Below are 57671 nucleotides of genomic sequence, written 5' to 3' on the forward strand. Positions count from 1 at the left end.
AGGCCCGCACCGCATCCGGCATCGAGGACGCGCTTGCCCGCCAGCGGCTGCAAAGTGCGCGAATCGCGGCTGAAATGCGCATCGATCGCCTCGCGGATGAAGCCGAGCCGCACCGGGTTCAGCCGGTGGAGCATGGCCGAGCTGCCCTTGGGGTCCCACCACTCAGCGGCAAGTTTTCCGAAGTGCGCAGCTTCCCGGGGATCGATTGTTGCGCCGGCAGTGGTGATCGTTGCAGTTGCATTGTCCATGACTCCCTCCTAACAGCGCGCCCGACTGTTATCCACACCGCCCGGACCATTTATCCGGGCAGCGACGAAGGGGGCACCGGCGCCTTGGCACGTATCGTGATGAAATTCGGCGGCACTTCGATGGCCGGGACCGAGCGCATCCGGCGCGTGGCGGGCATCGTCAAACGCCAGCAGGAGGCAGGGCACGAGGTTGCGGTGGTCGTCTCCGCCATGGCCGGCGAGACCGACCGGCTGGTCAACTTCTGCCGCGAGGCCAACGCCCTGTACGATCCGGCGGAATACGACGTCGTCGTTGCCAGCGGCGAACAGGTCACCTCGGGCCTTCTCGCGCTTACGCTGCAGGCAATGGGCTGCAAGGCGCGCTCCTGGCTTGGCTGGCAAGTGCCGATCAGGACCGACGACGCCCACGCCAAGGCCCGGATCGAGGACATCGATTCCGATTCGCTCGTCGCCTCGATGGCGGCCGGCGAGATCGCGGTGATCCCCGGCTTCCAGGGCGTGTCGCCCGAAGGTCGCGTCACCACGCTCGGCCGGGGCGGCTCCGATACGTCGGCAGTGGCGGTCGCGGCGGCCGTCAAGGCGGACCGCTGCGACATCTACACGGACGTGGACGGCGTCTACACCACCGACCCGCGCATCGTCGCCAAGGCGCGCAAGCTGCCGCTGGTGACTTACGAGGAAATGCTCGAGCTGGCCTCCGTCGGCTCGAAGGTGCTGCAGACCCGCTCGGTCAGCCTCGCCATGAAGGAGAACGTGCGCGTGCAGGTGCTGTCCTCGTTCATCGACGAGAATGCGCCTGCGGCCGACACCATCCCCGGCACCCTGATCGTCAGCGACGAAGAACTCGCCAACTCGAACCTTGAAGGAAGCGACATGGAACGTCAGCTCATCACCGGCATCGCCGCCGACAAGAACGAGGCGAAGGTCACTCTCACCCGCGTTCCCGACCGCCCGGGCGCGGTGGCCTCGATCTTCGCGCCGCTGGCGGAATCGAACATCAACGTCGACATGATCATCCAGAACGTCGCCAAGGACAAAGGCGAGACCGACGTCACCTTCACGGTGCCGCAGGCCGACCTTGTCCGCGCGCAGGCGTTGCTGGAGGAGCGCAAGGACGCCATCGGCTACTACCGCCTGATCGCGGACGGCAACGTCGCCAAGATCAGTGTCGTGGGCGTCGGCATGCGCAGCCACGCAGGTGTCGCGAGCACGATGTTCAAGACGCTTGCCGATCGCGGCATCAACATCATCGCCATCTCCACCAGCGAGATCAAGGTGTCGGTCTTGATCGACACCGACGAGACCGAACTTGCCGTGCGCGTGCTGCACACCGCATACGGCCTCGACGCAGCAGCATAATCGCTGCTGGCCCGCCGCCCCTGATGGCGGCGTGGCATCGATGACTAGGGGAGGCGGCCCGGCCTGCCCCCCTCCATCGGCTATCCGCTGACTGATTTAACCGGCCGAATGGCCGAGGTACGGCGCCTTGTCAGCTTGAAAGCTGGTCAGCTTATCGCATTGCGCAGCTGAACGAGCCTGTTCACGATGGCGGTTTGTGCGGCCTTCACGCCTTCGGCATCGTCTGCCTGCGCCGCCGCGCGGACGCGGTCGGCATCGGCGCGCATCTGCGAATAGTCGTCCATAGGGATACGGCCTTCGAGCAGGCGAAGACCGCTTTCAAGCTCATCCCCGCCCGGCATTGAAAATCCCGAGACGGCCGAGGCGGCGATCCGCAGCGATCCTTCGATGTCGAGGATGTCTTCGAACAGCTCGTCGTTGGCGCGGGCCTGTGCCCATTCCCCATCCGGCCGCGCCACGGAAACAGTCTCTTGCGCGTGCTCGAAACCGCGCACCGGCTTGCTGTCCTTGAACATACGGGAAGGCCCCCCTCGTTTTTGCCCCGAATTTTCCGCCATTCCAACGCCGGACCCTCGTCGAAGTTCCCGCGCTCGCCGCTTGTGCCGCGCAATTCGTCATCCTATGGCGCTCGCTTGAGAAAAACCCGGCTATGGGAACCGCGATGAACGCATACTCCAAGACCTCGGCGCTGATGGCGCGCGGATCCGAATTCCTCGGCAGCGACACGGCCATCCTGTGCGGCGCCATGTCCTGGGTGTCGGAGCGCAACCTCGTGGCGGCGATCAGCAACGCGGGCGGGTTCGGCGTTATCGCGTGCGGTGCCATGACGCCCGCGCTGCTGGATGCCGAGATCGCGGCGACGCGGGCCCTTACGGGCAAGCCCTTCGGCGTCAACCTAATCACCATGCACCCGGACCTGTTCGAATTAATCGCGGTGTGTGCCCGGCACCGGGTCACGCATGTCGTCCTTGCCGGCGGCATTCCGCCCAAGGGCAGCGTCGAGGCCATCAAGGAAAGCGGCGCCAAGGTCATCTGCTTCGCGCCCACCCTGGCGCTGGGCAAGAAGCTGCTGCGCTCGGGCGCCGACGCGCTGGTGATCGAGGGCTCGGAGGCGGGCGGTCACATCGGCCCCGTTTCCACGTCCGTGCTGGCGCAGGAAATCCTGCCGAGCCTGGCCGCGGACAACCTCGTCTTCGTCGCCGGCGGGATCGGACGCGGGGAGGCGATCGCCGGTTATCTCGAGATGGGCGCGGCCGGCGTTCAGCTGGGAACGCGCTTTGCGTGCGCCAGCGAATCGATCGCCCATCCGGACTTCAAAAAAGCCTTCTTCCGCGCGTCCGCGCGCGAGGCGGTGGCATCGGTCCAGGTCGATCCGCGCCTGCCTGTCATTCCGGTGCGCGCACTGAAGAACAAGGGCACCGAGGAGTTTACCGCCAAGCAGATCGAGGTCGCGCGCCTTCTTGATGCGGGCGAAGTCGACATGGGCGAGGCGCAGCTGCGGATCGAGCACTTCTGGGCCGGGGCGCTGCGCCGCGCCGTCATCGAAGGCGATGTCGAGAATGGCTCGATCATGGCCGGGCAGTCGGTCGGCATGGTGAGCAGGGAAGAGCCGGTGGCCGACATCGTCGCCTCGCTCATGGCCGAAAGCGAAGCCGCTCTCACCCACCGCGCCGGCGTTCCTGCCGTCGCCGCCTGAGGGAGCCCGCCATGGCCGAGCCGATGATCCTGGCGCTGTCCTGCGCCGACCGACCCGGTATCGTGGCGCGCGTCACCGGCTATCTGGCGCAGTGCGGCTGCAATATCATCGAGGCACAGCAGTTCGACGACCTTGCTGAGGGCCGCTTCTTCATGCGCGTGGCCTTCGATCCCGGCGCCGCCGACCGCGAGGAGATCCGCGAGGGCTTCGGCTCGATCGCGCATGAATACGGCATGGCCTGGTCGATGCTCCGGCAGGACCGGCCGCGCCGGGTGCTGCTGCTGGTCAGCAAGTTCGACCACTGCCTGGCCGATCTGCTTTATCGGCAGCGGATCGACGAGATCGCGATGGAGATCGTCGGCGTCGTCTCCAATCACCCGCGCGAGGCGATCAACACCCTCATGCTGGGAGACATCCCGTTCCACCATCTTCCGATCGCCAAGGGCGAGAAGGCCGCGCAGGAAGCCCGGATACGCGCTCTCGTAGAAGAAACGCGCGCGGAGCTGGTGGTGCTGGCGCGGTACATGCAGATCCTTTCAGACGAGATGGCGGCGTACCTGTCGGGCCGCTGCATCAACATCCACCACTCGTTCCTGCCCGGTTTCAAGGGCGCGAAGCCCTACCACCAGGCCCATGCCCGCGGCGTGAAGATGATCGGCGCCACCGCGCACTACGTGACCGCCGACCTCGACGAAGGGCCAATCATCCACCAGGACGTGGAGCCCGTGACGCATGCGGATACGCCCGAGGAGATGGTGCGCAAGGGCCGCGACATCGAGCGACGCGTCCTTGCCGAAGCCGTGCGGCTCCACCTCGAAGACCGGGTGCTGGTGAACGGCGCGCGCACGGTGGTGTTCCGCAGCTGAAGCCGTATCCGCGGCGGCATGGAAGGCGCACCGGAGCGAACCCCTCGCTTCCGCCGCGATAGCTGGCTAGGTTGCCGCCACGGACATGTTTGGAAGGACAAGCGGATGTGTGACGACCTGACGCCGGAAGAACGCTGCCGCGACCTCTCGCCCGGGCTCAGCCGCCGCGAGTTCGCCGTGCTGGGCGCCAGCGCCGCGCTCGCAGGCTGCACTTCGACCGTTGCTGCCACGGGCGGCGCGGCTACAAGCGAACAGATGGTGTCGATCACCACGCGCGACGGAGTGTGCGATGCGTTCTTCGTCCATCCGGGGAAAGGCGCGCACCCGGGCGTCATCATGTGGCCCGACATCGCCGGCCTGCGAGAGGTCAAGAAGATCATGGCCCGCAGCCTCGCGGCGCAGGGCTATGCCGTGCTTGTCGTCAACCAGTACTATCGCGCCGCCCCCGCGCCGATCATGCGCAGCTTCTCCGAATACCGCACGCCCGAAGGGCAGGCGCGGATCGCTCCCATGCGCGCGGCCCTCACGCCGGACGCCATCGCACGCGACGCGGCGGCCTTCGTCGCCTTCCTGGACCGGCAGGACGCGGTCGATCGCAAGCGCGGGATCGGCAGCAGCGGCTATTGCATGGGCGGGCCGTTCACCGTGCGCACCGCCGCCGCCGTTCCGGCGCGCGTTGGGGCGGCGGCGTCTTTCCACGGAGCGGGGATGGTGACGCAGGAGCCCGACAGCCCCCACCGCCTGCTGGCGCGGACCAGGGCAAGCTATCTGTTCGCCATCGCCCGCAACGACGACGCCAGGCAGCCGGAACAGAAGACGGCCCTGCGCACGGCGGCCGATGCGGCGGGCCGCACGGCGGAGACAGAGGTCTATCCCGCCGACCACGGCTGGTGCGTGCCCGATTCCCCGGCCTACGATCCTAGCGAGGCCGACCGTGCCTGGCAGCGGATGCTGGCGCTGTTCGCGAAGCTCTGACCGGCCGCGCACCCCTTGGACTTGCGCCGATCGCAGCCCATATCCGCGCTCGAAGGAGTTTCCGCGATGACCGAAAAGATCCACCTGACCGATGCCGAGTGGCGCGACCGCCTGACGCCCGAGCAGTACCACGTCCTGCGCGAGGCAGGGACGGAGCGCGCCTTCACGGGCAAGTACGAGAAGAACAAGCAGGAAGGCACATATCTGTGCGCGGGCTGCGGCGAGCCGCTCTTCGCGTCGGATGCCAAGTATAGTTCCGGATGCGGCTGGCCAAGCTACACCGCCCCGGTCGATCAGGAAGCGATCGAGGCCCACCGCGACCTCTCGCATGGCATGGTGCGCACCGAAGTCCGCTGCGCGCGATGCGAAGGCCACCTCGGCCACGTGTTCCCCGATGGACCCGGCCCTGATGGCCTGCGCTACTGCATCAACAGCGCCTCACTCGACTTCGAGCCCAAGGACGGCTGAGCGAACGGGCGGATTCCCCGGCCGCGCCAGGGAATCCGTGTTCACCTCGGGTTACAATTGCGCGTGCAAGGTGTAGGAGCGAACGGACATATCTGTCCTCCATAGGGGTTTGCACCTTAGCAATGGCCAAGAATTCCGGCCGCAGCCGCACCGGTCGCGGCGCATCCACCGAGCCTGCCCGTAAGCCGCTGTGGCGTCGCATCGTGCGCGGCGTGCTGGTGTGGGGCGCAGCCCTTTCCCTGCTGGGAGCGATCTTCCTGGGCACCGCCGTGTTCTTCACGATGCGCGAGCTGCCCGATTACACCACGCTGATGAAAAGCCAGACGGGGCAGATGATCGTCGTGCGTGACCGCGACGGGCGCGAACTGGTGTCGCTGGGGCCAAGCTATGGCAAGTGGCTGAGCTATGCCGATATTCCCCCGATCATGGCGAAGGCGCTGGTCTCGGTCGAGGACCGGCGCTTCTACGATCACCCCGGCATCGATGCGCTGGGCCTTGCGCGGGCGGTATACGTCTCCCTCACCACCGACCGCCGCGCACGGGCGACGTCAACGATCACCCAGCAGCTGGCGCGCAACATCTTCCTCAACAACAGCCGCTCGTGGACCCGCAAGGCGCGCGAGGCGGTGCTGGCTCTCGCGCTCGAACGCAAGTTCGGCAAGGACCAGATCCTCGAGCTTTACCTGAACAAGGTCTATTTCGGGGGCGGCGCCTATGGCGTCGATGCCGCAAGCCGCAAGTTCTTCGGCCATCCGGGAACGGAGCTGTCGACGGCCGAGGCGGCGATCATCGCCGGCCTGGTCAAGGCGCCGTCGAACTACTCGCCCACCGCCGACGTGGAGGCGGCGATCGGCCGCGGCCGGGTCGTGCTCGGCCTGATGGTGCGCGAGAACGTGATAAGCCAGAGCGAGGCGGACGAGATCGACTTCTCCAAGGTGACCGTCGCCAAGGAGAAGGGCCAGGATTCGGTGCGTTACTTCACCGACTGGGCGCTGCCCCAGCTCGACATGCTGCTGCCCGAGAACAAGGAGCCGATCGAGGTCTGGACCACGCTCGATCGCCGCATGCAGGACGCGGCCACCAAGGCTATCGACGGCAATGCTCCCAAGGGCACGCAGGGCGCGCTGGTCAGCCTCGATCGCGACGGCGCCGTGCTGGCGATGGTGGGCGGCACCGACTACGTGAACTCGAATTATAATCGTGCGACGAGCGCGCTGCGCCAGCCCGGCTCGGCATGGAAGCTGTTCGTCTACCTCGCTGCGCTCGAGGCGGGCTACAAGCCGGACGACCGCGTGGTCGACGAGCCGGTGACGATCGATGGGTGGAGCCCCAAGAACGATGGCCGCAACTTCGCGGGCGAGATCGATGTGCGAACCGCGTTCGCCTACTCCAAGAACACCATCGCCGCGCAGCTCGGCAACGAAGTCGGCTTCGGCACCGTCGCCGCCATGGCGCGCCGCTTCGGGATCACCACGCAGATCAACACCAAGCCCGCCATGGTGCTTGGCACCTCGGAGGTCCGCCTCGTCGACATGACCCGGGCCTTCGCGGCTGTCTCGGCGGGCGGCACCTCGGTGGAGCCCTATGGCATCCTCAAGGTGACGACGACTTCGGGTGAACTGCTTTACGAGCACAAGTCCGCTCAGGGCCAGGTGCTTGTGCCGCGCTATGTGGCGGCGGGGATCACGGACCTGCTGCAGACTGCCGTCGCCACCGGCACGGGGCGCGCGGCGCAGATCGGGCGGCCGGTGGCGGGAAAGACCGGCACCACCAGTTCGAACAAGGACGGCTGGTTCCTCGGCTTCTCCAGCGGCATCACCACCGGCGTGTGGATGGGGCGCGACGATGCGCGGCCGGTGGGCGGTCTGTCTGGCGGCCATGCACCGGCGCGGGCTTTCGCCCAGTACATGCGCGTTGCTGTGGCGCGGCGTCCGGTCGAGCCGTTCGACACCGAGCTCAAGCTTCCCGACTGGCAACTCGAACCCGACGACGAGCAGCTCCAGGGCGAGCCCGGCGAATATTCCTATTATGACGAGAACGGAAACCTCGTGCACCCGGATGGCGTCCCCGGTCAGGATGAGCTTCCGCGGTACGAGGATGGTTCGGTGGGCCCGGGACCCGGCCCCGGGGGCGTTCCTCCCGGCGTGCCGATCGCTCCGGATTATGGTCCGCCCGGAGCCGCTCCGCCGGCCGCCAACCGCGAGCTTCTCGACCGGGCGACCGGGCGGAGCGTGGACGATCCGGGGCTGAGACCGGGGCAGGGCGCGGTCATCCCGGTGCCCCGGGTGACGCCGATCCCGCGCGCGACGCTGAGGCCACCGGCGGGGCAGCAACCCTGATCGCGGCCGCTCGGCCGCGAGGCAGGTTGAACTGAAGGATGCAAAAAGGAAAGCGCCCGCCGATCGTTCCGGCGGGCGCTTTGCCGTTCAGGGCAGGGAAAATGCGTCGGGGGGTAACCGCTTGCATCCGGGCCCGCGAAGACGCTGGACGCGTGGCGGAGCAGGAAGTTGCCGGGGCGGCGGCCTATGCACAGGGGTGCCACCACGGACCTTGGCTGTCGCGTGAAGCCGAGCGGGGCGCCGCGTGATGGGCCGGATGCCTCGCTCGCGCGGCACCCCCGAGCCGCCACGGGGCATTCGCGCGGCGCATGCTAGAACGCCCGCCGGATCGAACCGGCGGGCGTCCTGCTTGTCTTATGCCTGTGACGGCCGCGTCAGCGAAGGCGGACCGGCACGAAGGTGGCGGGCTGGCCGCGAGGCTGGACGCGCAGGAGGATGGCCGAGCGGCCTTCCGCCTTGGCGGCGGTGATCGCCGCTGCGAGTTCGGCCTGGCTCGTGACCGGCCGCCCGTTAGCCTCGAGGATGATGAATCCGCGCGCAAAGCCCTTTTGTCCGGCGTCCGAACCCGGGTCCACCGCGACGATGACGACACCGCGCGTGCCTTCGGCTGCGCCAAGCTGGCGGGCGATCTGCGAGGTCAGCGGCGTCACCGACATGCCCAGCGACTTCTCGACCACGCCCTGGCCCTGCTTCTCGGGCGGGTTGTTGAAGGCATCGCCGTCCTGCTCGGCATTGGGATCGAACGACTGCTGCAGTTCCTCTTCGCTCGGGCGGCGGGCGACCGTGGCGTTCAGCGTCATGCGGCGGCCGTTGCGGATCACCTCGATCGGGATGCGGCTGCCCGGCGCGGTGTTGGCGACGATGAACGACAGGTTCTGGTCGCGCGTCACTTCCTTGCCGTCGACCTTCACCACCACGTCGCCGGCCTGCATGCCGGCCTTGGCGGCGGCGCCATCGGGCTCGACGGCCTGGATGAACTCGCCCTTGTTACGCTCGATGCCGAGCGAGTCCGCAAGGTCTTCGTTGAGGGCCTGGATGCGCACGCCAAGGTAGCCGCGCTCGATCGCCTGGCCCTTCATCAGCTTCTGCACCAGCGGAGCGGCGGTCTCGGCAGGGATGGCGAAGCCGATGCCCACGCTGCCGCCGGTCGGCGAGAAGATCGCGTTGTTGATGCCGATGACCTGGCCGTTCATGTCGAACAGGGGACCGCCCGAGTTGCCGCGGTTAATCGAGGCATCGGTCTGGATGTAGCGGTCGTAGGCGCCCGCGCCAGAACCCGTGTTCCGGTAAACGGCCGAGACGATGCCCGCCGTGACGGTTCCGCCAAGGCCGAAGGGATTGCCGATGGCGATCACCCAGTCGCCTACTCGCGCGTGGGAGCTGTCGCCGAACTTCACGAAGGGAAGCGCCTTCTTGGGCTCGATCTTGAGCACGGCGAGGTCCGACGCGGCGTCCTTGCCGATCAGCTTGGCCGGATATTCCACGCCGTCGGGCATGGTGACGGTGATCGATTCCACCTGTCCCTTGCCGTCCGCCGTGATGACGTGATTGTTGGTCACCACGTAACCATCGGCCGAAATGATGAAGCCGGACCCGAGCGACTGCGCTTCGCGCGTCTGCGGGCCGCTACCGCCTTGGCCGCCGAAAAGGCCTTCGAAAGGCGTGCCGGCGAAGGGATTGCCCGCGCCCTGCACCTGCACCTTCTGGCGAGTGGAGATGTTGACGACGGCAGGTGCGAGCTGGGCAGTGAGATCCGCGAAGCTGGCGGGCGCGCCGGCGCGCGGGACCATCTTCGACATCTCGCTGGATTCGTTCTGAGCCACCTGCGCACCCGCGGGGTAGCCGGTGACGAGGGTTGCGGTAGCGCCCCCGAGAAGGAGCGCTGTGGTCAATCCATAAGCGTATCGCACGGGCTTCACGTCCTTTGATTCCTCCGTTTCGGCGGTGCTGCGTCGACTTGACGGGCCCCGGCCAGAGTGTCCCGGCTCGATTGAGGCCCGGCGAGCTTAACCGGATTTGAATGGCGGCAGCAGTCCGCCAACACTCCGGCGTGCGGCCGTTACAACCCCACCACCAACTGTTGGAAGCTCTTACGGCTCCCGGAAATGATTCAGATAGGCATTGTCTGGCGAAAGCAGGATGGTCTTGCCGCCTTCACCCTTGGCGAAGGAGACGGAATAGCTCTGCATCGCACGGTAGAAGTCGTAGAATCCGGCATCCTTGCCGAAGCTGTCAGCATAGATCCGTGCCGCCCGGCCTTCCGCGTCGGCGCGGATGATCTGCGCATCGCGCTGGCCCCGCGCGGCGATCGTCTTGGCCTCTTCCTGCCGGCCCGCCTCCATGCGTACGAAGGCGGCGGCAAGCGCACCCTCGGGCAGGTCGGCGCGCTTGATGCGTACATCGACGATCTGCGCACCATATTCGCGTGCCTCGTTCTCGAGGCTGTCGCGGATGTTCTCCATCGCCTTGCCGCGCTCGGCGGTGAGAAGCGACTGGAAGGTGCGCTTGCCCAGTTCCTGGCGCACGGCGGAGGACAGGATCGGCTGCAGCTGCTGCGTCACGCGCTCGGTTGTTCCGGCGGTCTGCACCATGCGGATGGGATCGACGATGCGGAAGCGCGCATAGGCATCGACGTTCAGGCGCTGCTGGTCGGTCGAGAGGACCTGCTGCTGCTCCATGTCGACGGAGAGCAGGCGCTTCTCGATGCGGATGGCCTGCTCGGCGATGGGTATGCGGAAGTGAACGCCCGCGCCGGTCTGGCCGAAGGCGGCATTCTCGATGAACGGGTTGTAGACATTGACGGGCTTACCGGTGCGCACGATCACCACCTGCTCGTCCTCGGGCACGATGATGACGCTGAGCATCAGCGCGATCAGGGCCACGCCCGCCACGATCCAGGCCGCCTTGTAGTCCTGCCAGAGATTGCCCATCACTGGCCTCCCCGCGGCGCGGGCGCCGTGACCGTGGCTCCTGCCTCGGGCGCGGGATCGGCGGGAGCCGATTGCGCGCGGCGGCGGATCTCCGACAGCGGGAGATAAGGGGTGACGCCCTTCTCGGCGACGACAGTGTCGTTGTCGCGGATCACGCGTTCCATTGTTTCATAGTACATGCGACGCTTGGTAACCTCGGGAGCGAGCTTGTACTGCTCGTAGACCTTGTCGAAGGCGGTGGCATCGCCCTCGGCGCGGGCAATGACCTGCTGCGCCCAGGCACGCGCCTCGGAACGGTCGCGCTCGGCTTCCTGCTGCGCGACGTTGACCTGGTCGAACGCGGACTTGGTCTTGCTGGGCGGATCGGCCTTCTTGATCTCCACGCCCTGGATCGAGATGCCCGAGCGGTAGAAATCGAGGATGGCCTGCATGCGGTTGCGCACGTCCTGTTCCACCCGCGCCCTCCCGGCACCCGAAAGCGCGTCGCCCAGCGTGACCTGCGCGATGGAGGCGCGCATCGCCGCCTCGGCCACTTCGCGCACGGTCTCCTTCGGATCGGTGAGGCGGAAGGTGTAGTTCTTGAGATCCTTGATGTTCCAGCGCACGAGGTAACTGAGGTCGACAAGGCTCTTGTCGCTCGTCAGCATGAGCTTCTCGTTCTCGTTGTCGGGGATCATGTCCACGCTGAAGGAGCGGACATCGGCCACCTGCACCTGTTCGATGGGCCAGGGCAGGGTCAGGCTGATGCCGGAATCGATCGTGCGGGAATACTTGCCGAGCGTGGTTACGATGCCCTGTTCCTTGGGATCGAGCATGTGGAAGCTCGACACGAGGACCAGCGCCGCCACCGCGATCCCGGCCGCAAGAGGAACCCAGGACTTGCCATCGGGCCTGCGCGGGATGTTCGGGAAGCCGCCGCCGGCACTGCCCCGCCCCGGACCGCCGCTGTTGCCGCTGCCGCCGGTGCGCCGCGCCTCTCGCGTGCGGAAGATGTCCTCGATCCCGGCAGAGCGGCGCGGCGGTGTGTCGCCGCTGGGCAGCCAGGGATTGCGCGGACCCCGCTTTTCGCCGTCGTCCGGCTTGCCGTCCGGCGCGCCTGCATCGCCCCGGCTCTCGCCCGAGGTGGGTTCGCTGCCGGCGCTGCCACCGTCCGGACTGTCGCTTCCCCTGTCGCCATCGCCGCCATTGCCGCCGCCACTGTTGCCGCCGCCGCCCCAGGGGCTGTTGGCGCCGGCCATGGCAAGGCCGCCGTCCTGCGCCGCGTTGTGTCCCCCGATGCGGCCTTCCGGGTCGCCGCCGCGCGTATCTGCACCACCGATAGCTTTCATGAGGCTATCTATAAGAACCCCTCGGCCAAATAACAGTGCCTCTCTTGCCCTTTTTCCCCGCGTACGCCACCTGAGCGGCGAAGGCGAGGCGCCTGCCATGCGCTTCCTGTTCGCGTGCCTGGATGGCGAGCGTTTGTTTTTGTTTCTGGAGACCTCGGGTGAGCAGCGGTGCAGGATCGGGCGAGGAACTGAAGGCGCTTCTGCCCGGCGAGGCTGCGGCGCGCCTGCAGTCGCTGCGGGTGGTGGATGGCCGCGCCGTCCTGGTGATCGACGCCGAGGGCCTCGACGCCCCCGCGCGTTATCGGCTCGAGAGCGATGTCGTCGCAGCGCTTGGCGGCGCGGCGGGGGTGGACGAGGTGCGGGTCGCGATGATGGCGGACAAGGCCGCGCCGGTGCCCGCACCGTCGGCACCCGCGTCGCCGGGCTCAAGGCCGCCGCGCATCCTTGCCGTCGGTTCGGGGAAGGGCGGGGTCGGCAAGTCCACCCTGTCCGTCAACCTTGCCGTCGCTCTCGCGCGGGCAGGGTGCAAGGTCGGGCTGGTCGATGCGGATATCTACGGTCCCTCGCAGGCGCGGCTTCTGGGAACCGAGGACAGGCGGGCGGTCGCGCATGAGGGCAGGCTCGTGCCGGTCCAGAGCGAATGGGGCGTGCCGGTCCTTTCCATGGCGCACCTCTCGAAGCCGGGGCAGGCGATCGCCTGGCGCGGGCCCAAGATCGCGGGCGCTCTGGTCCAGCTCGTAGAGGCGCACTGGGACGGCGCGGAGCTGCTGGTGATCGACCTTCCCCCCGGGACCGGCGACGTGCAGCTGACCATGCTGCAGCGCTTCAAGCCGGCAGGCGCGGTGATCGTCTCCACCCCGCAGGACCTGGCGCTCATGGACGCGGCGCGCGCGGTCGACATGTTCGAGAAAGGCGGCGTGCCCATCGTCGGCGTGGTGGAGAACATGGCCGGATATGCCTGCCCCCATTGCGGCGAGGTGAGCGATCCGTTCGGCGCTGGCGGAGCCGAAGCTGCGGCCCGCGAGATGGAGGTTCCCTTCCTCGGCCGCATACCGCTCGACATCGCGATCCGCCGGGAGGGCGATGCGGGAACGCCCACGGCGGCCGGGAACGGCCCGCAGGCCGAGGCTTTCGCCGACCTCGCGCGCCGGGTGCGCGACTGGCTGGATCGGACCGGCTGATGGCGCTGACGCGGCGCGGCGTGCTGGTCGGGGCGCTGGCGGGGGGCGGGCTCGTGCTCGGCTTCGCGCTGCGCCCGCGCAGCTATCCCGCGCCGCTCGCCCCGCGCGAGGGAGAGTATGCGTTCGATGCGTGGTTGCGCATCGGCACCGACGGGGTGGTGACGGTCGCCGTGCCGCAGGTCGAGATGGGCCAGGGCGTGACCACCCTGATCCCGCAGGTGGTGGCGCACGAACTGGGCGCGGACTGGCGGCAGGTCGCCGTCGAGCCCGCGCCGCCGAGCGCCCGTTACGCCAACCTGGCGCTCGCTGCGAAGTGGGCGCCGCTGTGGATGCCGCTCGCGCCCTCGCTGGCAGACGAGGCGGACGACCTCCTGACCCGGCGCTGGGCGGAGCATGGGCGCTTCAACGTCACGGCGGACGGCACCTCGCTGGACGCCTACGAGGCGCCCGCGCGCGCTGCCGCTGCTTGCGCGCGCGCGATGCTCGCGCAGGCTGCGGCCGCGCGCTGGGGCGCGGCATGGGAGGCTTGCGATGCGCAAGGCGGCTTCATTCTCCACGAGGGCAGGCGCCTTGCCTTCGGCCAGCTGGCGCAGGAGGCGTCGCGCTTTTCGCCGCCCGCGACACCGCCGCTTCGCCCGAACCCCGTGGCCGAGCGTCCGGGTGAGTTTCCGCCCGGTGCGCCGCTGCGCCATCCCCGCCTCGACCTGCCTTCCAAGGTGGATGGATCCTGGACATTCGCGGGAGACGTGCGCCTGCCCGGCATGGTCTATGCCGCGATCCGCCATGCGCCCATCGGCCTCAGCGCATCGGTGGCGGGTATGGAGGAGGATGCGGCAAAGGGCACGCGCGGCTTCCTGCGAACCGTAACCGGCGACGACTGGGTCGCAGCAGTCGCGCTCGACAGCTGGTCCGCCGAACAGGCGCTGGCCCGCATCGCCCCGCGCTTCATGGTCGCGGCAGGGGTAGGCAGCGACGCCATCGACGCCGCCATGGACGAGGGGCTGCGCACGCTGGATGCGCATCGGCTGCGGCAGGAGGGCGATAGCGCCATCGTGACCGGGGGCATGCCGATCCAGCTGCGCTACGAGGTCGCGCCTGCGGTCCACGCGACGATCGAAACCGCCTCCGCCGTCGCCCGCCTGCGCGACGGACGTCTGGAACTCTGGGTCGGCACGCAGGCTCCCGAAGCCACGCGCGAGGCGGCGGCGCGCGCACTGGGCATCGGCGTGCGCGACGTGGTGCTCTATCCCATGGCCATCGGCGGGAGCTTCGATCGCCGGCTGGAGTTCGGGCAGGCGGTGGAAGCGGCGGTGATCGCCAAAGCCGTGGGCAGGCCGGTCCAGCTCACCTGGGCCCGGCGCGAGGAACTGCGCGCCGGGTTGCCGCGCGCGCCGGTGGTCGCCGTGATGGGCGCGCGCCTCGATACCGAGGGCGGGATCGCGGGCTGGCGCGCCCGTATCGCCGTCCCGGCGACCGCCCGCGAGTTCGGCCGCCGTCTTTTTGACCATGATTTGCCGCAGGAGGCGATTTCCGCCGTCGCTGGCAAGGCCGATGCGATGGCGCTCGAGGGTGCGGCGCCGCCTTACGCGATCCCCCATCTCGCGATCGACCACGTGCCGGTGCGCATCGACCTGCCCACCGCCCGCATGCGCGGCAATGCGCATGGCTGGACCGCTTTCTTCAACGAGAGCTTCGTCGACGAACTGGCCCATCGAAGCGGGCGCGAGCCGCTTTCCTACCGCATGGCGATGCTGGGCAAGGACCCGCGCCTTGCCGAGTGCCTGCAGCGCGTGGCGGCGCTTTCGCAGTGGGGCGGCGGGGCGGATGCCAGCGGGCAGGGCATCGCCTGCCATGTCGTGGGAGAGGGACGCATCGCCGTGGTCGCCAGCGCGCGGCGGGATGCCGAGGGCGTGCGGGTGGACCGGCTGAGCGCGGTGGCCGACATCGGCCGCATCGTCAATCTCGACATCGCGCGCCAGCAGGTGGAAGGCGGGCTGGTGTTCGGCCTTGGCCTCGCGCTTGGCTGCGCGGTACGCTACGAGGATGGCCGGCCCGATAGCGAAGGCATCGGCGGCATGGGCCTGCCGACCCTGGCGGATTGTCCCGAAATCGAAGTCGAGTTCATCGAGAGCAAGGCCGATCCGGCCGATCCCGGAGAACTCGGCGTGGCCGCCGTCGCTCCGGCGGTCGCCAACGCGCTCTTCTCGGCGACGGGCCTGCGCCTGCGCCGCCTTCCCTTCTTCGGCGAGGACCTGTGATGCCCGACAATACCTCCGACATAGGCGTTCTGCTCGTCAACCTCGGCACGCCCGACGCGCCGACGCCGGGCGCCGTGCGGCGCTATCTCGCGCAGTTCCTGTCCGATCCGCGCGTGGTGGAGATCCCCGCGATCGCGTGGAAGCCGATCCTCCACGGCGTCATCCTGCGCACCCGTCCGGCAAAGTCTGCCCACGCCTATGCACAGGTCTGGACGCCGCAGGGCTCGCCGCTGGCCGCGATCACGGCTGCGCAGGCGCGCGGGCTGCAGGCCCTGCTCGGCGCGGGCGTGCGGGTGGACTGGGCAATGCGCTACGGCAATCCGTCCATCCCGGCGCGGCTGCAGGCGCTCAAGGATGCAGGGTGCGAGCGGGTGCTCGTCGCCCCCCTCTATCCGCAATACTGCGCCGCCACGACCGCGTCGGTGATGGACAGCCTGGGCGAGGCGCTTGGCGCGATGCGCCGGCAGCCGGCGGTGCGCACGCTGCCGCCCTACTATGCCGACGACGCCTATATCTCCGCGCTCGAGGAAGACATCGCCGCGCAGGTCAGCGCGCTCGACTTCGCGCCGGAAATGCTGCTGCTCTCGTTCCACGGCATGCCCGAGCGCACGCGCACCCTTGGCGATCCCTACCATGCCCAGTGCATCGAGACTGCCCGCCTCCTTGGCCAGCGGCTGGCGAGCCGCCTGCCGGGGCTGCGGATCGAGACCAGCTTCCAGTCGCGCTTCGGCCCGGCGAAGTGGCTGGAGCCTGCGACCGAGACGGTGCTGGAAGAGGAGGCGCGCGCAGGCACCCGCCGCATTGCCATTGCCGCGCCGGGCTTTTCCGCCGACTGCGTCGAGACGCTTGAGGAACTCGCGATACGCGGGCGCGAGGTGTTCGAGAGTGCCGGGGGCGAGCGGCTGGCCGTGCTCGCCTGCCTCAACGACCGCGCGCCCGGCATGACCATGCTCGAAAGGCTGGTGCGGCGCGAACTGTCGGGATGGTGGCACGGCTGACAAGCGCTGCGATTAACGGAATTTAACCTGCAGCCTAAGTAAACCCCCGTTAGTCACCGTTCCAATTCTGTTCCATGCCGGACACGGATTCGGAAAAACACCCATGCGCGACCTCCATTCTGAAGCCGACTTCGTCTATGGGCAGGCGTCCGGCGGGTCGGGCGACATGTCGGTGGCGCTGTCGATCTATTCAGACCGGGCGCACTTGCGCGCTACCCTGAAGGAGGACGCGCAGGCGGCAGGCCTCACCGTCACTTCGGCAGGCCCGCTCGCCGATCTTGCCGAAGGTGCGCACCGCTCGCTCGGCGATGTCGTCATGGTGGACTGCCCGCAAGTGGACGGGGCTGCCCTTGCCGCGCTTTCGCGCCTCGACATGCGGGCCCGGAGCGGCGAGGCGCGGCTGATCGTATCGACCAGCACCGAAGCGCTGGAAGACGTTTTCGCGTGCATGGACCAGTCCGCTCCCATCCTGCTCGTCGATCCCGACCGGGCGGAGCGGGTCATCGCGCTGGGTCAGGTACTGGCGGGCTTTCCCTCCGGCCGCCTGCGCGAACTCTCCGACGACGACCGCCTGATGCTGCTGCGCCTGACCGAGCAGGTGGGCCAGATCGCTGGCCGGATCGACCGGCTCGATCCGCGCGGTTCGGGTGCGCAGGTGCCCACAGGCGGCGACAGTGCAGCGCATGGCGCCCATCCCGCCCCGGCGGCGCTTCCCGGGACCGGGGGCGACCATCTGCCCGATGCCAAGCTCATCCGCCGCATCATCCGCCAGCGCCAGCTGCGCGCGCGCTTCCTGGACGCTGACCTTTTCGCCGATCCAGCCTGGGACATGCTGCTGGACCTTGCCGCCGCCCGCGTGGAGGAAAAGCAGGTGTCGGTCACTTCGCTGTGCATCGCCGCCGCCGTCCCGCCCACCACCGCGCTGCGCTGGATCGGGCAGATGGTGGACGCAGGGCTGTTCGCAAGGGTCAGCGACAATGCCGACCGCCGCCGCGCCTTCATCGCGCTGAGCGACAAGGCCGCCGGCGCCATGGCGCGCTACTTCTCGGAGATCGGGCTGGCCTCGCCGGTCCCGCTCTGAACCGTCGCACCGCCGACGCCCACACCGAATCCGGCCTTGGCGTGCTGGGGCGAGATCCACTCCGCGCACCGGACATGCGCGCCAGCCATGGCGCTGCGGCCTGCGAGCGTATAAAGGCGCGGGCATGCTTCGCCTGACTGATCTTGCACTGCCTCTCGACCACACCGCCGCCGACCTCGATGCGGCAGTCGCCCAGCGCCTCGCCATCCCGCCCGCCGACCTGCAGCGGGTGAGTGTTTTCCGGCGCGGCAACGATGCGCGGCGCAAGAACGCGATCAAGCTGGTCTACGCGCTCGACGTGTCGGTCCGCGACGAGGCCGAGGTGCTCGCGCGATTTGCCGGCGACCCGCACGTCCGCCCCGCGCCGGACACCTCCTATCGCTTCGTGACGCGCGCACCCGATGGGTACGACGGTCCGCGCCCCGTCGTCATCGGCGCGGGTCCGTGCGGCTTGCTGGCGGCGCTCGTGCTGGCGCAGATGGGACTGAAGCCGATCATCATCGAGCGCGGCAAGGCCGTGCGCGAACGCACGCGCGACACCTGGGGCCTCTGGCGGCGCTCGGAACTGAACCCCGAAAGCAACGTCCAGTACGGCGAGGGCGGGGCGGGCACGTTCTCGGACGGCAAGCTCTATTCGCGCATCAAGGATCCGCGCCACCTCGGCCGCAAGGTCCTCACCGAATTCGTGAAGGCGGGCGCGCCGGAGGATATCCTCACCGAGGCGCATCCGCACATCGGCACGTTCCGCCTCGTCACCATGGTGATGTCGATGCGCGAGACGATCGAGCAGCTTGGCGGCGAATACCGCTTCGACACGCGGGTGGACGATCTGGCGATCCGCGAGGACGAGGATGGAACGCGGCGCCTGACCGGCCTGCACCTTTCCAATGGCGAGTTCCTGCCGACCGAGCATGTCATCATGGCCGTGGGCCACTCGGCGCGCGACACGTTCCACGTCCTTCACGACCGGGGGGTCTTCATCGAGGCCAAGCCCTTCGCGATCGGGGTGCGCATCGAGCATCCGCAGAGCTGGATCGACAAGGCCCGCTTCGGACCCTGCGCCGGCAATCCCATCCTCGGCGCGGCGTCCTATGCAACCTCGTACAAGGCCAAGAACGGCCGCACCGTCTATTCGTTCTGCATGTGCCCGGGCGGGCGCGTGGTCGCCGCCGCAAGCGAGGAGGGCGGCGTCGTCACCAACGGCATGAGCCAGTATTCGCGGGCCGAGTTCAACGCCAACTCCGGGCTCGTCGTCGACATCACGCCCGAGCGCGACTTCCCCGGCCACCCGCTCGCCGGCATCGAGCTTCAGCGCCGGTTCGAGAAGCTGGCCTTTGTCGCGGGGGGATCGAACTACCGCGCGCCCGGGCAGAAGCTGGGAGATTTCCTTGCGGGCCGCGCCTCCACGGAGCTTGGCGAGGTGGTGCCCAGCTATCAGCCCGGCGTCCACCTGACCGACCTTTCGGCCTGCCTGCCGGACTATGTGGTCGAGGCGATCCGCGAGGCGCTGCCCGTGTTCGGGCGGCAGGTGCCCGGCTACGACCATCCCGACGTGGTGATGACCGGCGTGGAAACGCGTACCTCCTCGCCCTTGCGGATCACCCGAGGCCGCGACTTCCAGAGCCTCAACACGCGCGGCCTCTATCCGGCGGGCGAAGGCGCGGGCTATGCGGGCGGCATCCTCTCCGCGGCGGTAGACGGCATCCGCGTGGCGGAGGCGCTGGCGCTGGACCTCGTACCGGCGTGAGCGAATACGACGCGATCGTCCTTGGCGCCGGGGCCGCCGGGCTGCTGTGCGCCGCCACCGCCGGGCAGCGCGGCAAGCGCGTGCTGCTGCTCGACCATGCGCCGGAACCGGGCCGCAAGATCGTCATCTCGGGCGGGGGGCGGTGCAACTTCACCAACATCCACACCGCGCCCGACCGCTATCTTGCGAGCAATCCCCATTTCGCCAAGTCCGCGCTCAGCCGCTACACGCCCACGGACTTCCTGGGCCTGATCGAGGCTTACGGCATCGCCTGGCACGAGAAGACGCTGGGGCAGCTGTTCTGCGACGGCTCGGCCCGGCAGGTCGTCGCCATGCTGCTGGAGGAGTGCGCCAAGGGCGGCGTGACGCTGCGATGCGGGGAAGCGATCGGAGCGGTGGACTACGCCGATGGCCGCTACCGCGTGGAGCATGGCGGGCAGGTGGCGAGCGCCCCGGCGCTGGTGATCGCGACGGGCGGTCCCTCGATCCCCAAGATGGGCGCCACGGGCTTCGCCTATGAACTGGCGCGCCGCTTCGGCCTCAAGGTGGTGCAGCCGCGGCCCGCGCTGGTCCCGCTGACGCTGCCGGCCGAGGAGGCGCTGTTCCGGGAGCTTTCCGGCGTCTCAACCGAGATCGTCGCACGCGCCAGCGGCAGCAAGGCCGCGTTCCGCGAAGCCGCGCTGTTCACTCACCGCGGCCTTTCGGGCCCTGCCGTGCTGCAGATATCGAGCTACTGGAAACGCGGCGACACCGTGACCGCGCAGTTCGTGCCCGACCGCCCGGAAGGCTGGCTCAGGGCCGCCAAGCGCGAACGTCCGCGCCAGTCCTTCCGCAAGGCCATGGGCGAGGGCCTGCCCGAGCGTCTCGCCGATGCGCTCTGCGCGCGGCTCGGGCTCGAGGGCGAGATCGGAACGCTCACCGACAAGGCGCTCGGCGCTGCCGAGGCGCGGCTTGCCCGCTGGCCATTCGTGCCCGACGGCTCGGAAGGCTTCGCCAAGGCCGAAGTCACGGTCGGTGGGATCGACACTGCCGAACTGTCGTCCAAGACGATGGAAGCGCGCAAGTGCCCCGGCCTCTATGCCGTGGGCGAGGCCGTGGACGTCACCGGCTGGCTTGGCGGCTACAATTTCCAGTGGGCGTGGGCGAGCGCGCGCGCGGCGGGGATGGCGATCTAGTTGCGGTAGAGCGCCGGCCAGGTCTTCCTGAGAGCGGCGAGCTTGGGCGCATCGTAGCGCCGGATGTAGCTGTTGGTCGGATTGCGGCGCAGGAAGTCCTGGTGGTAGCTTTCCGCCGGGTAGAAGGCGCCGGTCTCGATCCGCGTGGCGACAGGCTTGCGGTAGACGCCCGCCCGGCCGAGCGCGGCGATGTAGGCGACCGCGACCTGCCGCTGCGCTTCGTCCTGCGGGAAGATGGCCGAGCGATAGCTGGGGCCGACATCGGGGAACTGGCGGTTCACCTGCGTGGGATCGTGCCCCACCGAGAAGAACACCTTGAGGAGCGTTCCATAGCTTACCTGCGCGGGATCGTAGACCACGCGCACCGCTTCGGCATGGCCGGTCTTCTCGCTTGCCACGGCGCGGTAGTTGGCGTCCTTGCGCGCGCCGCCGGCATAGCCCGCCGTTACCGACTTCACGCCGCGCACATGCTCGAACAGACCTTCGATGCCCCAGAAGCATCCTCCCGCGAGCACGGCGACCTGCTGCCCACGCACCGGCTTCTCGGCAGGGGGCGGAGGGAACGCGGCGGCGGGGCGCTCCGGCCAGGCGGCAAACGCCAGCGCGGCGAGGCACGCGGCGGCTGGCAGGGCGGCGGCTGGCAGGGCTGGCAGGAACAGACGGCGCGACATGCAGGTTCTCCCGCGGTTCGCACCGATATGGGAAGCATGCCGCAAAGCGCCAGTGCCGGGCAGCGCGGAGCCCCGGGTGCGCCTTCCCGCAGCGAGCGGCGCGAAAGGTTTACCTGCGGGTGGTGCGGCGCACGATGAGGCTTGGCGCCATGGCCAGGCTTTCGGTGCTCTCGCCCTCGATCCGCGCCTTCAGCCGCTCCACCATGACGCGCGCGCCCTCGGCAATCTCCTGCCGGATGGTGGTGAGCGGCGGCATCGTCTGCGCGGCCATGGGAAGATCGTCGAAGCCCACGATCTGCGCATCGTCAGGCACGGCGCGACCGGTCTCGTAAAGCACGCGCAGCGCCGACATGGCGATCAGGTCGGAGGCGCAGACGAAGCCGTCGCAATCAACGTCGGGCATGCCGAGCGCGGCCTTGATCTGCGGCCCCATCTCGGCGCTGGCGAGGTTGACGGGAATATGCGTGAGCGAAAGCCCCGCATCCTTCGCCGCCGCCGCCGCGCCGCGATGGCGCATGGCGATCTCGATGCCGGTGGTGTCGCCCAGGAAGGCGAGGCGCTTCGCTCCGCTCGCGATCAGGTGCTCCGCCGCGATCCGTCCGCCGATCTCGTTGTCGGTGCCGACGACGCAGTGGACCTGCCCTTCGCGGTAGTTGCCCCAGACCACCAGCGGGCGATAATGCGCGGCTACCCGGTCGATCAGGTCGGACTGGTCGGACTGGCCGATCACCAGCACGCCGTCCACCATGCCCGATCCGGTGATGCGCTCGAGCCAGTCGGACGTGCCGTCCGGGATGGCGCGGCTCAGCATCAGGTCATAGCCGCTCTCTGTAAGCTGGTCGGCCAGATGGCCCAGCAGGGTGAGGAAGAACGGGTCGGAGATGCTCTGCCGCTTTTCGTGGCCCAGCGGGATCACCACGCCGATGACGCCGGTGCGGCGCGAGCGCAGCTTGCTGGCCATCTGGTTGGGCCGGAAGCCGTATTGCCGGGCCAGCGCCTGGATACGCTCGCGCGTTTCCGTGTTGACCAGTTCCTTGCCCGCCAGCGCACGCGAGACGGTGCCTGCCGAGACGCCTGCCACCCGCGCGAGATCGGCGAGCGTGCGCACTTCCACGTCGGGGCCGGACATGTCCGTGCCGCCGGTTCCCTTGATGTCTTCGCCCGCCCCAGTCTCCATAGGCCCGGACCCTTATCACCCGGATCGCCCTGCCGGAAGTAACTTGTTCAGTTAGTTGCCGCCCCCCGCCCGGCGCCGGTCCGGCCCCCCCCCGCCTTTTCCCACGAGCAGGGTGGCAAGCGCGCCCAGGAGCATGAAGGCCCCGGCAAGCATCAGCGCGCCGCGCGCGTCACCGCCAAGGAGCGGCTCGTAGATGAGCGGCATCGTCACGTTCTCGACCAGCATGGGGATGACGATGAACATGTTGAATATGCCCATGTAGATCCCGTTGCGGGGCGCCGGGATCGCCTCTGCCAGCATGACGTAGGTGTTGCCCATCATGCCCGCCCAGCCAAGGCCGATCCCCACCATCAAGAGCGCGAGAACCCCTCCCGAGGTTGTGGAGGGGACGGCGATCATCGCGAGCCCCGAGGCGGCGAGACACACGGCATGCACCGGCCTTGCGCCTGCGCGCCGCACTGCCGGGATGAGCGCGAGCGCCGCCAGGAAGGCGACCGCGTTGTAGAGCGCGCCCAACTGCTGCGCAGTAAGCGCGGCATCCCGGAACGCGTCGGACCCGGGGTCCGTCGTCCCGTGGAGCGAGCGGGAGAGGGCAAAGGCGATGTACTGCCAATAGGCCATCATGGCGTACCACTGGAAGAACATCGCGGCTGCCAGCTGGCGCATGGGGCGCGGCATTTCGGCCATGGCCGCGGCCACCTCGCGCAGCGTCGCGCCGAACGTGGCGGGCCTTCCCGCGATCGCTGCGCGGGTCTCCGGGTCCAGCGGCAGCTCGGGCACCCGGGTTATGGAATAGAGGATCGTCGAGATCGAGAGCACGGCGCCCACGATGAAGGCCCAGCGGACGATCTCCGGAATGCCGCTGGGGCCCAGCAGGTGCCTGTCCACGATCCCGGCCAGCAGCGACGGGGCGAGATAGGAAGCGGTATGGGCCAGCCCGGTGAACGCGCTCTGGGTGAGGTAGCCGGTGACACGCTGGTCGGGTGCGAGCCGGTCGGCGATATAGGCGCGGTAAGGCTCCATCGTCACGTTGTTGCCCGCGTCCAGCACCCACAGCAGGCTGGCGGCCATCCACAGCGCGCTGGAACCGGGCATGAGCAGCAGCGCCGCCGAACACAGCACCGCGCCGACGAGGAAGTAGGGCGTGCGCCGGCCCATCGGCGACAGCGTCCGGTCGCTCATCGCGCCCACCAGCGGCTGGACCACGAGGCCCGTAACCGGACCGGCGAGCCAGAGCAGCGGCATCATCGCTTCGGACGCGCCTAGATAGGCGTAGATCGGCCCCATGTTGGCCTGCTGCAGTCCGAAGCTGAACTGCAGTCCGAAGAAGCCGATGTTCATCTCGACGATCCGGATCAGCGAAATGCGTGGTCGAAGGCTGTCGGGCATCGTCATCTTTCGAGGATCCGTTCGGCCTTGCTATCGACTATTTCAGGCCATGCACGTGAAGAATCGATTGCACGCGCCCGCTTATGAAGTTCTCCTCAGTACAGAGACTTAGCGTATATTCCCGCGTGCCATGCCGGCACTTGGCGAAATGCCTCTCGCTTGCATGATTTTCATTTACATCGTTTTTCAAACGATTGTACGACACGGCCGATGAGCTCGAGATCCGCCCCGGCCCGGCCCGCCCCCACTCTTCGATGGTCCGCCTCGGACCTGCAGGCGCTGGCCGATGGCGGCTTCGCGCGCGCACCCGTGATCGGGCCGGCCGAAGTGAGGCGCATCAGCGACGACCTCGACGTGTGGGACGCATGGCCGCTGGCGGACGAGCAGGGCGCGCCGGTCCCCTGGCGCGGCGGCGAGCTCTGGTTCGCGCTGGCCGCGCCCGCGCTGGACGATCCGGAACAACGCCACGATCTTGCCCGCATCCACCACTTCCACCGCACGGGTGAGCGCTTCGTCCATCTAGGCCCCACCTTCCCGGACGGCTTCACCCCCGGAAGCCGGGAGTGGTCCGGCTCGGCGCTTTGCCGGGAGGGCGAGGTCACGCTCTTCTTCACGGCGGCAGGCAGCCGGGGGGAAAGCGCCGCGACGTTCCAGCAGCGCCTGTTCTCGGCGACGAGCCGGCTGGCCGGGCAGGACGATGCGGTATTCACGGCCTGGTCCGAACCGGTCGAGCTCGCCGTCCCGCTCGACCTCATCTACATGAGCCGGCACGAAGGCGTGGGCCGGCTGGGCGAGATCAAGGCGTTCCGCGATCCCGCCACCTGGCGCACGCAGGAGGGGGAGGAGTATCTCCTCTTCACCGCGTCCTCGGCGCGCCAGCTCGATCGTTACAACGGCGTGATCGGCTGCGCGCGCAGGGATGGGCGCAGAGATGGGCAGGGTGCTTTCGCCAAGCTGCCGCCGCTGGTCGACGCGGCAGGCGTCAACAACGAGCTGGAGCGTCCGCACGTGGTGGCGCACGGCGGGCTGCTCTATCTGTTCTGGTCCACGCAGGCCCGTGTCTTCGCTCCGGGAATAACGGCGCCCACCGGCCTTTACGGAGCCGTGGCCGAGCGGATCGAAGGTCCTTGGGCGCTGCTGAACGGGCACGGGCTGGTCTTCGCCAACCCGGCAGGCGAGCCGTTCCAGGCCTACAGCTGGTGGGTCCTGCCCGATCTCAGCGTCGCCAGCTTCGTCGATTACTGGGGGCTCGGCGACGCCGGGGCGAGCGCCAAGCCGGCCGGGCGCGCGCACTTTGGCGGAACCTTCGCCCCGTTCCTGCGGTTGCGTCTGGATGGGCATCGGGCCACGCTGAAGGACGGGTGATCGACATGCACAAGCTGGCGGGGATCGAACTGGGCGGCACCAAGACCGTCGTCGTCCTGGGTGCGCAGGGCCGCATCGACGAGCGGATCGAGTTCCCCACCACCACGCCGACCGAGACGCTGGACCGCGCGATCGACGCCATCCAGGGCTGGCGCGACGCCAAGCCGGTGGATGCCGTGGGCATCGCCAGCTTCGGCCCGGTGCGCGTCTCGCGCGAGGCGGCGGACCATGGCTTCATGCTGGACACGCCCAAGCCCGGCTGGAGCGGGGCGGCGGTGTCCGGCCCGGTTGCCGCCGCGCTCGGCTGCCCGGTCGCGATCGACACCGACGTGAACGGCGCGGCGCTGGCCGAGCATCGCTTCGGCGCGGGGCGGGGGTGCGAGAGCCTCGTCTACCTCACCATCGGCACGGGACTTGGCGGCGGCGTGCTGATCGCCGGGGAGCCTGCGCACGGGCTGCTCCATCCCGAAATCGGGCATGTGCGCCTGCGCCGCGCGCCGGGTGATGATTTCGCCGGCACCTGCGCTTTCCACGGCGACTGCGTGGAGGGCCTGATCGCCGGCCCGGCGCTGGCGGCAAGGCTGGGCCGGCATCCCTCGCGCGCGGAGGCGGACGACCCGGTGTGGGAACTCGTCGCCCATGACCTGGCCGAGCTGCTGGCGATGCTGGTGCTCACCGTATCGCCGCAGCGGATCGTCGTGGGCGGCGGCGTGACCGGCAAGCAGCCCCACCTGCTGCCGCTGGCCGTGTCCCGCGTGCCGGGACTGCTCGGCGGCTATCTGCGCGACTGCACGCGCGAGCGGCTGGCGGGAATGATCGTGCCGCCGCTGCTGGGCGAGGATGCAGGTCCCATGGGCGCGCTCGTGCTCGCCGCCCGCGCGCTGGACGATCGGATCGCGGCGGTAAGGGTCGCGGCGGGAGCCTGACCGAACGGCTTCTCAGCCTCGGTCACGCAGCGCTGCAAAATTACTTGCGCGTCGTTGAACGAATATTGCTCGCCACATCCTTCGTGTTACAAGGCGGCGAATCCATGTCGCGCCGCCCTTCGGGTCGCACCAGGCAGACGCAGCACGGCTTCGATCCCGCCCGTTCTCTCGCCATGCCGGGGAACGGGCGGGGTGCAGTCTCGTTGTGACAGGCTATATGGTCATGACGCTGCAAAGCCCGACGCAGAAGCGGGATCGACTAAGCCACCGAAGATCGCGGAGAAAGCAATGAGCGCAGGCGAACGCACCGTCCCCGGCAAGGCCCGGACCTCGAAAAAGCGGGGGGCGAAGGCATCCGGCGCTTTTCACAAGCAGATCGTCGAGCATCTGTGCGGCGCGCTCCTGCCGGGCGAGATCGCCGATGGCCCGGGCGGCGCGTCCGCCTGGATCGAGGAAGTCGCGCCTTTCGTGCTTGCCGCCGCGCAGCAGCGCGTCCCCGGCGAACCGGTGATCGAACTGGCCTCGGTCAGCGGCGAGCGCCGCGTCCTTCGCATCGCCATCGTGAACGACGACATGCCGTTCCTGGTCGATTCGGTCGCGGCGGCGGTGGCTGACGCCGGCCTCGTCATCGACCGGCTGGTGCACCCGGTCCTTTCCGTGCAGCGCGACGCCAAGGGCGGCCTCACCGGGCTTCCGGACGATGCCGTTGAGGGGACGGTGCGCGAATCGATGATCTACGTCGAGACCGCCCGTGCCGATGCGCGCCAGCGGCGCGTGCTGCTGCGCTCGCTCGAGACGACGCTCGCCGATGTGCGCGCCGCAGTCGCCGACTGGCCGCTCATGGTCGAGGCGATGCGCGCCGATGCGGGGCGGATTGACGACGAGGAAGGGGCCGAACTGCTGCGCTGGTTCGCAGACGGCATGCTGACGCAGCTGGGTCACGTCACCCGCCGACGCAACGGCAACCGGAGCGACCTTCTTGGCGTATGCCGCAACGACGAGCAGGACCTGCTCTCGGACGCCAGCTACGAACGCGCCTTCCGCGCTTTTGACGAGCAGCTGGCGCAAGGGGCGGTGCAGGCCCCGCTCGCCATCAAGGCAAACCGCATCGCCACGGTTCACCGCCGCGTGCCGCTCGACCTGTTCCTCGTTCCCGTGATCGAGAAGGGCAAGGTCGCCGCGCTTTCGGTCCATGCGGGTCTGTGGACCAGCGCCGCGCTGGCTGCCGCGCCCGACCGGGTCCCGCGCCTTCGCGGGCAGCTCGCCACGTTCTCGCAGCGGCTCGAGCTTGATCCCACCGGCCATACCGGCAAGGCGCTTTCGCACGCGCTGACCAGCCTGCCGCACGATCTGGTGATGGGCCTTGGCGAGGCGGACGTCGAGCGGCTTGCGATGACGATGACGGGCCTCGTCGATCGCCCGCGCCCGCGCCTTGTCATCACCCGCTCGCCGCTGATGCGCCACCTCTACGCCTTCGTGTGGCTCCAGCGCGACATGCTCTCGACCCAGGTCCAGCGGCGCATCCAGGCGATGATCGAGGAAGCCGCCGACGCCAAGACGCTGGACTGGAGCCTCCATGTGGAGGCCGGGAACCTCGCCATGCTGCGCTACACGCTCGACGTGCGCGAGCGGGAGCACGAACCGTCCGAAGCCGATCTCGACCATGCGCTGCAGGTGATGCTGCGCGGCTGGACCGAGGCGGTGGAAGCGGCGCTTGCGACCACGATGGAGCCGGGCCGTGCCGCTGCCGTCGCGGGCCGCTACGCCGACGCTTTCCCGATGGGCTATCGCAGCGACAACGGCGCGGCGGAAGCGGCGCTCGACATCACGTACCTGCGCCGGATCGTGCTGGACGAAGCGTCGGATACCGAGCGCGCGCAGACCCACCGGGACGTGCGCTTCATGACGCGAGAGGACGATCCCGAGAACGTCCTGCGGCTCAAGATCTACCAGTCGGAAGGCGCGCTGGCGCTGTCCGACGCGGTGCCGGCGCTGGAGAACTTCGGCTTCCGCGTGCTTGCCGAAATGCCGACCGGGCTCGAGAGAGGGCGCCTTGGCACGATCCACGACTTCTATCTGGAACCGGTCAGCGGGCGTCCGGTGCAGGAGGTGCTCGAGCTGGCCCATCCCATCGAGGATGCGCTGCGCCGGGTTTTGAACGGTGCCGGCGAGAACGACGCGTTCAACCGCCTCGTTCCGGGGCTCGGGCTCGGGCAGAACGAGGTCAACTGGCTGCGCGCCTGGTACCGGTACTTGCGGCAGGCGGGCACCCATTTCGGCATCCCGACGGTTGTCGATGCGCTGCAGGGCGCGCCGCAGGTGACCCGTGCCATCGTCGACCTGTTCCGCGCCCTTCACGATCCCGCCTTCGAAGGCGACCGGGACGAGGCGCGCCAGCGGGCGGAAGAGGAGATCCGCACCGGCCTTGCGGGTGTCAGCGCGATCAACGACGACCGCCTGCTGCGCGCCTACCGCGACATCGTCCTAGCCATGCTGCGCACCAACGCCTTCGCGCCCGCTGGCCAGGTGGCGCTGGCCTTCAAGTTCGATTCCGCGCTGGTCCCGGGCCTGCCCAAGCCGGTGCCTTGGCGCGAGATATTCGTCTATTCGCCGCGCGTGGAGGGCATTCACCTGCGCGCCGGCCCCGTGGCCCGCGGCGGCCTTCGCTGGTCCGACCGGCGCGACGACTTCCGCGTCGAGATCCTTGGCCTGATGAAGGCGCAGCGCGTCAAGAACGCGGTGATCGTGCCCACCGGGGCGAAAGGCGGCTTCTATCCCAAGCAGCTGCCCGATCCCGCCCGCGACCGCGCGGCCTGGGCGGCGGAAGGCCAGGCGAGCTACGAGATCTTCGTCGATACGCTGCTGTCGATCACCGACAACATCGCCGACGAGAAGGTCGTCCACCCGGCAGGCGTGGTCGTCCGGGACGGCGAGGACCCCTACTTCGTCGTCGCGGCCGACAAGGGCACGGCGAAATTCTCCGACGTCGCCAACGGCATTGCCGAGCGGCGCGAGTTCTGGCTCGACGACGCCTTCGCCAGCGGCGGCTCCAACGGCTACGACCACAAGGCGATGGGCATTACCGCCAAGGGCGCCTGGCTCTCCGTCCAGCGCCACTTCCTGGAAATGGGCGTCGACGTACAGGCGGACCCGGTGCAGGTGGCGGGCTGCGGCGACATGTCGGGCGACGTGTTCGGCAACGGAATGCTGCTTTCGAAGGCGCTGAAGCTGGTGGCCGCCTTCGACCACCGCCACATCTTCCTCGATCCCGATCCCGACCCGGCCGCCAGCTGGAAGGAACGCCGCCGCCTGTTCGACCTGCCGGTTTCCAGCTGGGAGGACTATGACAAGGCGTTGATCTCGAAGGGAGGCGGGGTCTTCCCGCGCAAGCTGAAGTCCATCCCGCTGAGCGACGAAGTTCGCGCGGTGCTGGGGATCGACGCGCGCGAGATGGATCCCGACGCGCTCATCACCGCGATCCTGAAGGCGCCGGTGGACCTGCTCTGGTTCGGCGGCATCGGCACTTACGTGAAGGCATCCTCCGAGAACAACGTCCAGGTGGGCGATCCCACCAACGACGCGCTGCGGGTCAGCGGCAACGAAGTGCGCGCGAAAGTCATCGGCGAGGGTGCGAACCTTGGCGTGACGCAGGCGGGCCGCATCGAGTTCGCGCAACTCGGCAGCGACGGGCGCGGGGGGCGCATCAACGCCGACTTCATCGACAACTCCGCCGGGGTCGACTGTTCGGACAACGAGGTCAACATCAAGATCGCGCTGGCCGCGGCCCGGCGGGCGGGCAAGCTGACCGAGAGCGCGCGCGTGAAACTGCTGCGCTCGATGACCGACGACGTCGCCGCGCTGGTGCTCGAGGACAACCGCCTCCAGGCGCTCGCCCTCTCGATCGCGCAACGGGGCGGGGCGCAGGTCATGCCCTCGCAGATCCGCCTCATCGAGACGCTGGAGGAAGGCGGCCATCTCGACCGCCGGACCGAGGGCCTTGCCGACAACGACGTGCTTGCCCGGCGCGCGCAGGACGGGGCCGGGCTGACCCGCCCCGAACTCGCGGTGCTGCTCTCCAGCGGCAAGCTGGTCCTGCAGGCCGCGATCGAGCGCAGCGACCTTGCGACCGACCCCAGCCTCACCGACGTGCTTCTCGGCGCCTTCCCCGAGGCGATGCAGAAGAAGTACGCCAGGTACATCAAGAGCCATCGCCTCGCGGGCGAGATCATCGCGACCAAGCTTGCCAACCGCATCGTCAACCGCCTCGGCATCATCACGCCTTTCGAGCTGGCCGAGGAGGAAGGCGTCGACCTGGCGCAGATCGCCGCCGCCTTCGCGCTGGCCGACCGGCTGTTCGGCCTCGAGGCCATGTGGGAGCGACTGGAAGCCGCGCCCATGGCCGAGACGGCGCGCCTTACGCTGTTCGACATGGTGGCGAATGCGGTGCGGGGCCACATGGCCGATCTCCTGCGCGCGGGAGCGGGACGGGTGGCGCCCTTCGAACTGGCCGAGAGGCTGGAGAAAGGCATTTCCGCGCTCGCCACCGACACGGCCGAGCTGCTGCGCGAGCGCACGCGCGCCCATTCGCGCAAGCTGCGCGGCGGCCTTGCAGACGCGGGCGTGCCGGACGATCTCGTTTCAGAAGTGGGGCTGCTGTTCGACCTCGACGGCGCGGTGGGAGTGGCTGCGCTGGCCGCCGAGACAAGCATCGCGCCCCGGCGCCTCACTGCCGCCTTCACGCATATCGGCGATGGCCTGGGTCTCGACTGGGCGCAGGCGAGCGCGGCCATGATGAGCCCGTCCGATCCCTGGGAGCGTCTCCTCGTCGCCGGGCTGGCGCGCGATTTCCAGCAGATGCGGCTCGATTTCCTGCGCACCATCGCCCGCACCAAGGGCGGCCGCAACGATCCGCTCGCCGCGACGCAGGAGTGGGAGCGCGAGCACAAGCGCGCGATCGACGCTTTCCGCGCGATCGTGAACCGGGCCGAGAATGCGGTGGCGATCACGCCCGCGATGCTGGCGCAGGTCGCCAGCCAGGCCCGCAACCTGCTGGGCCGATGACAAAGGGCTTCCCCTTCCCGGGTGGGGAGGGGAAGAGCCGTCAGCTCTCGGTAGGTGCCAGCAGCAGGTCGCGAAGGGCCGTGAGGCTGGGCAGGACCCGGGCGGCGGCCATGGTCTGCTCCTCGGTCGCGGGGAGCAGGTCGGGCACCATGACGGTGGCGATGCCCGCCGCAACTGCCGAGCTGACGCCGGCGTAGCTGTCCTCCACCGCCACGCAGTCGGCGGGATCCACGCCGAGGCGGCTCGCGGCAAGGAGATAGGGTTCGGGATGCGGCTTGGGGTGCGTCACGTCGCTGCGGGTAACCACGGCGTCGAAATAATGCAGCAGCCCCGCCCGCTCAAGCCGGGCCTGTGCCTTCCCGCCTTCCGTCGAAGTGCAGAGCGCCAGCTTCACGCCAGCGTCGCGGAAGTGATCGAGGATGACCTCAGCCCCGGGGCGCAGCGGCAGGCCAGCCTCCACCGACGCCTCGAACAGCGCGTCCGATTCGGCGTAGAAGCGGTCCAGCGGGAAGTCCGGGCCGAGCCGCTCGGCCAGCATCCGCCGGTTCGCGTCACGGTTGATGCCGATCATCGCGGCAAGGACATCGGGCTCCATCGGCCAGCCCAGCGCGTGCCCGGTTTCCTCGAAGGCGCGGTGCTGCGCCGCTTCGCTTTCCAGCAGGGTGCCGTCCATGTCGAAGATCGCGGCGCGGATCGGATCGGGCAGGGCGGGGGTGCGAGCGGATTGGGAGATGGTGGCCATGCCTTCCATATGAGGTGGGTTTGTGGATCGACGATTGCAAAAACAGATTGGAAGGTTCGCTTTCGCGCATTCCGCTGGTGAAAGCCGCCGCCATCGCGGCGGCTCTTGCTCAGAACTCCGCCCGGTTCAGCTCGGATAGGCCGAGCTCTATGCAGAGCGCGGTGCGCGCTTCCACGCAGGCGCGCCAGAGCGCCGGGTCGGCAAGGTCCTCCACCGCGATGCGTTCGGGCCACAGGCGCGAGACGAGCGCTTCGACGAGATCGAGCTTGTCCGCGCTCGCCATGAAGCGCGGGTCGATGGTGGCAGGGTCCGCTACCACGCGCAGGCGCAGGCAGGCGGGGCCGCCGCCATTGGCCATGCTTTCGCGAAGATCGTGGACGAAGAGGTGGCGCACGGGCCCGTTCCCGGCGACATGGGCCTCCAGCCAGCGCCAGACCGACGGTGTCTCGCGCGCTTCGCTTGGCAGGACGAGCGCCATCTCGCCCGAGGGCAGCGTGACCAGCTGGGCGTTGAACAGGTACGATGCGATCGCGTCGGCCAGGCTTACCTCGGCAGCGGGAACCTCGACGATCTCCACTTCCGGCAGCTTCTCGCGCAGCTCCGCGTAAAACCTGTCGCGCTCGGCGAAGGCGAGTTCGTGCGTGAACAGCACCCGCTCGTTGGCGACGGCGACGACGTCGTTGTGGAACGCGCCTGCCGCGATCGCCTCGTCCGACTGGCGCGCGAACACGGTGCGTTCGCCTGCCAAGCCGTGGATGCGCGCCACCGCCTCGCTCGCCTCGCGGTGCTGGCGGGCGGGGAAGGCGCCCCCGGCGACGCCGTAGACGAAGACCTCGACCCCGGGCGATCCGTGCCCTGCGCACAGGCGCATGTGGTTGGCCGCGCCTTCGTCCCCGAAAGGAGCCGGGACGGGCGGGTAGACGACGAAATGGTCTTGCGAGGCGAAGGCGAGCCGCAGCTGCGCCAGCGTCTCGCGCCATTCGTGACTGCGGTGCGGCATCGTGACGAGGTTCGCCGCCGTCAGATGGCAGCGTCCGTCCGCGGTGTCCGGCGCGGGCGAGACGGTGGCGGCATTGGCCGCCCACATCGAGGAGGCCGACATGGCATTTGCGCGCAGTACCGCGCTTGCCGCCTCCATGTCCGTGCCCAGGCGGCGTAGCCAGCCCTCGTCCGGGCGGCGCTGGGGCAGGAAGAAACCCTGTGGCAGGCCCCGCTCCAGGTTCGCGCGCATCTTCGCCAGTCCCTGAAGCGCTGCCGCACGCGGAGCCGAGACCCTGCCGAAGTTCCTGGCCGAAGCGAGATTGCCGAGGCTCAGCCCGGCGTAGTTGTGGCTGGGGCCGACGATGCCGTCGAAGTTGATCTCGGTGAGCATGGAGCCGGGCCTATCCTTCGAAGGGGAGGGGGGAAGTCGCTTTCGCGCGCCGCCGTGCGGACGCATGCGGTATGCCCCCGCTCACGTCACGGCCGGCGCGTAAGTGATCGCGTCCCCGGCGCTCACGCCGAGCAGGGCCGCCGCGCCTTCGTCGAGCGAGCCGTCCTGGCCCACCTGGCCGAGGCAGACGCGGAAGTCCGCCAGCCGGCCCGTCGCGACCAGGTGCGCAGGCTCGCCCACCGCAGGCGCCAGCGCCGAAACGCTGACCATGCGCGCATCGCGGATGGTGCGGATCTGGTCGGTGCGCGCGATCATCGTCGGGCCCCCGTCGAAGATGTCGACATAGTTCTGGAAAGCGAAGCCCTCGCTTTCCAGCATGCGCATCGCCGGGCGACCGGAGTAGTGGGGCTGGCCCATCACCTGCCGCGCCGCTTCGGACAGAAGGGCGGTGTAGATGGGGTGCTTGGGCATGAGATCGGCGATGAACTGGTTGCCGTGCTTGCCGTTGAACTCGTCCGCGTCGCGAAAGCTCATGTCGAAGAAGCGCCCGGCAAGCCCGTCCCAGAACGGCGAGTTGCCGGCATCGTCGATGGCGCCGCGCAGTTCGGCCAGCGTCGTGTCGCCGAAGCGGTTGCGGTGCATGGCGATGAACAGGTAGCGGCTGCGCGCCAGCAGCTTGCCGATGCCCGCCGAACGCTCCGCCGCATCGAGGTAGAGGCCGCCCACTTCGCTCGCCCCGTCAAGATCGGTGCACAGCGTCAGCATCTCGGCGCGAAACGTGCGGTCCAGTTCCTTCGAATGCTGGGTGATCCGCCCGATCCGGTAGGAGTAGAACGGCAGCTCCATCCCCACTTGCGAAAAGGCCTGGCAGGTGCCCCGCACCTTGCCCTCGGATGTGTCCTCCAGGATGAAGACGAAGAGATCGTCGGCAATCTTGCCGTCGTCGCGCGCGAAGCTTTTCGCGGCGCGCTCCAGCTTGGCCCGGAGCGTCGGCCGGTCGGGCGGGAGGTTGGTGAAGCCGCCGCCGGTGCCCTTGGCCATGCGATAGAGCGCCTCGAGGTCCTTCTCGCGCGCGGTTCTCAGCAGAAAGGTCATGCGGCAAGGCCTTCGCGCTCAAGGCGGTGCATGACCAGCGCGGTCAGCCGGGCGCGGGCATCCAGGGAACTGGCGATCATGAACTCCTGTGGCGAATGGATCGAGCCGCCCAGCGCGCCCATCGTGTCGAGCACGGGCACCCCGCAGGCGGCGATGTTGTTGCCGTCGCACACGCCGCCGGTATCCTGCCAGCGCATCGGCTGGCCTCCAAGCGCGACGAGGTCGGCGGCGGCGCGGCTGGCAAGCCCGAACAGCGCCTCGGTGGCGGGCGTAACCGGTTTCGGCGGGCGCGAGACCTGGCCGTGGACATGGACCTGTACGCCATGCGCCGCGCCGACCTCAGCTGCGGTGGCATCGATCAACGCCTGCGCCTCTTGCGCCAGCGCGGGGGTGCGCGGCCGCAGGTTGAAGTGCAGGACGGCAAGGTCGGGCACGGTATTGTTGGGCGCGCCGCCCTCGATCCGCGCGGGATTGATGGTCAGCCCCTCGCGCACGGCGGCGGCGAGCCGCAGGGCAAGGTCGCTCGCCGCGACGACGGCGTTGCGGCCGTCCTGGGGATTGCGCCCGGCGTGGGCGGAGAGGCCTGTCACCACCGCGGCGTAGTTGCCCGAGCCCGGCCGGGCGCGCGCCATCGAGCCGTCGGGCAGCGCCGGCTCGTAGGTCAGGGCGGCGATCTTGTCGCGCGCAAGCTCGGCGATCAGCGCGGCGGAGGAAAGCGACCCTGTCTCCTCGTCGCTGTTGACGAGCACGTCGTAGCCGAGTGCGGGCGCCGCGTTCTCGTAGGCGGCGAGCCCTGCCAGCATCAGCGCGAGGCCGCCCTTCATGTCCGCCGTGCCCGGGCCGTTCAGAGTGTCGTCGTCCAGCCAGGTGCAGGACTGGAAGGCATGTTCGCGCGGGTAGACGGTGTCCATGTGCCCGGTCAGGAGCACGCGGCGCTCGGCACCGGGGCGGACGGACAGGACGAGGTGGCGGCCATGGCCGACTTCGCGCAGGCGCCCTGCCGCATCGACCTTCTCCACCCTGGCGGGTTCCACCAGCCTTACTTCGCCGGGAAGCTGCGCGAGCGCATCCGCAAGGTAGCCCGCCATTGCGGCCAGCCCGTCGAGATTGGCGGTGCCGCTGTTGATCGAGGCCCATTCCAGCGTGCGCGAAAGGATGGGCGCGCGTTCGATGGGGGCAAGCAGGTCCTGCTCGGAAGGGGCGAGGCCGCTCATGCGCGCAGCCTGTCCGAGATCGCGCCCATGTTGCCGCCCGCGTGTCCGGCCTCGAAGCTGGCGACCGGATAGGCGCAGTAGTCGGCCGCATAGTAGGCGCTGGGCCGGTGGTTCCCGCTTTCGCCCAGGCCGCCGAAGGGCATCGAGCCCGCAGCGCCCGTGGTCGGCCGGTTGCGGTTGACGACGCCTGCGCGCGATTCGAGCGCGAACCGCTCCCACAGCGCGTCGTCGGCGCTGACGAAGCCGGCGGAAAGGCCGAAGCGGGTGTTGTTGGCCGCCGCCATCGCGGCATCGAAATCGGCCACGCGGCTGACTTGCAGGACCGGCGCGAAGATCTCCTCGTCGGGGACGAACGTGCCGGTCACGTCCAGCATTCCGGGGGTCACGAACGCGTCGGAGCGGCCCTCCACGCCGGTGAAGGGCAGGATCACTTTCGCGCCCCGGCCGGAAAGGTCGTCCACGCGGGCGCGGGCGGACCGGGCGGCGGCATCGGAGATGAGGGGGCCGATCCAGGGCTCCGGGCTCTCGTCCCAGGCGCCGATGGAAATGCGCCGGGCGAGCGCCGCCACGGCATCCACCAGCGCGGAGCCGAAGACGCTGTCGGGCACGATCAGCCGCCGCGCGCACGAGCAGCGCTGCCCGGTGGTGATGAAGGCGGACTGCACGACCACCGCCGCCGCTTCCTCCACATCCTCGGCGTCCCACACGACCAGCGGGTTGTTGCCGCCCAGTTCGAGAGCGAGGATGACGTCCGGACGGTCCGCGAAGACGCGGCGGAAGTGCGCGCCCGCGCCCGCCGAGCCGGTGAAGAGCAGGCCGTCGATATGCCCCGCGACCAGAGCCTCGCCGGTCTCCCGCCCGCCCTGGATGCACTGGAACACGAAGGGATGGTCGGCCAGCGCTTGCGCCCAGCACTCGGCCATGGCGGCGCCCGTCGCCGGCGTCATCTCGGAAGGCTTGAAGACCACTGTGTTGCCCGCGATCAGGGCGGGAACGATGTGGCCGTTGGGCAGGTGGCCGGGGAAGTTGAAGGGGCCGAGCACGGCCATGACGCCGTGCGGCCGGTGGCGCAGGACCGCCTCGCCGAAAGGCATGGCGCTGCGCTTCTCGCCCGCCCGCTCGGCCTGGGCGGCGATGGAAAGGCCCACCTTGCCGATCATCGAGGCGACTTCGGACTGCGTCTCCCACAAGGGCTTGCCGGTCTCGCGCGAGATGATGCGGGCGATCTCGTCCTTGCGCGCTTCCAGCGCGTCGCGGTAGCGCCCGGCCACGGCGACGCGCGTCTCGACGGGCAGCGCGCGCCATGCCGGGAAGGCGTGGCGCGCACGCAGCAGAGCGGCGGCGACGGCGTCGGCGCCTGCGCTTTCGCCTTCCCAGACGAGGTCGCCGCTGGCGGGATCGAAGGATCGCAGCATCGTCATGCCCCTCTCGTCACCGCGAAGATGCCGGTGGCGTTGCCGCTGTCGAAGGTGAGGTCGAGAGTGCCGGTCCCCGGATCGACGTCGCGGCTGATAAATTCGTAGAACGAGCCCGGCACTTCGAGCATGGTTTCGCTCCCGTCCGCGAGGCGGAAGGGGCGCGCCACCTTGTCGGCGAGGATGGCGGTCTGGCGCACGCGCCCGTTGCGCGAAATCTCGACGGAGGGCTTGAGCGGATAGCCGGCCGCCTTCAGCTCTTCGGCATGGGAGACGACGTCCGGCACCCGGGTGGTGGCGTGATTGAAGGCGTTGCCCTCGGTCGCGATCCAGGCGCCTTCCTTGCTGTGGGCGAGGAGGGCCTGGTAGTCATCGAGGGCGGGGACGGGGTGCTGCCGGTCGAACGCGCGCAGCGCGCCGCGAAGGATCGTCACGCCGTCTTCCACCGTGCAGTCGCCCTCGCGCGCGATGGCGTCCAGCGCGCGGCGCTCGGGCTCGCCAAGCGGATCGGTCGAGGAGCCGAAGATCGCCTCCGCCGCTGCCTGCGCAGCCGGGGCTAGCTGGTCGACGTGCAGTTCGGAGACGAAGAACTGCGGCACCGCCTCGGGCAGGTCCGCCTGGACAAGCGCCCGTCCCGTCATCGTCAGCGCCGGAAGTGGGTAGAGGCCGCGCACCTCGTAGCCGAGCGGGGCCAGGAAGCGCAGGAACGCCTCGTGCCCGCGCGGCAGGGCGCCGGTGGGGCCATCGATGGTGCGCAGGGCGCCATGGTCGAAGACGATCGCTCCTTCGGGCGCTTCTCCTGCAGGCCCGAACGCTCCGCCGCGCATGTCCTCCACATAGCGCGCCGCAGTGGGCACGCGCTCCAGCAGGTCGAGGAACAGCGCCGCATTGAGCGCCATGGCGACTTGCGCGCGGCTCGCCCTTCCGGTGCCTCCTGCGAACGCCCTGCCAAGTTCCGGGGCGATGGAGAGGGTGGAGAGCACTTGCAAGGCACGCTCCCTCCCGACGAGCGGCGAGAGCAGTTCGTGGATGGTTCGAAGGCTTTCCGCTGGGCTGCGAGAGGCCGAGGCCATGGCGTCCTCGTTTATGATTGTTGCGTGAGCAGGAAACATAGGAAAGCGTGACAGGGAAGTCCATCGCAGTAACGATCCGCCGCGCGCCGCCCCTGCAAGGGTGCTGGATGGCACGACAGGCTCCACAGGAGCGATCACAAGTGAGCGTGGCAAGCCAGGTCGCAACGCCATATCGGCTCCACGGAGCATCCGGCCCATTTTTTGCAGTGCAACGTGAAACCGAAACGTCATGTGGGGAATTCTGCGGTGGATACATTCATCTGCAGTTCACGGGGTGCACATGGCCTATTCGCCAAAATCGCATGACTTGCACCAGGACCGCGACGGCGCCGAAGTACGCTCGATCTTCGATGTCGTGCCGGCGGTAACGGCGCGCCCGATGCGTCTTGCGCTGGTTGGCAACTTCGCGCCGCGCAAGTGCGGGATCACCACTTTCACCACCGACATCTGCGAGAAGCTGCGCGCCCATCATCCCGAAGTCGCGGTCGAGGTCCATGCGCTCGACGATCCGCGCGCGCCGCTCGCTTATGAAGGCGTGGCCGGCACGATCGCCTGCGACGATCCGGAAGCCTACGCCGCCGCGGCCCGCCGCATCAACGAATCGGGTGTGGACGCCGTCTGGCTCCAGCACGAGTACGGCATCTTCGGCGGCGCGGACGGCGAGATGGTGCTGTCCTTCGTCGATCGGCTCGCCCCGCCGCTGGTGCTCACGCTTCATACGGTCCTGAGCGAACCTTCGGAGCGGCAGCGCGCGATCCTGCGCCATCTGGTGACGCGCGCCTCGCGCATCATGGTCATGTCGCGCCACTCGCGCGACCTGCTCGAGCACGAGTACGGCGCGCCCGCGCGCATCCTCGAGGTGATCGACCATGGCGCGCCAGACCGTCCGTTCGGCCGGCAGGACGAGTTCAAGGCCCGCCTTGGCCTCACCGGGCGCAAGGTGCTCATGACGTTTGGGCTCCTGGGTCCGGGCAAGGGGCTGGAGCATGCCATTCGGGCGCTTCCCGCCATCGTCGAGCGGCACCCCGAGGCGCTCTACCGGATCGTCGGCGCCACGCACCCCAATCTCGTCGCGCGCGACGGCGAGGCCTATCGCGACACGCTGGCGGCGTTGGCGCAGGAACTGGGCGTCGCGCGACATATCGCCTGGGACAACCGGTTTCTCGAAACCGACGAACTCCTCGACCAGCTCGAGGCCTGCGACATCTATCTCACGCCCTATCCGGGGCTTCAGCAGTCCACTTCGGGCACGCTGAGCTATGCGGTCGCACTGGGCAAGGCCGTCGTGTCGACGCCCTACGTCCACGCCCGCGAACTGCTGGGCCAGGGCGTGGGCAGCCTGATCGAGCCGCATTCCAGCGAGGCGATCGCCCGTGCGGTCAACGCGCTGCTCGACGATCCGGCCGAGATGGCGGCGATGCAGCGCCGCGCCTATGCGCGTGGCCGCGAGACGATCTGGCCGCGCTTCGCCGATGCGACTGCCCGCCTTGCCGTCGCCGCGCTGCCCGACAAGGCGGAAGCGCCGCCGCTCACCGCGACGCCGGGTCTCTCGGCCGTGCTGGCGATGAGCGACGGCACCGGGATGCTGCAGCACTCGGTCGGCGTGGTGCCCGATCGCCGCCACGGCTACTGCCTGGACGACAATGCCCGCGCACTCATGCTCATGAACCTGGCGCAGGGAATGCCCGCCGCTGAGCGGATGAAGTGGAGCCTCGTCTACGCCTCCTTCGTGCAGTCGGCCTGGAACCCCGATCTTCGCCGCTTCCGCAACTTCATGCGCTTCGACCGCAGCTGGTGCGAGGACGAGGGATCGGAGGATTCGAACGGACGGGCGGTCTGGGCACTGGGTCAGACTTACGAGTGCGCGCCCGACGAAGGCCTCGCCGCCTGGGGCCTCCATCTCTACGACGAAGTGCTGAAAGCGCTCGAACCGCTCAGCTCACCGCGCGCCATCGGCTTTGCCATGCTGGGCGCCTGTGCGGTCCTGCGCCGCGATCCGGGGCACGAGGCCTCGCGCAAGCTCGTGGAGCATGGCGGCGACTTCCTGATGCGCCTGCTCGGCGAAGGACGCCGCCCGGACTGGGCCTGGTTCGAGGCCGTCCTCGGCTACGACAATCCCCGCCTATCGCAGGCGCTGGTCGAGGCCGGGATGGCGCTCGGCCGCGAGGAATGGACCGGCGCGGGCTTGGAGACGCTGCAGTGGATCTGCGCGCAGCAGGTCTCGGCCAAGGGGCAGTTCCGCCCGATCGGCTCGGAAAGCTTCCACCGCGAGCACAGCTATCTGCCTTTCGACCAGCAGCCGCTCGAGGCACAGGCCGCGATAGAGGCGGCACTGTCCGCCTGGAACGCCACGAGCGGGGCCTTCTGGTTCGATCATGCCCTTGTCGCCTGGCGCTGGTTCTTCGGCGACAACGACCGGGGCGCCGTGCTCGCGGACATCGCGACAGGCCGCTGCCGCGACGGCGTGACGCCGCGCGGCGCCAATGCAAACTGCGGGGCCGAATCCTTACTGGCCTTCCAGTTGTCGCATTATGCGCTTATGAAGCTGGTCCACGAGCCGTCTACATCCACACCCCTGAACCGGGAAGGAGACTTGCTTGAACCGGCCCGAGAACGTCTGGTCTGAACCGCTACGCATCTTCGATACCCGCCTGCACGCCGACCCGTCGCGGGTGGTGCTGCGGCCCTTCCACCTGGGCTGGCAGGCGAAGAATGCTCCCGGCGGCCGGGCCCTGCGCCTCGTAGAGGACGTCGCCGCGCTCACCGAAGCGCGCGCGGCGCTCGAGTACGAGCGCGTGCTGCGTGATTTCAAGGAACGCCACTGGCAGACCGAACGCATCTTCGCCGACCGCTTCGCCGAAGTGGCCGAGAACATGTCGCTGGTGGCCGAGGACTATTCCGAGACGAAGCAGCGGCTGATCGGCTCGTACTTCTGCCACGAGTACACTTTCGCCGCCGCGGCGCTGATGAACCCGTCGATCGTCCCATCGCCCGACCAGTCGGGGATGCAGGACGGCTGCGTGCGTTTCATCATGTCGCTGCGCGCGGTGGGCGAAGGGCACATCAGCTCCATCGCGTTTCGCGAAGGCATCGCCGAGCCCGACGGGGAGTTCTGCCTCTGGCCGCAGGCCGCCTTCGCCACCTCGGTGGAGCTGGACGAGGAAGACCAGTTCGACGCGGACTGCAGCGTCTCGGTGCACCGCCACGTCGAATCGAGCCTGTCGAACACGGTCATCTTCCCCATCACCGAGCAGCAGCGAGGCGGGCTCGAAGACCTTCGCCTGGTCCGCTTCGACCATGGCGGCGGCGACTACGAGTGGATCGGCACCTACACCGCCTATTCGGGCAGCTCGATCCGCTCCGAGCTTCTTCGCACGCGCGACTTCCGCCAGTTCGACCTCGAGCCGATTCGCGGGGCCGCCGGGCGCAACAAGGGCATGGCGCTCTTCCCCGAGAAGATCGACGGCCGCTTCGCCATGGTGAGCCGGCAGGACGGGAAGAACCTCTTCCTCCTGTTCTCCGACAAGATCGACCAGTGGGACGACGAAGGCGTGCTGCTGATGGAGCCCAAGTTCCCCTGGGAGTTCATCCAGATCGGCAACTGCGGCAGCCCCATCCTCACCGACGAGGGCTGGCTTCTGTTCACGCACGGCGTGGGCGCCATGCGCAAGTATGCGCTGGGCTGCGCGCTGCTCGACCGCGACGATCCGAGCAAAGTGCTCGCCCGCACCACCGATCCCGTGCTCACGGCCGAGAACGCGGACCGTTCGGGCTATGTCCCCAACGTGATCTACACGTGCGGCGCGCTCAAGGTGGGAGAGCAGCTGCTGATCCCCTACGGCATCTCCGATAGCACTGTGGGTTTCGCCACCTGCAGGATCCAGTCGCTGCTGGACATGATGGAATAAGGGACGGGCGCCATGAACCTGATCGAACGGCTGGCGCTCGGCGTCCCGGTTATCCAGGCGCCGATGGCGGGAACGAGTACGTCGCTGATGGCGGCGGAAGTCTCCAACGCTGGCGCGCTCGGATCCATCGCCGTAGGCGCGACCGACGCCGCCGGCGCGCGCGAGATGATCGCGCAGGTTCGCGCCCGAACCACCCGGCCGTTCAACGTCAACCTCTTCGTCCATGCCGCGCCGGTAGCCGATCCGGAACGCGAGGCGGGATGGACGGACTGGCTGCGCTCGCTCTTCGTCGAGTTCGGGGCAGAGCCGCCGCAGGCGCTGCAGTCGCCCTACCGCAGCTTCGTCGACGACGAGGAGATGCTGGCGCTGCTGGTGGAACAGGCTCCGCCCGTGGTCAGCTTCCATTTCGGACTTCCGCCCGCCGAAGCGATCACGGCGCTGAAGGAACGCGGCGTGCTGCTGCTTGCCACGGCCACCAGCCTCGAGGAAGCGCAGCGGGCGGCCGCCGCCGGGATCGACGCCGTCGTGGCGCAGGGGATCGAGGCGGGCGGCCATCGCGGCACGTTCGATCCCGCCGCGCCCGACGATGCGCTGACCACCATGGCGCTGACCCGGCTGCTGGCGCGCGACGGCCTGCTGCCCGTGATCGCAGCGGGAGGCATCATGGACGGGGCAGGCATCGCCGCCGCGCTCGATCTTGGCGCCGTCGCCGCGCAGATGGGCACCGCTTTCGTCGGCTGTCCAGAATCCGATGCCGACGAGGCTTACCGGACGGCGCTGGCAGGCCCTGCCGCCTGGCATACTGTGCTGACGCCGCTGGTCTCGGGACGTCCGGCGCGGGCGCTCGCCAACCGGTTCACCGCGCTGGCCGCGCAGCAGGGAGACCGGCGGCCCCCGGACTATCCCATCGCCTATCACGCCGGAAAGGCGCTCAACACCGCCGCGAAGGCGCGGGGCGAGCATGGCTTCGGCGCACAATGGGCAGGACAGGGCGCGCCGCTTGCGCGAAGCCTGCCTGCGGCCGTGCTGGTCGAGACGCTGAAGGCAGAGCTAGACGCCACGCGCCGCGCAGCCTTGACTATGCGAACCATTTAGGTTATACGCCGCAGCATCGATTGCGATCCTTGGATCACGATCGAACAAGCGGCGGGCCGGGAGCGTGTAGCTGACGCTTTCCCTCTCCCGGCGCGGTCGGCGCTTCGGTCGTGGACACCGGAACAGCCACACCAGGATGCGTGGACGAAGATGAGGGTATGCCCTTAGGGAAGACGGCATGGGATGCGAGCCCTGCCCGTCACCCCCGCGCACCGCACGGGCTCGGCCATCGGGAGTTCTTCATAGCCTCTCCCGTGGCCCTCGGCAACAAAAGGCGTGAAACCGGCAGCCCTTGCGTGATGCCCGCAAGGAACCTCCAGCGCCGACCGCCTTGCCGTCCGCTGAACTTCTCCCCCCTCCGGGGTTACCCCGCACTCGCCAGCGGGCGATGAGGCGTGCCTGCGGGCCCGCCCTCTTTTTACGAGTGCGGGCCGACCTCGCTTATCCGTGTGCGCCGAACTCGTTGGCCAGCGCCGTGGTGATCCTGAGGCTGAGGCCATAGGACCGGGCGATCGGCTCGATGAAATCCTTGTGGATTCCGGCATAGCCCGTCGCGCTTGAGTCCGGATAGTCGCTCGGCGCGTCCACCGCGAAATCTCCGATCGAGGGGAAGTGGATGGGAAAGGCGCGCCGCAGCTGGGCCAGGCCATCCTCCACCCGAAGCGTGAAGAACATCTCCAGCACGTCGTCGCGGCTGATGTCGTTGGCGCGGCTGAACGAAGGCGTCATCACGGCGCGCAGGAACATATGCTGGAACAGCGCGATGCGCAGCGCCTGCAGCACACCGAGGCTGCGGCGGGTATGCTCGCGGTCCTTCAGCGGCGCCTCGTCCGGGATAAGGTCGAGCAGGCGGTGCAGTTTCAGCGCATCCACCCTGAGGCGCGAGGCAAGCCGCCGGTAGACACCGGTGCGATCGTCCTTGGTCAGGTACTCGGCCAGCTTGAGGCAGGCATCGGCGATGTTCTCCTCCCCGCCGCGATAGGGGCGGCTTGCCCAGTAGGCGGAGTTGAACAGCTCGCCATAGGCCGAGACCGTCTTGATCGAGGCCAGCGCATTCGCAGCGCGCGCCAGTCGCACGATCTGCGCCCCGCGCGCACTTTCGCGCAGCAAGGCGGCGATCTCCTCGCGGTTGCCGTCCGCCGCCGTGCCGATCCCCGCGATCACGTTCACCGGATATCCCAGCTGCTGCAGGATCGCGTTATGCGGGATCGCGCGGATCTGCCTCAGGTTCATCGTGCGGTCGGAGGCGAGGTCTGACTGGCGGCGCGACTTGCGGCTGCCGGTGTCGTTGAGCAGGCCAAGGCCGAAGGCGGTGATCGCCCGGCTGTAGGTCGAGCTTTCGAGATGCGCGTGCTGGACCGAGCGGATCGCGCGGTAGAAGTCGAGGCTGAGGTCGGTGCGCCGGTAGAACGGATCGGTCGGCGCATTGACGTCGGCCTGCCAGAGCGGGCGTTCCATCATCCGCGTGAGCGTGGCGAGCGCCAGCTCCGGCGAGCCGAACCAGAGATACCCGTCGCCGCCCTGGAAGCTCACTTCGGGTTCCAGGCGGATGCCCGCGCGCAGGAACCGGCGCCGGGCCCAGGGCGACATCTGCCAGTCGAAGCGGTCGTCGATGGACGAAGGATGGCACCCGCGCCCCATTGATTCGCCGCCGGTGTTGAAGATCAGCGCCGACACGTCGGCAAGGCCGTTGGCGGCCATGGCTTCGGCCAGGCGCCCCTGCAGGCGCTCGATGGCGAGCGCTGCCGACACCTGCCCCACGAAGCGGCCCGCGTCCGAGAAGCCGGTCTGGATGGAGACGCGGCCCCGGCGGCGCGCATAGTCGCGGTAGGCGGGCTCGGCCAGCACGGCATCGAGGAAGCGGCCGCCGTGCTCCAGCGCGGTCTCGGTCTCGAACAGGGGCGATACGTCGACCTTGTCGTCGATCCCGAACATCCGCGCGAAATAGAGCGCGGCGAGCACCGTGGTCGGCTCCTCGCATTCGGCCACCAGCATCCGGATCGGGCTGTCGGCGTCGATGTGGCCAAGGATCTGCGCCATGGCGAGGAACTGGCGCACCGCCGTCGAGTTCTCGATTGCCAGCGCCGCGAAGTTGGAGCGAAGCGGCTTCACTTCGGCCAGCAGTTCGCGCATGCGCACCAGCGCCGCCTGGCTGGCGAGGGAGAGCTTGCCGTCGGGATCGATGCGGCGGCGGATCGCATTCTGCAGCTGCGAGGCGTTGAGGCGGAAATGGACCCAGCCCATGCCAAGCCCGTCCGCCCGCATCGCGGCGGCCACGACGAGGAGGGCGCGCGCCTGTTCCTGGTCGGCATGACGCGCATCGTCTTCCAGCCGGGCGATCACGCCCTCCAGGCTGACGAGCTTGTCCGGGTGCGCGGCGGTGAGGCCGTTCGCGGCAGCCGAGAGAGCCTCGGGATCGGCGAGATCCTGGTTGAAGGCGCTCGCCACCTCGGCCGTATGCGCCTGCGCGCGCGAAAGCTGCGCGGCGACTTCGGGAGCGACCCCGTCGAGGCTTGCCGCATAGCTCGCCAGCCGCTCGGCCTTTTCCAGCAGGCGGTATCGGATCGAGGTGGACCACGAGATGTCCGTGCGCCCGTCCATGTCGTAGCCGACCCAGTGCGCGAAGCGCACGGGCATCGGGTTCAGCCCCTTCCAGCGCTTGGGCCAGCGGGCGGCGGCAAGGTCGAGCAGGCGACCGACGATCCGGTCGCGCGCCTGCTGCCCGCGCGCGATGGCGGCCATCGCGGCTTCGTGCTCGTAGTCGAGAGTGATGGTGTCGCGCGCCGGGGAGGCGGCGCAGACCGAGGCTTCGCTGAAGTCGCCGTTCGAGGCCGAGACGGTGACCGCCTCGCTCTGCGCGGCGGTGAGCAGGAAGGTCGGGTGCGCGGTGAAGACCACATGCGCTGCAGGGCGCTGCCAGCGCGAGGCGAAGGCACCGAAGTCGTCGTCCGCCACGGTCGCCCGGGCAGCGGCGTCGATCAGCGCGTCGTTATCCGCCAGCGGCACGGCGCCGAGGATGCGGTCGAGCCGGGCGGCACGGGCGCGCAGCCCTTCGCACTCCATCTCGGCGACGAGGGCCTCGATGTCGTCGAGCCCCATCGTGCCGTTCTCCAGCGCCCGCGACAGTTCCAGTCCGAGCTGGAAGACGGGGTTGAACAGCGGTGTCTCGGCGGTGAGCTTGTGCAGCTCGCGCAGCCTTGCTTCGAGCGCGTCCACCGATCCGAGCGCGGCCTCTCCCCCCGCGCCCATCAGCGGGCGAGGCCCGATGCGAGCCGCGCCGCCGCCTCGATCGCAGCGACATCGGGCTTGCCCTTAGGTACCATCCAGCTCCCGCCGACGCACAGCACGGCATCGAGGGCCAGCCACTCCGGAGCGTTCCCGGGCGTAACGCCGCCGGTTGGGCAGAACTTGGCCCTCGAAAGCGGGGCCGAGATCGCCTTCAGCGCGGGCGGCCCACCGGCGGCCATGGCAGGGAAGAACTTCAGCCGGTCGAACCCGCATTCCAGCGCGAACATGACGTCGCTGGCATTGGCGGTGCCGGGCAGGAAGGGCACCTGCGCCTTGTAGGCGGCCTCGGCCAGCATCGGGGTGAGGCCGGGCGAGACGATGAACTCGGCGCCCGCATCGATCGAGCGCTTGAGGTCGTCGGGCGAGAGCACCGTGCCCGCGCCCACTACGGCGCCGGGAACCTGCTTCATCACCTTGATCGCCTCGATCGCGCATTCCGTGCGCAGCGTCACCTCGAGCGCGGGAAGGCCGCCCGCGACGAGAGCCTCCGCGATGGGGAGCGCATGCTCGATATCCTCGATCACCAGCACCGGGATGACCGGCGCCAGCAACATGACCTTTTCCACTCCGGCGGAGAGGGGGGCTTCAGAGATGGTGCTCAATTCAGGTGCTCCCTTGCGAATGCCGCCGCGGCTCCGAACAGGCCGGGCTGCGGATGGATTATGAGTTTGACGGGCATGGCGGCCATCAGGTTGGCGAAACGGCCCTTGGCGCGGAACCGCTCGGCAAAGCCAGAGGACTTGATCGTCTCGCGGATGCGGTAGCCGAGCCCTCCGGCGATCACGACGCCGCTCGCGCCGTGCGCCAGTGCATAGTCGCCCGCCGCCGCGCCGAGCGCGAGGCAGAACCGGTCGACCGCGGCAACGGCGAGGCTGTCCTCCCCGGCCGCGGCTGCCGTCCAGATCTCGACGTCGCTCATTTCGTGGATGGCCTTGTGCTCCATCGCCGCGAGCGTCGCGTAGATGTCGACGATGCCCGGGCCCGAGACCACGCGCTCCACCGAGACGCGGTTGTGGCGGCGGCGCAGGCGGGCGAGGATGGCATCCTCGATGAGGTCGAGCGGAGCATAGTCTATATGGCCGCCCTCCGTCGCCTGCACGTGGTAGCCGCGCGCCGGATCGCGCCAAAGATGCGCCACGCCAAGGCCGGTGCCCGGGCCCAGGACGCTGAGCGTTCCCGAGGCGGGCAGCGGCTCTTCCGGGCCGGTGAGATGGAGGAAGTCGCTCTCGTCCGCGCGCGCCACGGCATGGGCGACCGCGGCGAAGTCGTTGACGATGGTCTGGCGGCTTGGGCCCAGCATCTCCTGAATGCGGGCAGGGCGCAGGATCCAGGGGTTGTTGGTGAACTTGATCACCTCGCCGCCCACCGGCCCCGCCACCGCGAAGGACACCGCATCGGGCAGGATGCCGCCGTTCATGTCGCGAAAGGCCTGCCATGCCAGCTGGAAGCTGCCGTGGTCCCGGGTGTGGAGCGTCGCGGGTTCGCCCAGCACGATCGTGCCATCCGCGCCGATCGTGGCAATGGCAAAGCGCGCGTGAGTGCCGCCGATGTCGACGGCGACGATGTCGGTGGCCATCAGGCGCTCCTTCGCAGAGTTGGGGTGGCGGGCAGGGGCGGGCAGACCTGCGCGCAGAAGGCTGCGATCACAGGCCCGCGACCTCCAGCATCGAGGATCCGCCCTGCTCGGCGCCGCCGGCGTTCAGGCGGAACATCGCGAAAAGCTCGCGGCCCATGCCCTGCGCGGGCGCAGGGGTGGGGGCAGGTTCGCGCCCCGACAGGTCGGCGGTGGTGGAAAGGGTGCCGTCCTCGGCCGAGAGGCGGACCACGTCGCCATCGCGAAGGTAGGCGAGCGGCCCTCCGCCCAGGGCCTCGGGAGTGACGTGGATCGCCGCCGGGACCTTGCCCGAAGCGCCCGACATGCGTCCATCGGTGACCAGCGCCACCTTGTAGCCGCGATCCTGCAGCACGCCGAGCGGCGGGGTCAGCTTGTGAAGCTCCGGCATGCCGTTGGCCCGCGGGCCCTGGAAGCGCACTACGACCACGACGTCGCGGTCCAGCTCGCCCGCCTTGAAGGCCTGCGCCACGCCTTCCTGCGTATCGAACACGCGGCAGGGCGCCTCGATGGTCCAGCGCTCCTGGTCGACGGCGCTGGTCTTGAAAGTGCCTCGCCCGAGATTGCCCTGGACGAGCCGCATGCCGCCATCGGGAAGGAAGGGCTTGGAGACGGGGCGCAGCATCGCATCGTCGCCGCTGGTGGCCGGGACCGGGGTCCAGGCGAGAACATCGTCCACCAGCACGGGTTCGTCGGCATAGGCCGACATGCCGCCTTCCGCGATCGTCAGGATGTCGCCATGGGCAAGGCCCGCGCCGAGCAGTTCGCGTACCACCCATGCCATGCCGCCGGCCGCGTGGAAGTGGTTCACGTCGCCTGATCCGTTGGGATAGACGCGGGTGATCAGCGGGACCACGGACGAGAGTTCGTCGAAATCCTCCCAATCGATGATGATGCCGCCCGCGCGCGCCATGGCGGGCAGGTGGATGGCATGGTTGGTCGATCCTCCCGTCGCCAGCAGGCCGGCGATGGCGTTGACGATCGCCTTCTCGTTCACGACCTGCGCCATGGGGCGATAGTCCTCGCCCTTGCGCGTGATCGCCGCGAGCCGCTGGGTCGCGGCGCGGGTCAGGGCCTGGCGCAGCGGGGTGTTCGGGGTGACGAAGGCGGCGTTGGGCACGTGCAGGCCCATCATCTCCATCATCATCTGGTTGGAATTGGCCGTGCCGTAGAAGGTGCAGGTGCCGGGCGCGTGATAGCTCGCGCTTTCGCTCGCCAGCAGTTCCTCGCGGCCGACCTTGCCCTCGGCATAGAGCTGGCGGACCTTCTGCTTCTCCTTGTTGGAGATGCCGGTCGGCATGGGTCCGGCCGGCACGAACACGGCCGGAAGGTGCCCGAAGCGCATGGCGCCCATGAACAGCCCGGGCACGATCTTGTCGCAGATGCCGAGCATGGCCATGCCGTCGAACATCGCGTGGCTGAGCGCGACCGCGGTGGAAAGCGCGATCACGTCGCGGCTGAAGAGCGAGAGCTCCATGCCGTCGAAGCCCTGCGTCACACCGTCGCACATCGCCGGCACGCCGCCCGCGACTTGCGCCGTCGCGCCCACTTCACGGGCGAAGAGCTTCATCTGCTCGGGGTAGCGGCCATAGGGCTGGTGGGCGCTGAGCATGTCGTTGTAGGCCGTGACGATGCCCAGGTTGATGGCCCGGCCAGAGGCGATCGCGGGCTTGTCCTCGCCCGAGGCCGCGAAACCGTGGGCAAGGTTGGAGCAGGACAGGAAGCTGCGGTCGGAATGGCGGTCCGCCTCGCGCGCGACCATGTCGAGGTAGCGCTGGCGGCTGGGGCGGGAACGCTCGACGACACGCTGCGTCACGCGCTCGACCACGGGGTTGAGGTTGGTCATGGTTGTAACTCCTGGTCTGTTCTCGTGGCCGCCCGCAAGTCGCCGCCGCGGTCATTGCCCGCAGTATGCGGGGCTCGCGGCGGAAATCCGGAGCGGCCGTTCCCGGGCCAAGGCCCGCGGCAGCCTCACTCGTGCCAAGTGACGCCGTCGCGCTCGGCAAGCGCGATGGCGGCCGATGGCCCCCAGCTTCCGGAGGTGTAAGTCTTCGGCTCCTGCTGCTGTTCCTCCCAGCCAGCACGGATCGCATCGATCCAGTCCCACTGCGCTTCCACTTCGTCGCGCCGGACGAACAGCGTCTGGTCTCCCTCGACGAGATCGAGGAGCAGGCGCTCGTAGGCGATGCGCCGCTGCGGACCGGCAAAGGCGTCCGGCATGGTGATCGCCAGAGGCACCGAGCGCAGGCCCACGCCGTTGCGGTCGAGCCCGGGCACCTTGGCCATCAGCGAAAGCGTGATGTTCTCTTCCGGCTGGATGCCGATGACGAGCCGGTTCGGCACCGTCTTCGCGCCCCGGCCCTGGAAGATCGAATGCGGGACATTACGGAACTGGACGACGATCTCGGTCGTCCGCTTGGGCAGGCGCTTGCCGGTGCGCAGGTAGAAGGGCACGCCCTGCCAGCGCCAGTTGTCGATGTGGGCTTTGATGGCGACGAAGGTCTCGGTGTCGGAGTCCTTGCCAAGCTCCTCGTCGTAGCCCGGCACGGCCTGGCCGCCGATCGCGCCGGCGCGGTACTGGCCGGTGACGGTCTGCGCGGGGGAGACCTTGCGCAGCGAGCGCAGGACCTTGACCTTCTCGTCGCGCACGTTGGTGGCATCGTAGGAGACCGGCGGCTCCATTGCCACGAGCGCAAGCAGCTGGAGCATGTGGTTCTGCACCATGTCCCGCAGCGCGCCCGAATCGTCGTAGTAGGCGACGCGCGATTCGAGGCCGACCGTCTCGGCCACGGTGATCTGCACATGATCGATATGCGCCGCGTTCCACAGCGGCTCGAACATGAGGTTGGCGAAGCGCAGCGCCAGCAGGTTCTGGACCGTTTCCTTGCCGAGGTAATGGTCGATCCGGTAGATCCGGTCTTCCGGGAAGGCGTGGGCCACGGCGTCGTTGATGACCTTGCTCGAGGCGAGGTCGATGCCGAGCGGCTTTTCCAGGCCGATGCGCACGTTGGGGCCCGCAAGGCCGCTTTTCTCGAGGCCGTGGATAGTCGCCTCGAACAGGCTGGGCGCGGTCGAGAGGAAGATCGAGAGGCCTTCCTGCGGCGTGCCGACCTTGGCCGCGAGCGCCTGGAAGCTGTCGATGTCGTTGGCGTCGAGCGGCTGGTAGCTCAGCCGGTTGAGGAACTGGGCCATGCTGCCGCGCCGAGGGGCGGGCAGGAACTGCTCCAACGCCTCGCGCGCGAAATTGCGAAAGCCCTGGTCGTCCATGTCCGAACGGGCGGTGCCGATGATCTGGATGCGCGGATCGAGCAGGCCTTCCGCGTCGAGCGCGCAAAGCGAGGGGATCAGCATTCTGCGAGAGAGATCGCCTGTGGCGCCGAAGAGGAGCAGGCGATCGGAAGTGAATTGAGTCACGGATACCTTTCCACCGGACGGCGGCGCTCCTCCTCGCCGACGTGATGTACCATGTTCTGGCGGCTCCGGACGGATGATCCACCCGGGGCCACGCGGCCTGCGCCCGTTCATCGACGCATCGCCACGCAGGTGCAGCATAGCAAGGGCTTTCCGGGGGCGCTAGGCGGCAATCGGGCCGCGGGCATGTTTTCCAAAGCCGGCGACCTGTCCGCGGCCATGGAAATGTCATTTTCACGGCCTCTGAATACGAATGTTGCAACAAGACTGTAGTCAAAGCATGTCACGCGCGCTGGATCGCGGCGTCGATCCGCTGCATGGAGCCGCGGCGATGGGAGAAGACCAGGCATGAGCATCGAGGGCGTCCACCTCCTCGAACATCTCCAGACCCCGGCCATGATGGTGTCGCGCGGGCAGGTCCGGTTCGCCAACTCGGCGGCGAAGGCGCTGCTGGGCGCGCACGTCGTCGGGCAGGACGTGCGCATCGCCATCCGCGATCCGCGCGCCGTCGCCGCGATCCTGAGCGAGAATGGCGGCTCCGCGCGGGTGAAGGGCCTGTCGACCGGGGGGTCGATGTGGGAAGTAGACTGCAAGGTCGCCGGGCCGAACGAGCGGATCGTCAGCCTCTACGACCTGTCCGAGCGGGTGAGCGTCGCAAAGTCGCACGCGGACTTCGTCGCCAATGCCAGCCACGAACTTCGAACGCCCCTCGCCAATGTCATCGGGTATTGCGAGACGCTGATGAACCCCAAGGCCGGAGGCGACGAGGCGCTGCGGACGCGTTTCCTGGGCACGATCCGCCACGAGGCGCAGCGCATGCAGGCGCTCATCTCTGACCTCATGTCGCTCTCGCGCATCGAAGCCGTGAAGCACGAGGCTCCGTCCGAGAGTATCGACATGGTTGCTCTCGCCCACGAGGTCGCCGGCGAGTTCCGGGGCGGGACCCCGGTGTCCGTCCGCGCGAACTGCGGCGAGGCGGTCGTGGCCGGTGATCGCGGACAGCTCTCGCAGGTCCTGCGCAACCTCATCGACAACTCCCGCAAGTACGCGAAGGCCGACGGCCCGGTGGAGGTCTCGGTCGAAGCGGCGCGCACCGGATGGGTCCTCGTCACCGTGCGGGACGAGGGGGACGGCATCCCGCCCGAACACCTCCCGCGCGTAACCGAGCGCTTCTACCGCGCCGACACCAGTCGCAGCCGGGCGGCGGGCGGCACTGGCCTCGGGCTGTCGATCGTCAAGCACATCGTCGAACGGCACCGCGGCCGCTTCGACATCGACAGCCGCCAGGGTGTCGGCACGACGGCTTCGCTGATGCTGCCCCTGCGCGAGGAGAGCTGAGCAGGCCGATCCGGGATGAGTGTCATCGAAATGTAATCTGGCAGTCATATCGGCGTCACCGAAACGACGCGAATCCTCCCTCGCGCACGTGTAGGAATCGGCATCGATGCGTAGACACCACTCCTCGGCTCTGGCGCTCGCCGCCGCGCTTTGCTGGACCGCTCCGGCGGTGGCGCAGTCCGAGGCGGCGAGAGCCTCGGTGACGCAGGACGATCTGGCCGCGATGCGCGCGCAGATGGAAGCCATGGCCAAGCGCATCTCCTCGCTCGAGGCGCAGCTCGCCCAGGCGCAAGAAGGAGGGGCGCAAGAAGGACAGGCGCAAGAAGGACAGGCTGGCGGGCAGCCGGCAAGCCCGCAACTGGCCGCCACGCAGCCCTCGCAGTCATCCCAGGCGGCGCCGGGCTCGGGGTCTGGCCAGAGGCCTGCTGCAGGGCCCACGGTGGCAGCGGCGCCTCCGCCTTCCGCTGGCGCAAGCGGCGCATCGGTCGGCGCGAAAGTCGCCAAGGCGGCCAGCGCGATCAAGATCCGCGGCTACACGCAGCTGCGCGTCAACGAAATCGTCTCGGGCGACAAGACCGCGCCGGACGGGCAGTCCCGCCTGCGCTCGGTGCAGGATGGCAGCATCGGCTCGGACACCAACTTCTTCATTCGCCGCGCGCGCATCGTCCTGCAGGGCGACCTCGGCCACGGCGTGTCGTTCTACCTGCAGCCGGACTTCGCCAGCGCGGTAAACAGCCAGTCCGCCGGTGAGCGGCGCGACAACTTCGTCCAGCTGCGCGACGCCTACGTCGATGTCGCGCTCGACAAGGCGGAGCGGTTCAAGCTGCGCTTCGGGCAGTCCAAGGTGCCGTTCGGGTGGGAGAACCTGCAGTCCTCGTCGAACCGCGTGCCGCTGGACCGTACGGACGCGATCAACAGCGCCGTGCCCAGCGAGCGCGATCTCGGCATCATCGCCTACTACACGCCTGCCCGGGTCCAGGAGATCTGGGACGAGCTGGAAGAGAAGGACCAGAAGCTCTTCGGCAACTATGGCGCCTTCGCGTTCGGTGTCTTCAACGGGCAGGGCGTCAACCGGCAGGAGCGCAACGACAGCCTGATGGCCGTTGTCATGGGCACCTGGCCGATGCGGCTCGACGGGATCGGCCTTGACGGGCAGGTGCTCGAGATCGGCGGCTCCCTGCTCTACAACAAGGTCCGTCCCGAGATCCGCAGCGGCGGCGTCAGCGACGGGAACTTCAAGGAAAAGCGCGCCGTCGTCCACGCGATTCTCTATCCCCAGCCCTTCGGTATCCAGACCGAATGGACGTTCGGACGGGCTCCCGTCTACGACACCGCCATCGAGGCGATCGAGATCGACGATGCCACCGGCGGCTACGTGATGGCCATGTACCGCGTGCCGGACTTCGGCGCCGGCCGCGTCATTCCCTATGTCCGCTGGGAACGCTACAAGGGGGGCTGGAAAGGTGCGCTCAACGTGCCTCGCCTCGACACGAACGACATCGAACTCGGCGTCGAGTGGACGCCGGTCAAGCCTCTCGAGTTCACGTTCGCCTATGCCCGCATGAAGCGCGCCGAGGCCGACGAGCGCCGCGCCGGTATTGCCGAAGGCGATGTGCTGCGCGCACAGCTCCAGTGGAATTACTGAGGATTTCCGCAAGCTTTCCGGCGACACGGGCGCGTCCGTCACGTATCTGACGCAAAAGTGTCACCGAAGGCCAATAGGGGCAACCCTAGATAACGCCCAAAGGGGTTTTTCATGCGTTCGACCAAGACCATCATCTTCGCCGCTGCATCCGTCCTCGCGCTTGGTGCCTGCGGAGGGCCCGGCGGCGGCTCCGGTTCCGGTGCGCGCGACTTCGTTCGCGGTGTGGGCTCTTCCACCGTCTATCCATTCGCCACGGCGGTTTCCGAGGCCTATGCCAAGGCGAGCGGCGCGAAGTCGCCGGTGATCGAGGCGACCGGAACCGGCGCGGGCATGAAGCTGTTTTGCGCCGGTGTCGGCGCGCAGCACCCCGACATCGAGAACGCTTCGCGCCGGATGAAGAAGTCCGAGTACGACGAATGCCAGAAGAACGGCGTGAAGGAGATCGTCGAGATCCAGGTCGGCATCGACGGCATCGCCTTCGCCGAAGCCAGGAACGGGCCGGGCTTCGGCCTGACGCCGCTCGACGTCTACAAGGCGCTGGCGGCCAATCCCTTCGGCAAGCCCAACACCGCCAAGACCTGGAAGGACGTCAATCCTTCCCTCCCGGCAGAGCCGATCCTGGTCTACGGGCCGCCTTCCACCTCGGGTACGCGCGACGCGCTCAAGGAACTGATCCTGGAGGCCGGCTGCAAGACCGACGCCGCGACCGCCGCGCTCAAGGACAGCGACAAGGACAAGTACGAGGCCACCTGCCACAACATCCGCGAGGATGGTCCCTATGTCGATGCGGGCGAGAACGACAACCTGATCGTCCAGAAGATCTCGCAGAACCCCAAGGCGATCGGCATCTTCGGCTTCTCGTTCCTGGAAGAGAACCCCGACAGCCTGAAGGGCATCACCATGTCGGGCATCCAGCCCACGTACCAGACCATTTCGGACTACACCTATCCCGGCGCGCGTCCGCTCTACATCTACGTCAAGAAGCAGCACCTCGCTCCGATCAAGAGCCTGCAGGGCTATGTCGCGGAGTGGGCGAAGTCGTGGGGCGCCGACGGCCTGCTGCAGAAGAAGGGCATGGTCATCGCGCCAGAGGACGTGCGCGCGAAGAACGCGGACATCGTCGCCAAGATGACCCCTCTCGATCCGGCCGGCCTGAAGTAAGCTCATTTCGGTGCTTCGCCGCAGTGGCCCGGCTGGTATAGGGCGTTCCCGCAATGGCGGGGGCGACGAGCGCCAGGGGCCCGGCGGCGCTGCATCAAACGCAAGGAAAGGGCCGATGGGCCAGTCATGATACTCACCGGAGTTCTCCTGGCCGTACTGGGCCTGGGCCTCGTCGGCTGGTTCGCGGCCCGCGCCCGGGCCCGGCTGCTGTACAAGGGCCGTGGGTCGATGCATTCGATGCCCACGTACCACGGCTGGCACATGGCGCTGTGGATCCTCGTGCCCGCGCTTCTCGCTTGGGGCGTGTGGCAGGCGATCATGCCCGGGCTGGTGAACGGGGCGGTCTTCGCCGATCCCGCCGCGGCCACTCTTCCGACCGACCCGATGACGCTGGGCGCGGTCATGTCCGAGGCCTACAACCTCGCCGCCGATCCCTCGGCCGCCGCCTTCAACCCCGAGGCGCAGGCGATGGTGGAGCCGATCCGCGCTGCGCAGACGCGCTTCGGCCTGATCGGCGCCGCGCTGGTCCTCGTCGTCGCCATCGCCGGCGGCGGCTACGGCTTCACCCGCATCCGCCCCGATTTCCGCGCCCGCACGCAAGTGGAGCGCGCGGTCCTGGCCGTGCTGCTGATCGCCTCGCTGATGGCGATCCTCACGACATTCGGCATCGTCGCCTCGCTCCTGTTCGAGGCCGGGCTGTTCTTCAAGGACGTCTCTCCCATCGCGTTCCTCACCGGCACCCACTGGTCGCCGGCGAGCACGTCCGGCACCGACATCTCGGACAACTTCGGCGCGGTGCCGCTGTTCTGGGGCACGATCTACATCGGCGCGATCATCGCCATGATCGTCGCGATCCCGCTCGGCCTTATGAGCGCGATCTACCTGACGCAGTACGCCGCGCCCGCCGCCCGCAAGTGGCTGAAGCCCATGCTCGAGATCCTCGCGGGCATCCCGACCGTCGTTTACGGCTACTTCGCCGCGCTGACGGTGGCGCCGCTGATCCGCGATTTCGCCGCCGGCATCGGCATGGAAAACCCCTCGACCGAAAGCGCGCTGGCCGCGGGCCTTGTCATGGGCGTGATGATCATCCCGTTCGTCTCCTCCATGGCGGACGATGCGCTTGCCGCGGTGCCGCGCGCGATGAGCGACGGATCGCTCGCGCTCGGATCGACCCGTTCGGAAACGATCAAGAAGGTGCTGCTTCCGGCCGCGCTGCCCGGCATCGTCGCGGGCGTGATGCTGGCGATCAGCCGCGCCATCGGCGAGACGATGATCGTCGTCATGGCCGCAGGCGCTGCCGCGCGCCTCTCGGCCAATCCGTTCGACACGATGACCACGGTCACCTACCAGATCGTCCAGATGCTGACCGGCGACCAGGAGTTCAACAGCCCCAAGACGCTGTCGGCCTTCGCGTTGGGACTGGTGCTCTTCGTCGTCACTCTCATCCTCAACATCGTCGCCCTGCGCGTCGTGAAGCGGTTCCGCGAAGCCTATGAGTAAGTCCGACTGGAATTCGCCCGAGGCGGTGAAGCGCCTCGCGAAGCGGCACGCGGCCGAGCGGCGGTTCAAGGCGATCGGCCTTGGCGCTATCGTGCTGAGCCTCGCTTTCCTGGCCCTGCTGCTGTTCATCATGCTGCGCAACGGGCTGGGCGGGCTCGACTGGACCTTCCTGTCCGGCTCTGATTCGACGGACGCCAGCGTGGCGGGCGTGTGGGGCGCGGCCAAGGGCTCGCTGCTGACTATGCTCGTAACGCTCCTCATCAGCTTTCCGATGGGCGTGCTGGCCGCCATCTACCTCGAGGAGTTCGCGCCGCGGAAGCGCTGGATCGAGTGGGTGGAAGTATCGATCAACAACCTCGCTGCCGTGCCTTCGATCATCTTCGGTCTGCTGGGCCTCGCGGTCTTCATCAACACGCTGAACATGCCGCGCTCCTCCCCGCTGGTGGGCGGCCTCACGCTGGCGCTGATGACGATGCCGGTGATCGTGATCTCGGGCCGCAACGCCATCAAGGCTGTGCCGCCCTCGATCCGCGAGGCGGCCTACGGCATCGGGGCAAGCAAGGT

At 68.7% G+C, this 57671-nt stretch carries 42 protein-coding genes (2 of these 42 only partly in view); 23 read left to right on the forward strand and 19 right to left on the reverse strand.

Annotated features, from left to right (window positions below):
• Nucleotides 1-248, reverse strand: the 5' end (the start) of a protein-coding gene (gene ubiG / locus GR702_RS07430) for a bifunctional 2-polyprenyl-6-hydroxyphenol methylase/3-demethylubiquinol 3-O-methyltransferase UbiG (RefSeq protein WP_160985336.1). The gene continues 514 nt to the left of window position 1, outside the view; 248 of the gene's 762 nt are visible here — the first part of the coding sequence; the start codon lies at nucleotides 246-248; its stop codon lies off the left edge, out of view.
• 84 nt (nucleotides 249-332) lie between these two features.
• Here ubiG and GR702_RS07435 point away from each other — a divergent pair, with 84 nt between their 5' ends.
• Nucleotides 333-1607, forward strand: a complete 1275-nt coding sequence (locus GR702_RS07435) for an aspartate kinase (protein ID WP_160985337.1) — start codon at nucleotides 333-335, stop codon at nucleotides 1605-1607.
• 146 nt (nucleotides 1608-1753) lie between these two features.
• Here GR702_RS07435 and GR702_RS07440 read toward each other — a convergent pair whose 3' ends face one another.
• Complete coding sequence (locus GR702_RS07440; protein ID WP_160985338.1) at nucleotides 1754-2122, reverse strand: hypothetical protein; 369 nt, start codon at nucleotides 2120-2122, stop codon at nucleotides 1754-1756.
• A gap of 146 nt (nucleotides 2123-2268) precedes the next feature.
• Here GR702_RS07440 and GR702_RS07445 point away from each other — a divergent pair, with 146 nt between their 5' ends.
• The 5 genes from GR702_RS07445 to GR702_RS07465 all read left to right on the forward strand — a co-directional run bounded on the left by GR702_RS07445 (nucleotide 2269) and on the right by GR702_RS07465 (nucleotide 7951).
• The gene (locus GR702_RS07445) at nucleotides 2269-3303 is read left to right on the forward strand and encodes an NAD(P)H-dependent flavin oxidoreductase (RefSeq protein ID WP_160985339.1); all 1035 of its coding nucleotides are present in this window, start codon (nucleotides 2269-2271) and stop codon (nucleotides 3301-3303) included.
• A gap of 11 nt (nucleotides 3304-3314) precedes the next feature.
• Nucleotides 3315-4169 carry a formyltetrahydrofolate deformylase gene (gene purU, locus GR702_RS07450; RefSeq protein ID WP_160985340.1) on the forward strand — a complete coding sequence of 285 codons (855 nt, stop codon included), beginning with the start codon at nucleotides 3315-3317 and terminating at the stop codon, nucleotides 4167-4169.
• A 105-nt stretch (nucleotides 4170-4274) separates the two neighbouring features.
• Nucleotides 4275-5144, forward strand: a complete 870-nt coding sequence (locus tag GR702_RS07455) for a dienelactone hydrolase family protein (protein ID WP_160985341.1) — start codon at nucleotides 4275-4277, stop codon at nucleotides 5142-5144.
• A 66-nt stretch (nucleotides 5145-5210) separates the two neighbouring features.
• Nucleotides 5211-5612, forward strand: a complete 402-nt coding sequence (gene msrB, locus GR702_RS07460) for a peptide-methionine (R)-S-oxide reductase MsrB (protein ID WP_160985342.1) — start codon at nucleotides 5211-5213, stop codon at nucleotides 5610-5612.
• Nucleotides 5613-5734: 122 nt separating this feature from the next.
• Nucleotides 5735-7951, forward strand: coding sequence for a transglycosylase domain-containing protein (locus GR702_RS07465; protein ID WP_160985343.1), 2217 nt, complete (start codon nucleotides 5735-5737; stop codon nucleotides 7949-7951).
• A gap of 374 nt (nucleotides 7952-8325) precedes the next feature.
• Here the strand turns inward: GR702_RS07465 and GR702_RS07470 are convergent, their stop codons facing one another.
• From GR702_RS07470 to hflK, 3 genes are all read right to left on the reverse strand, one after another.
• A complete protein-coding gene (locus GR702_RS07470) occupies nucleotides 8326-9861 on the reverse strand; it encodes a Do family serine endopeptidase (RefSeq protein ID WP_337192551.1) in 1536 nt (511 codons plus the stop codon).
• A gap of 180 nt (nucleotides 9862-10041) precedes the next feature.
• Nucleotides 10042-10881, reverse strand: coding sequence for a protease modulator HflC (gene hflC / locus GR702_RS07475; RefSeq protein WP_160985344.1), 840 nt, complete (start codon nucleotides 10879-10881; stop codon nucleotides 10042-10044).
• On the reverse strand, nucleotides 10881-12119 hold the full coding sequence (gene hflK / locus GR702_RS07480) for a protease modulator HflK (protein WP_160985473.1): 1239 nt from the start codon (nucleotides 12117-12119) through the stop codon (nucleotides 10881-10883). The genes hflC and hflK overlap by 1 nt, the downstream gene beginning before the upstream one ends.
• A gap of 248 nt (nucleotides 12120-12367) precedes the next feature.
• Here hflK and GR702_RS07485 point away from each other — a divergent pair, with 248 nt between their 5' ends.
• From GR702_RS07485 to GR702_RS07510, 6 genes are all read left to right on the forward strand, one after another.
• Entirely contained in the window at nucleotides 12368-13390 is a 1023-nt protein-coding gene (locus tag GR702_RS07485) for an Mrp/NBP35 family ATP-binding protein (RefSeq protein ID WP_337192548.1), read from the forward strand.
• Nucleotides 13390-15648 carry a molybdopterin cofactor-binding domain-containing protein gene (locus GR702_RS07490; protein ID WP_160985346.1) on the forward strand — a complete coding sequence of 753 codons (2259 nt, stop codon included), beginning with the start codon at nucleotides 13390-13392 and terminating at the stop codon, nucleotides 15646-15648. Before GR702_RS07485 ends, GR702_RS07490 begins: the two co-directional genes overlap by 1 nt.
• The gene (hemH, locus tag GR702_RS07495) at nucleotides 15648-16646 is read left to right on the forward strand and encodes a ferrochelatase (RefSeq protein WP_160985347.1); all 999 of its coding nucleotides are present in this window, start codon (nucleotides 15648-15650) and stop codon (nucleotides 16644-16646) included. Before GR702_RS07490 ends, hemH begins: the two co-directional genes overlap by 1 nt.
• 103 nt (nucleotides 16647-16749) lie before the next feature.
• Nucleotides 16750-17727: a helix-turn-helix domain-containing protein gene (locus GR702_RS07500; protein ID WP_160985348.1), complete on the forward strand. Its 978-nt coding sequence runs from the start codon at nucleotides 16750-16752 to the stop codon at nucleotides 17725-17727.
• Between the two features lie 124 nt (nucleotides 17728-17851).
• Nucleotides 17852-19474, forward strand: coding sequence for an NAD(P)/FAD-dependent oxidoreductase (locus GR702_RS07505; RefSeq protein ID WP_160985349.1), 1623 nt, complete (start codon nucleotides 17852-17854; stop codon nucleotides 19472-19474).
• The gene (locus GR702_RS07510; RefSeq protein ID WP_160985350.1) at nucleotides 19471-20649 is read left to right on the forward strand and encodes an aminoacetone oxidase family FAD-binding enzyme; all 1179 of its coding nucleotides are present in this window, start codon (nucleotides 19471-19473) and stop codon (nucleotides 20647-20649) included. Before GR702_RS07505 ends, GR702_RS07510 begins: the two co-directional genes overlap by 4 nt.
• Here the strand turns inward: GR702_RS07510 and msrA are convergent.
• The 3 genes from msrA to GR702_RS07525 form a co-directional block, all read right to left on the reverse strand.
• A complete protein-coding gene (msrA, locus tag GR702_RS07515; RefSeq protein ID WP_160985351.1) occupies nucleotides 20646-21320 on the reverse strand; it encodes a peptide-methionine (S)-S-oxide reductase MsrA in 675 nt (224 codons plus the stop codon). The two genes, GR702_RS07510 and msrA, sit on opposite strands and share 4 nt — an antisense overlap.
• Before the next feature lie 109 nt (nucleotides 21321-21429).
• A complete protein-coding gene (locus GR702_RS07520; protein ID WP_160985352.1) occupies nucleotides 21430-22497 on the reverse strand; it encodes a LacI family DNA-binding transcriptional regulator in 1068 nt (355 codons plus the stop codon).
• Between the two features lie 51 nt (nucleotides 22498-22548).
• Complete coding sequence (locus tag GR702_RS07525) at nucleotides 22549-23886, reverse strand: MFS transporter (protein ID WP_160985474.1); 1338 nt, start codon at nucleotides 23884-23886, stop codon at nucleotides 22549-22551.
• A gap of 210 nt (nucleotides 23887-24096) precedes the next feature.
• Between GR702_RS07525 and GR702_RS07530 the strand changes: the two genes are divergently transcribed.
• From GR702_RS07530 to GR702_RS07540, 3 genes are all read left to right on the forward strand, one after another.
• On the forward strand, nucleotides 24097-25251 hold the full coding sequence (locus GR702_RS07530; RefSeq protein ID WP_160985353.1) for a glycoside hydrolase family 68 protein: 1155 nt from the start codon (nucleotides 24097-24099) through the stop codon (nucleotides 25249-25251).
• A 5-nt stretch (nucleotides 25252-25256) separates the two neighbouring features.
• Complete coding sequence (locus GR702_RS07535) at nucleotides 25257-26177, forward strand: ROK family protein (RefSeq protein ID WP_160985475.1); 921 nt, start codon at nucleotides 25257-25259, stop codon at nucleotides 26175-26177.
• A 288-nt stretch (nucleotides 26178-26465) separates the two neighbouring features.
• Nucleotides 26466-31238, forward strand: a complete 4773-nt coding sequence (locus tag GR702_RS07540) for an NAD-glutamate dehydrogenase domain-containing protein (protein ID WP_160985354.1) — start codon at nucleotides 26466-26468, stop codon at nucleotides 31236-31238.
• Nucleotides 31239-31278: 40 nt separating this feature from the next.
• Here the strand turns inward: GR702_RS07540 and GR702_RS07545 are convergent, their stop codons facing one another.
• The 6 genes from GR702_RS07545 to GR702_RS07570 form a co-directional block, all read right to left on the reverse strand.
• Nucleotides 31279-31980, reverse strand: coding sequence for an HAD family hydrolase (locus tag GR702_RS07545; protein WP_160985355.1), 702 nt, complete (start codon nucleotides 31978-31980; stop codon nucleotides 31279-31281).
• 109 nt (nucleotides 31981-32089) lie between these two features.
• Nucleotides 32090-33352 (reverse strand): N-succinylarginine dihydrolase, encoded by a 1263-nt coding sequence (locus GR702_RS07550; protein WP_160985356.1) that lies wholly within the window; start codon nucleotides 33350-33352, stop codon nucleotides 32090-32092.
• An 81-nt stretch (nucleotides 33353-33433) separates the two neighbouring features.
• Nucleotides 33434-34447, reverse strand: a complete 1014-nt coding sequence (locus GR702_RS07555; protein WP_160985357.1) for an arginine N-succinyltransferase — start codon at nucleotides 34445-34447, stop codon at nucleotides 33434-33436.
• The gene (locus GR702_RS07560; RefSeq protein ID WP_160985358.1) at nucleotides 34444-35661 is read right to left on the reverse strand and encodes a hydrolase; all 1218 of its coding nucleotides are present in this window, start codon (nucleotides 35659-35661) and stop codon (nucleotides 34444-34446) included. The genes GR702_RS07555 and GR702_RS07560 overlap by 4 nt, the downstream gene beginning before the upstream one ends.
• Complete coding sequence (gene astD / locus GR702_RS07565; RefSeq protein ID WP_419880288.1) at nucleotides 35658-37076, reverse strand: succinylglutamate-semialdehyde dehydrogenase; 1419 nt, start codon at nucleotides 37074-37076, stop codon at nucleotides 35658-35660. Before astD ends, GR702_RS07560 begins: the two co-directional genes overlap by 4 nt.
• A gap of 2 nt (nucleotides 37077-37078) precedes the next feature.
• Complete coding sequence (locus GR702_RS07570; RefSeq protein WP_160985360.1) at nucleotides 37079-38149, reverse strand: 2-oxoadipate dioxygenase/decarboxylase family protein; 1071 nt, start codon at nucleotides 38147-38149, stop codon at nucleotides 37079-37081.
• Between the two features lie 280 nt (nucleotides 38150-38429).
• Here GR702_RS07570 and GR702_RS07575 point away from each other — a divergent pair, with 280 nt between their 5' ends.
• The 3 genes from GR702_RS07575 to GR702_RS07585 are packed head-to-tail and all read left to right on the forward strand — an operon-like array spanning nucleotide 38430 to nucleotide 43152.
• On the forward strand, nucleotides 38430-40775 hold the full coding sequence (locus tag GR702_RS07575) for a glycosyltransferase family 4 protein (RefSeq protein WP_160985361.1): 2346 nt from the start codon (nucleotides 38430-38432) through the stop codon (nucleotides 40773-40775).
• Complete coding sequence (locus GR702_RS07580; protein WP_160985362.1) at nucleotides 40747-42057, forward strand: glycoside hydrolase family 130 protein; 1311 nt, start codon at nucleotides 40747-40749, stop codon at nucleotides 42055-42057. Before GR702_RS07575 ends, GR702_RS07580 begins: the two co-directional genes overlap by 29 nt.
• Nucleotides 42058-42069: 12 nt before the next feature.
• Complete coding sequence (locus tag GR702_RS07585; protein WP_160985363.1) at nucleotides 42070-43152, forward strand: NAD(P)H-dependent flavin oxidoreductase; 1083 nt, start codon at nucleotides 42070-42072, stop codon at nucleotides 43150-43152.
• 441 nt (nucleotides 43153-43593) lie between these two features.
• Here GR702_RS07585 and GR702_RS07590 read toward each other — a convergent pair whose 3' ends face one another.
• The 5 genes from GR702_RS07590 to zwf all read right to left on the reverse strand — a co-directional run bounded on the left by GR702_RS07590 (nucleotide 43594) and on the right by zwf (nucleotide 51466).
• Nucleotides 43594-46401 (reverse strand): phosphoenolpyruvate carboxylase, encoded by a 2808-nt coding sequence (locus GR702_RS07590; protein ID WP_160985364.1) that lies wholly within the window; start codon nucleotides 46399-46401, stop codon nucleotides 43594-43596.
• Nucleotides 46401-46994, reverse strand: coding sequence for a bifunctional 4-hydroxy-2-oxoglutarate aldolase/2-dehydro-3-deoxy-phosphogluconate aldolase (gene eda / locus GR702_RS07595; protein WP_160985476.1), 594 nt, complete (start codon nucleotides 46992-46994; stop codon nucleotides 46401-46403). The genes GR702_RS07590 and eda overlap by 1 nt, the downstream gene beginning before the upstream one ends.
• 44 nt (nucleotides 46995-47038) lie before the next feature.
• Nucleotides 47039-48016 (reverse strand): glucokinase, encoded by a 978-nt coding sequence (glk, locus tag GR702_RS07600; RefSeq protein WP_160985365.1) that lies wholly within the window; start codon nucleotides 48014-48016, stop codon nucleotides 47039-47041.
• Nucleotides 48017-48083: 67 nt separating this feature from the next.
• Nucleotides 48084-49898 (reverse strand): phosphogluconate dehydratase, encoded by a 1815-nt coding sequence (gene edd, locus GR702_RS07605; protein WP_160985366.1) that lies wholly within the window; start codon nucleotides 49896-49898, stop codon nucleotides 48084-48086.
• A gap of 125 nt (nucleotides 49899-50023) precedes the next feature.
• A complete protein-coding gene (gene zwf / locus GR702_RS07610; RefSeq protein ID WP_160985367.1) occupies nucleotides 50024-51466 on the reverse strand; it encodes a glucose-6-phosphate dehydrogenase in 1443 nt (480 codons plus the stop codon).
• A gap of 345 nt (nucleotides 51467-51811) precedes the next feature.
• Here zwf and GR702_RS07615 point away from each other — a divergent pair, with 345 nt between their 5' ends.
• From GR702_RS07615 to pstA, 5 genes are all read left to right on the forward strand, one after another.
• On the forward strand, nucleotides 51812-52801 hold the full coding sequence (locus tag GR702_RS07615; RefSeq protein ID WP_160985368.1) for a sensor histidine kinase: 990 nt from the start codon (nucleotides 51812-51814) through the stop codon (nucleotides 52799-52801).
• A 106-nt stretch (nucleotides 52802-52907) separates the two neighbouring features.
• Nucleotides 52908-54446: a porin gene (locus tag GR702_RS07620; protein WP_160985369.1), complete on the forward strand. Its 1539-nt coding sequence runs from the start codon at nucleotides 52908-52910 to the stop codon at nucleotides 54444-54446.
• 111 nt (nucleotides 54447-54557) lie between these two features.
• On the forward strand, nucleotides 54558-55607 hold the full coding sequence (locus GR702_RS07625) for a substrate-binding domain-containing protein (RefSeq protein ID WP_160985370.1): 1050 nt from the start codon (nucleotides 54558-54560) through the stop codon (nucleotides 55605-55607).
• A 126-nt stretch (nucleotides 55608-55733) separates the two neighbouring features.
• Nucleotides 55734-57107, forward strand: a complete 1374-nt coding sequence (pstC, locus tag GR702_RS07630; RefSeq protein WP_160985371.1) for a phosphate ABC transporter permease subunit PstC — start codon at nucleotides 55734-55736, stop codon at nucleotides 57105-57107.
• Nucleotides 57100-57671, forward strand: partial view of a phosphate ABC transporter permease PstA gene (pstA, locus tag GR702_RS07635; RefSeq protein WP_160985372.1) — the 5' portion only. 316 nt of this gene lie beyond the right edge of the window; 572 of the gene's 888 nt are visible here — the first part of the coding sequence; it begins with the start codon at nucleotides 57100-57102; its stop codon lies beyond the right edge, outside the window. The genes pstC and pstA overlap by 8 nt, the downstream gene beginning before the upstream one ends.

Source organism: Novosphingobium silvae (assembly GCF_009856825.1).
Lineage (GTDB): Bacteria > Pseudomonadota > Alphaproteobacteria > Sphingomonadales > Sphingomonadaceae > Novosphingobium > Novosphingobium silvae.

Excerpts from the sequence above, each read along its gene's own strand:
- GR702_RS07440 (WP_160985338.1), bottom strand. The coding sequence starts at position 2,122 with ATGTTCAAGGACAGCAAGCCGGTGCGCGGTTTCGAGCACGCGCAAGAG.
- GR702_RS07445 (WP_160985339.1), top strand. The coding sequence starts at position 2,269 with ATGAACGCATACTCCAAGACCTCGGCGCTGATGGCGCGCGGATCCGAA.
- purU (WP_160985340.1), top strand. The coding sequence starts at position 3,315 with ATGGCCGAGCCGATGATCCTGGCGCTGTCCTGCGCCGACCGACCCGGT.
- GR702_RS07455 (WP_160985341.1), top strand. The coding sequence starts at position 4,275 with ATGTGTGACGACCTGACGCCGGAAGAACGCTGCCGCGACCTCTCGCCC.
- msrB (WP_160985342.1), top strand. The coding sequence starts at position 5,211 with ATGACCGAAAAGATCCACCTGACCGATGCCGAGTGGCGCGACCGCCTG.
- GR702_RS07465 (WP_160985343.1), top strand. The coding sequence starts at position 5,735 with ATGGCCAAGAATTCCGGCCGCAGCCGCACCGGTCGCGGCGCATCCACC.
- hflC (WP_160985344.1), bottom strand. The coding sequence starts at position 10,881 with ATGGGCAATCTCTGGCAGGACTACAAGGCGGCCTGGATCGTGGCGGGC.
- hflK (WP_160985473.1), bottom strand. The coding sequence starts at position 12,119 with ATGGCCGGCGCCAACAGCCCCTGGGGCGGCGGCGGCAACAGTGGCGGC.
- GR702_RS07490 (WP_160985346.1), top strand. The coding sequence starts at position 13,390 with ATGGCGCTGACGCGGCGCGGCGTGCTGGTCGGGGCGCTGGCGGGGGGC.
- hemH (WP_160985347.1), top strand. The coding sequence starts at position 15,648 with ATGCCCGACAATACCTCCGACATAGGCGTTCTGCTCGTCAACCTCGGC.
- GR702_RS07500 (WP_160985348.1), top strand. The coding sequence starts at position 16,750 with ATGCGCGACCTCCATTCTGAAGCCGACTTCGTCTATGGGCAGGCGTCC.
- GR702_RS07505 (WP_160985349.1), top strand. The coding sequence starts at position 17,852 with ATGCTTCGCCTGACTGATCTTGCACTGCCTCTCGACCACACCGCCGCC.
- msrA (WP_160985351.1), bottom strand. The coding sequence starts at position 21,320 with ATGTCGCGCCGTCTGTTCCTGCCAGCCCTGCCAGCCGCCGCCCTGCCA.
- GR702_RS07520 (WP_160985352.1), bottom strand. The coding sequence starts at position 22,497 with ATGGAGACTGGGGCGGGCGAAGACATCAAGGGAACCGGCGGCACGGAC.
- GR702_RS07525 (WP_160985474.1), bottom strand. The coding sequence starts at position 23,886 with ATGCCCGACAGCCTTCGACCACGCATTTCGCTGATCCGGATCGTCGAG.
- GR702_RS07530 (WP_160985353.1), top strand. The coding sequence starts at position 24,097 with ATGAGCTCGAGATCCGCCCCGGCCCGGCCCGCCCCCACTCTTCGATGG.
- GR702_RS07535 (WP_160985475.1), top strand. The coding sequence starts at position 25,257 with ATGCACAAGCTGGCGGGGATCGAACTGGGCGGCACCAAGACCGTCGTC.
- GR702_RS07540 (WP_160985354.1), top strand. The coding sequence starts at position 26,466 with ATGAGCGCAGGCGAACGCACCGTCCCCGGCAAGGCCCGGACCTCGAAA.
- GR702_RS07545 (WP_160985355.1), bottom strand. The coding sequence starts at position 31,980 with ATGGCCACCATCTCCCAATCCGCTCGCACCCCCGCCCTGCCCGATCCG.
- GR702_RS07550 (WP_160985356.1), bottom strand. The coding sequence starts at position 33,352 with ATGCTCACCGAGATCAACTTCGACGGCATCGTCGGCCCCAGCCACAAC.
- GR702_RS07555 (WP_160985357.1), bottom strand. The coding sequence starts at position 34,447 with ATGACCTTTCTGCTGAGAACCGCGCGCGAGAAGGACCTCGAGGCGCTC.
- GR702_RS07560 (WP_160985358.1), bottom strand. The coding sequence starts at position 35,661 with ATGAGCGGCCTCGCCCCTTCCGAGCAGGACCTGCTTGCCCCCATCGAA.
- astD (WP_419880288.1), bottom strand. The coding sequence starts at position 37,076 with ATGCTGCGATCCTTCGATCCCGCCAGCGGCGACCTCGTCTGGGAAGGC.
- GR702_RS07570 (WP_160985360.1), bottom strand. The coding sequence starts at position 38,149 with ATGGCCTCGGCCTCTCGCAGCCCAGCGGAAAGCCTTCGAACCATCCAC.
- GR702_RS07575 (WP_160985361.1), top strand. The coding sequence starts at position 38,430 with ATGGCCTATTCGCCAAAATCGCATGACTTGCACCAGGACCGCGACGGC.
- GR702_RS07585 (WP_160985363.1), top strand. The coding sequence starts at position 42,070 with ATGAACCTGATCGAACGGCTGGCGCTCGGCGTCCCGGTTATCCAGGCG.
- GR702_RS07590 (WP_160985364.1), bottom strand. The coding sequence starts at position 46,401 with ATGGGCGCGGGGGGAGAGGCCGCGCTCGGATCGGTGGACGCGCTCGAA.
- eda (WP_160985476.1), bottom strand. The coding sequence starts at position 46,994 with ATGTTGCTGGCGCCGGTCATCCCGGTGCTGGTGATCGAGGATATCGAG.
- glk (WP_160985365.1), bottom strand. The coding sequence starts at position 48,016 with ATGGCCACCGACATCGTCGCCGTCGACATCGGCGGCACTCACGCGCGC.
- edd (WP_160985366.1), bottom strand. The coding sequence starts at position 49,898 with ATGACCAACCTCAACCCCGTGGTCGAGCGCGTGACGCAGCGTGTCGTC.
- GR702_RS07615 (WP_160985368.1), top strand. The coding sequence starts at position 51,812 with ATGAGCATCGAGGGCGTCCACCTCCTCGAACATCTCCAGACCCCGGCC.
- GR702_RS07620 (WP_160985369.1), top strand. The coding sequence starts at position 52,908 with ATGCGTAGACACCACTCCTCGGCTCTGGCGCTCGCCGCCGCGCTTTGC.
- GR702_RS07625 (WP_160985370.1), top strand. The coding sequence starts at position 54,558 with ATGCGTTCGACCAAGACCATCATCTTCGCCGCTGCATCCGTCCTCGCG.
- pstC (WP_160985371.1), top strand. The coding sequence starts at position 55,734 with ATGATACTCACCGGAGTTCTCCTGGCCGTACTGGGCCTGGGCCTCGTC.